General features: G+C 61.9%; 53 protein-coding genes. 30 read left to right on the top strand and 23 right to left on the bottom strand.

Annotation, left to right across the window (positions count from 1 at the left end; genetic code table 11):
• The first annotated feature begins 418 nt into the window (after positions 1 to 418).
• The 3 genes from LB565_RS09565 to LB565_RS09555 are packed head-to-tail and all read left to right on the top strand — an operon-like array spanning position 419 to position 7,718.
• Positions 419 to 4,189 (top strand): glycosyltransferase, encoded by a 3,771-nt coding sequence (locus LB565_RS09565; protein ID WP_224583224.1) that lies wholly within the window; start codon positions 419 to 421, stop codon positions 4,187 to 4,189.
• Positions 4,186 to 5,268 carry a glycosyltransferase gene (locus LB565_RS09560; protein ID WP_224583222.1) on the top strand — a complete coding sequence of 361 codons (1,083 nt, stop codon included), beginning with the start codon at positions 4,186 to 4,188 and terminating at the stop codon, positions 5,266 to 5,268. Before LB565_RS09565 ends, LB565_RS09560 begins: the two co-directional genes overlap by 4 nt.
• Entirely contained in the window at positions 5,265 to 7,718 is a 2,454-nt protein-coding gene (locus tag LB565_RS09555; protein WP_224583220.1) for a glycosyltransferase, read from the top strand. Before LB565_RS09560 ends, LB565_RS09555 begins: the two co-directional genes overlap by 4 nt.
• 150 nt (positions 7,719 to 7,868) lie before the next feature.
• Here the strand turns inward: LB565_RS09555 and LB565_RS09550 are convergent, their stop codons facing one another.
• Positions 7,869 to 9,056, bottom strand: coding sequence for an FkbM family methyltransferase (locus tag LB565_RS09550; RefSeq protein ID WP_224583218.1), 1,188 nt, complete (start codon positions 9,054 to 9,056; stop codon positions 7,869 to 7,871).
• Positions 9,057 to 9,157: 101 nt separating this feature from the next.
• Here LB565_RS09550 and LB565_RS09545 point away from each other — a divergent pair, with 101 nt between their 5' ends.
• Positions 9,158 to 10,087, top strand: coding sequence for a hypothetical protein (locus LB565_RS09545; protein WP_224583216.1), 930 nt, complete (start codon positions 9,158 to 9,160; stop codon positions 10,085 to 10,087).
• Positions 10,088 to 11,260: 1,173 nt separating this feature from the next.
• On the opposite strand, the gene LB565_RS09540 is transcribed toward LB565_RS09545, so the two are convergent.
• The 3 genes from LB565_RS09540 to LB565_RS09530 all read right to left on the bottom strand — a co-directional run bounded on the left by LB565_RS09540 (position 11,261) and on the right by LB565_RS09530 (position 13,267).
• Positions 11,261 to 12,235 (bottom strand): alpha/beta fold hydrolase, encoded by a 975-nt coding sequence (locus tag LB565_RS09540; protein WP_224583214.1) that lies wholly within the window; start codon positions 12,233 to 12,235, stop codon positions 11,261 to 11,263.
• A gap of 29 nt (positions 12,236 to 12,264) precedes the next feature.
• A complete protein-coding gene (locus tag LB565_RS09535; protein WP_224583212.1) occupies positions 12,265 to 12,510 on the bottom strand; it encodes a hypothetical protein in 246 nt (81 codons plus the stop codon).
• A 427-nt stretch (positions 12,511 to 12,937) separates the two neighbouring features.
• Positions 12,938 to 13,267 carry a hypothetical protein gene (locus tag LB565_RS09530; RefSeq protein ID WP_224583210.1) on the bottom strand — a complete coding sequence of 110 codons (330 nt, stop codon included), beginning with the start codon at positions 13,265 to 13,267 and terminating at the stop codon, positions 12,938 to 12,940.
• A 99-nt stretch (positions 13,268 to 13,366) separates the two neighbouring features.
• Between LB565_RS09530 and LB565_RS09525 the strand changes: the two genes are divergently transcribed.
• From LB565_RS09525 to LB565_RS09475, 11 genes are all read left to right on the top strand, one after another.
• Entirely contained in the window at positions 13,367 to 13,660 is a 294-nt protein-coding gene (locus LB565_RS09525; RefSeq protein WP_224583208.1) for a hypothetical protein, read from the top strand.
• 72 nt (positions 13,661 to 13,732) lie between these two features.
• Entirely contained in the window at positions 13,733 to 13,966 is a 234-nt protein-coding gene (locus LB565_RS09520; RefSeq protein ID WP_411970626.1) for an acylphosphatase, read from the top strand.
• A gap of 163 nt (positions 13,967 to 14,129) precedes the next feature.
• Positions 14,130 to 14,780, top strand: coding sequence for a Rieske 2Fe-2S domain-containing protein (locus LB565_RS09515; protein ID WP_224583206.1), 651 nt, complete (start codon positions 14,130 to 14,132; stop codon positions 14,778 to 14,780).
• Entirely contained in the window at positions 14,777 to 15,622 is an 846-nt protein-coding gene (locus LB565_RS09510) for an aromatic ring-hydroxylating oxygenase subunit alpha (RefSeq protein ID WP_224583205.1), read from the top strand. The genes LB565_RS09515 and LB565_RS09510 overlap by 4 nt, the downstream gene beginning before the upstream one ends.
• On the top strand, positions 15,619 to 16,278 hold the full coding sequence (locus LB565_RS09505) for a glutathione S-transferase family protein (protein ID WP_224583204.1): 660 nt from the start codon (positions 15,619 to 15,621) through the stop codon (positions 16,276 to 16,278). Before LB565_RS09510 ends, LB565_RS09505 begins: the two co-directional genes overlap by 4 nt.
• Before the next feature lies 1 nt (position 16,279).
• Entirely contained in the window at positions 16,280 to 17,659 is a 1,380-nt protein-coding gene (locus LB565_RS09500; RefSeq protein WP_224583203.1) for an amidohydrolase, read from the top strand.
• Between the two features lie 26 nt (positions 17,660 to 17,685).
• Positions 17,686 to 18,780: a BMP family ABC transporter substrate-binding protein gene (locus tag LB565_RS09495; protein WP_224583538.1), complete on the top strand. Its 1,095-nt coding sequence runs from the start codon at positions 17,686 to 17,688 to the stop codon at positions 18,778 to 18,780.
• Between the two features lie 2 nt (positions 18,781 to 18,782).
• On the top strand, positions 18,783 to 20,306 hold the full coding sequence (locus LB565_RS09490) for an ABC transporter ATP-binding protein (RefSeq protein WP_224583536.1): 1,524 nt from the start codon (positions 18,783 to 18,785) through the stop codon (positions 20,304 to 20,306).
• Positions 20,303 to 21,403, top strand: a complete 1,101-nt coding sequence (locus LB565_RS09485) for an ABC transporter permease (protein ID WP_224583194.1) — start codon at positions 20,303 to 20,305, stop codon at positions 21,401 to 21,403. Before LB565_RS09490 ends, LB565_RS09485 begins: the two co-directional genes overlap by 4 nt.
• Positions 21,400 to 22,311, top strand: a complete 912-nt coding sequence (locus LB565_RS09480) for an ABC transporter permease (protein ID WP_224583192.1) — start codon at positions 21,400 to 21,402, stop codon at positions 22,309 to 22,311. The genes LB565_RS09485 and LB565_RS09480 overlap by 4 nt, the downstream gene beginning before the upstream one ends.
• A gap of 316 nt (positions 22,312 to 22,627) precedes the next feature.
• Complete coding sequence (locus LB565_RS09475) at positions 22,628 to 23,533, top strand: LysR family transcriptional regulator (protein ID WP_224583190.1); 906 nt, start codon at positions 22,628 to 22,630, stop codon at positions 23,531 to 23,533.
• Here LB565_RS09475 and LB565_RS09470 read toward each other — a convergent pair.
• The 5 genes from LB565_RS09470 to LB565_RS09450 form a co-directional block, all read right to left on the bottom strand.
• Complete coding sequence (locus LB565_RS09470; protein ID WP_224583188.1) at positions 23,517 to 24,221, bottom strand: peroxiredoxin-like family protein; 705 nt, start codon at positions 24,219 to 24,221, stop codon at positions 23,517 to 23,519. The two genes, LB565_RS09475 and LB565_RS09470, sit on opposite strands and share 17 nt — an antisense overlap.
• A 141-nt stretch (positions 24,222 to 24,362) precedes the next feature.
• Entirely contained in the window at positions 24,363 to 25,709 is a 1,347-nt protein-coding gene (locus LB565_RS09465; protein ID WP_224583186.1) for a dihydrolipoyl dehydrogenase family protein, read from the bottom strand.
• Between the two features lie 18 nt (positions 25,710 to 25,727).
• A complete protein-coding gene (locus LB565_RS09460) occupies positions 25,728 to 27,122 on the bottom strand; it encodes an NAD(P)/FAD-dependent oxidoreductase (RefSeq protein ID WP_224583184.1) in 1,395 nt (464 codons plus the stop codon).
• Between the two features lie 33 nt (positions 27,123 to 27,155).
• The gene (locus tag LB565_RS09455; protein ID WP_224583183.1) at positions 27,156 to 28,307 is read right to left on the bottom strand and encodes a patatin-like phospholipase family protein; all 1,152 of its coding nucleotides are present in this window, start codon (positions 28,305 to 28,307) and stop codon (positions 27,156 to 27,158) included.
• A gap of 22 nt (positions 28,308 to 28,329) precedes the next feature.
• Positions 28,330 to 29,112, bottom strand: a complete 783-nt coding sequence (locus tag LB565_RS09450) for a 3-hydroxybutyrate dehydrogenase (RefSeq protein ID WP_224583181.1) — start codon at positions 29,110 to 29,112, stop codon at positions 28,330 to 28,332.
• A 247-nt stretch (positions 29,113 to 29,359) separates the two neighbouring features.
• Between LB565_RS09450 and LB565_RS09445 the strand changes: the two genes are divergently transcribed.
• Positions 29,360 to 30,271, top strand: a complete 912-nt coding sequence (locus tag LB565_RS09445) for a LysR family transcriptional regulator (protein WP_224583179.1) — start codon at positions 29,360 to 29,362, stop codon at positions 30,269 to 30,271.
• Positions 30,272 to 30,332: 61 nt separating this feature from the next.
• On the opposite strand, the gene LB565_RS09440 is transcribed toward LB565_RS09445, so the two are convergent.
• The 6 genes from LB565_RS09440 to LB565_RS09415 form a co-directional block, all read right to left on the bottom strand.
• The gene (locus LB565_RS09440; protein WP_224583177.1) at positions 30,333 to 30,797 is read right to left on the bottom strand and encodes a DUF302 domain-containing protein; all 465 of its coding nucleotides are present in this window, start codon (positions 30,795 to 30,797) and stop codon (positions 30,333 to 30,335) included.
• A gap of 42 nt (positions 30,798 to 30,839) precedes the next feature.
• A complete protein-coding gene (locus tag LB565_RS09435; RefSeq protein WP_224583175.1) occupies positions 30,840 to 32,042 on the bottom strand; it encodes an MFS transporter in 1,203 nt (400 codons plus the stop codon).
• Between the two features lie 89 nt (positions 32,043 to 32,131).
• On the bottom strand, positions 32,132 to 32,614 hold the full coding sequence (locus LB565_RS09430) for a cupin domain-containing protein (protein WP_224583174.1): 483 nt from the start codon (positions 32,612 to 32,614) through the stop codon (positions 32,132 to 32,134).
• Between the two features lie 192 nt (positions 32,615 to 32,806).
• The gene (locus LB565_RS09425) at positions 32,807 to 33,721 is read right to left on the bottom strand and encodes a LysR family transcriptional regulator (RefSeq protein WP_224583172.1); all 915 of its coding nucleotides are present in this window, start codon (positions 33,719 to 33,721) and stop codon (positions 32,807 to 32,809) included.
• 170 nt (positions 33,722 to 33,891) lie between these two features.
• Complete coding sequence (locus tag LB565_RS09420; RefSeq protein ID WP_224583170.1) at positions 33,892 to 34,167, bottom strand: hypothetical protein; 276 nt, start codon at positions 34,165 to 34,167, stop codon at positions 33,892 to 33,894.
• A gap of 192 nt (positions 34,168 to 34,359) precedes the next feature.
• A complete protein-coding gene (locus LB565_RS09415; RefSeq protein WP_224583168.1) occupies positions 34,360 to 34,635 on the bottom strand; it encodes a hypothetical protein in 276 nt (91 codons plus the stop codon).
• A gap of 196 nt (positions 34,636 to 34,831) precedes the next feature.
• Here LB565_RS09415 and LB565_RS09410 point away from each other — a divergent pair, with 196 nt between their 5' ends.
• The 7 genes from LB565_RS09410 to LB565_RS09385 all read left to right on the top strand — a co-directional run bounded on the left by LB565_RS09410 (position 34,832) and on the right by LB565_RS09385 (position 39,281).
• Positions 34,832 to 35,728, top strand: a complete 897-nt coding sequence (locus LB565_RS09410) for a patatin-like phospholipase family protein (RefSeq protein ID WP_224583166.1) — start codon at positions 34,832 to 34,834, stop codon at positions 35,726 to 35,728.
• Positions 35,729 to 35,941: 213 nt separating this feature from the next.
• Positions 35,942 to 36,211: a DUF2282 domain-containing protein gene (locus tag LB565_RS09405; protein WP_140700495.1), complete on the top strand. Its 270-nt coding sequence runs from the start codon at positions 35,942 to 35,944 to the stop codon at positions 36,209 to 36,211.
• Positions 36,212 to 36,254: 43 nt separating this feature from the next.
• Positions 36,255 to 37,289, top strand: a complete 1,035-nt coding sequence (locus tag LB565_RS09400) for a DUF692 domain-containing protein (protein ID WP_224583164.1) — start codon at positions 36,255 to 36,257, stop codon at positions 37,287 to 37,289.
• Entirely contained in the window at positions 37,276 to 38,076 is an 801-nt protein-coding gene (locus LB565_RS09395; protein WP_224583163.1) for a DNA-binding domain-containing protein, read from the top strand. The genes LB565_RS09400 and LB565_RS09395 overlap by 14 nt, the downstream gene beginning before the upstream one ends.
• On the top strand, positions 38,073 to 38,549 hold the full coding sequence (locus LB565_RS09390; RefSeq protein WP_411970625.1) for a DoxX family protein: 477 nt from the start codon (positions 38,073 to 38,075) through the stop codon (positions 38,547 to 38,549). Before LB565_RS09395 ends, LB565_RS09390 begins: the two co-directional genes overlap by 4 nt.
• 25 nt (positions 38,550 to 38,574) lie before the next feature.
• Positions 38,575 to 38,856: an NAD(P)H-dependent oxidoreductase gene (locus tag LB565_RS29825; protein ID WP_263488426.1), complete on the top strand. Its 282-nt coding sequence runs from the start codon at positions 38,575 to 38,577 to the stop codon at positions 38,854 to 38,856.
• Positions 38,826 to 39,281 carry an NAD(P)H-dependent oxidoreductase gene (locus LB565_RS09385; protein WP_318012142.1) on the top strand — a complete coding sequence of 152 codons (456 nt, stop codon included), beginning with the start codon at positions 38,826 to 38,828 and terminating at the stop codon, positions 39,279 to 39,281. The genes LB565_RS29825 and LB565_RS09385 overlap by 31 nt, the downstream gene beginning before the upstream one ends.
• Positions 39,282 to 39,646: 365 nt before the next feature.
• On the opposite strand, the gene LB565_RS09380 is transcribed toward LB565_RS09385, so the two are convergent.
• On the bottom strand, positions 39,647 to 42,235 hold the full coding sequence (locus tag LB565_RS09380; protein ID WP_224583161.1) for an EAL domain-containing protein: 2,589 nt from the start codon (positions 42,233 to 42,235) through the stop codon (positions 39,647 to 39,649).
• A gap of 361 nt (positions 42,236 to 42,596) precedes the next feature.
• Between LB565_RS09380 and LB565_RS09375 the strand changes: the two genes are divergently transcribed.
• Positions 42,597 to 42,803, top strand: coding sequence for a hypothetical protein (locus LB565_RS09375; RefSeq protein WP_224583160.1), 207 nt, complete (start codon positions 42,597 to 42,599; stop codon positions 42,801 to 42,803).
• Positions 42,804 to 43,057: 254 nt separating this feature from the next.
• A complete protein-coding gene (locus LB565_RS09370) occupies positions 43,058 to 43,243 on the top strand; it encodes a phage integrase N-terminal SAM-like domain-containing protein (protein ID WP_224583552.1) in 186 nt (61 codons plus the stop codon).
• A gap of 97 nt (positions 43,244 to 43,340) precedes the next feature.
• On the opposite strand, the gene LB565_RS09365 is transcribed toward LB565_RS09370, so the two are convergent.
• The 6 genes from LB565_RS09365 to LB565_RS09340 form a co-directional block, all read right to left on the bottom strand.
• Positions 43,341 to 44,234, bottom strand: coding sequence for a sugar phosphate isomerase/epimerase family protein (locus tag LB565_RS09365; protein ID WP_224583158.1), 894 nt, complete (start codon positions 44,232 to 44,234; stop codon positions 43,341 to 43,343).
• Between the two features lie 68 nt (positions 44,235 to 44,302).
• The gene (locus LB565_RS09360; protein ID WP_224583156.1) at positions 44,303 to 45,241 is read right to left on the bottom strand and encodes an ABC transporter substrate-binding protein; all 939 of its coding nucleotides are present in this window, start codon (positions 45,239 to 45,241) and stop codon (positions 44,303 to 44,305) included.
• 83 nt (positions 45,242 to 45,324) lie between these two features.
• On the bottom strand, positions 45,325 to 46,323 hold the full coding sequence (locus LB565_RS09355; protein ID WP_224583154.1) for an ABC transporter permease subunit: 999 nt from the start codon (positions 46,321 to 46,323) through the stop codon (positions 45,325 to 45,327).
• Positions 46,320 to 47,861 (bottom strand): sugar ABC transporter ATP-binding protein, encoded by a 1,542-nt coding sequence (locus LB565_RS09350; protein WP_224583152.1) that lies wholly within the window; start codon positions 47,859 to 47,861, stop codon positions 46,320 to 46,322. The genes LB565_RS09355 and LB565_RS09350 overlap by 4 nt, the downstream gene beginning before the upstream one ends.
• On the bottom strand, positions 47,858 to 49,237 hold the full coding sequence (locus LB565_RS09345) for an FGGY-family carbohydrate kinase (protein WP_224583150.1): 1,380 nt from the start codon (positions 49,235 to 49,237) through the stop codon (positions 47,858 to 47,860). The genes LB565_RS09350 and LB565_RS09345 overlap by 4 nt, the downstream gene beginning before the upstream one ends.
• On the bottom strand, positions 49,234 to 50,016 hold the full coding sequence (locus LB565_RS09340; RefSeq protein WP_224583148.1) for a DeoR/GlpR family DNA-binding transcription regulator: 783 nt from the start codon (positions 50,014 to 50,016) through the stop codon (positions 49,234 to 49,236). The genes LB565_RS09345 and LB565_RS09340 overlap by 4 nt, the downstream gene beginning before the upstream one ends.
• A 195-nt stretch (positions 50,017 to 50,211) precedes the next feature.
• Here LB565_RS09340 and LB565_RS09335 point away from each other — a divergent pair, with 195 nt between their 5' ends.
• The 4 genes from LB565_RS09335 to LB565_RS09320 all read left to right on the top strand — a co-directional run bounded on the left by LB565_RS09335 (position 50,212) and on the right by LB565_RS09320 (position 54,387).
• The gene (locus LB565_RS09335) at positions 50,212 to 51,252 is read left to right on the top strand and encodes a class II aldolase/adducin family protein (RefSeq protein WP_224583146.1); all 1,041 of its coding nucleotides are present in this window, start codon (positions 50,212 to 50,214) and stop codon (positions 51,250 to 51,252) included.
• Between the two features lie 4 nt (positions 51,253 to 51,256).
• On the top strand, positions 51,257 to 52,531 hold the full coding sequence (locus LB565_RS09330; RefSeq protein WP_224583144.1) for an FGGY-family carbohydrate kinase: 1,275 nt from the start codon (positions 51,257 to 51,259) through the stop codon (positions 52,529 to 52,531).
• Positions 52,528 to 53,379 (top strand): TIGR01459 family HAD-type hydrolase, encoded by an 852-nt coding sequence (locus LB565_RS09325; protein ID WP_224583142.1) that lies wholly within the window; start codon positions 52,528 to 52,530, stop codon positions 53,377 to 53,379. Before LB565_RS09330 ends, LB565_RS09325 begins: the two co-directional genes overlap by 4 nt.
• Positions 53,380 to 53,958: 579 nt before the next feature.
• Positions 53,959 to 54,387, top strand: coding sequence for an EF-hand domain-containing protein (locus LB565_RS09320; protein ID WP_224583140.1), 429 nt, complete (start codon positions 53,959 to 53,961; stop codon positions 54,385 to 54,387).
• A gap of 206 nt (positions 54,388 to 54,593) precedes the next feature.
• On the opposite strand, the gene LB565_RS30020 is transcribed toward LB565_RS09320, so the two are convergent.
• Complete coding sequence (locus LB565_RS30020) at positions 54,594 to 54,710, bottom strand: hypothetical protein (protein ID WP_411970630.1); 117 nt, start codon at positions 54,708 to 54,710, stop codon at positions 54,594 to 54,596.
• 838 nt (positions 54,711 to 55,548) lie between these two features.
• On the opposite strand from LB565_RS30020, the gene LB565_RS09310 reads away from it, so the two are divergent.
• On the top strand, positions 55,549 to 57,671 hold a 2,123-nt coding region (locus LB565_RS09310), incomplete at its 3' end, for a beta strand repeat-containing protein (protein WP_224583128.1).

The raw sequence follows: 57,671 nt of genomic DNA, 5'->3' as shown, positions 1-57,671 counted from the left end.
AACAGCCATGCGGTCAACCTAGCAATGCAGCCCCAAGCCCAAACGTTGTGGGAAATCCGACGTTTAGATCAAGCCCCTCCGTGCAACAAGAAAATGCAGCAAGGTCAAACGCGGCCCGCGGAACAGCTGGTGCCGGCCAGCTCAATTGGCTCGACCGGAAGTTGCAGCGGACCTGTCCAGAGCGCGATGCCGCCGCAGGATGTCTCAGAGGCAGCACGGAAGAAGCGAGAGTGGAGCGGATCGGGCAAAACCGATCCAGCGCCTTTACGAAATCATCCAAACGACCGAAGCAGCAGCTCGGGCGTTTCGCAAGGATATGGATGGTTGCGCATCCGAATAAACCACTGTCTCATATGACACCACGAGACAATCACCAAAGCCTCTGCTCACAATGTTCCGTGGAGTCCAGAGTCAGCGAATGAGTACCGCAAAACGTCTCTGCCTGAATATGATCGTCAAGAACGAGATGGCCAATCTTGAGCGCTGTCTCGGCGCGGTTGCCGATCACATTGACTGTTGGGTGATTGGCGACACGGGCTCGGCCGATGGGACGCAGGATTTCATCCGCTCTTTCTTTGCCGCCCGCAACATACCCGGCGAGTTGCATGAGTTCCCGTTCCACAATTTCGAGCAGGCGCGCAACGCGGCCCTCGAGCATGCCTACGCCTCGAGCCTCGGCTACGACTACTTGCTTTTCGACGACGCCGACATGGAGCTCGTCGTTGAGGATCACCGGTTTCGAGACCAGCTCGATGCGCCGGGCTATCGGCTCCTCCAAAAGTCGGAATCCGGCCTCGCCTACTGGAACACGCGTCTGGTGAAGCGCACATCGGGCGCGCGCTATCACGGTGTGACCCATGAATACATAGACGTGCCTGATGGCGTGCACGAACTGCGGGGTATCTGGTACAAGGACCATGCCACAGGTTCGAACCGCGTTGACAAGTTCGAGCGTGACATAAAGCTCCTCTTGGGAGCTCTGGACAAGGATCCGGAAAACCATCGCTACTGGTTCTACCTGGCGCAATCCTACCGTGACGCCGGGCGGACGGCGGAGGCGGCGGTGGCGTATGCCAAACGCGCCGCAATGGGCGGCTGGGACGAGGAGGCATGGAACGCCCGTCTCCAGGAGGCTCGGTGCCTGAAAAAGATGGGCGACGATGCCGGTTTCATCCAACAGGCCCTCGCCGCGTTCAACGAGCGCCCGCAACGCGCCGAGCCGCTCTATGACCTTGCCCACCACTATCGCGAGAAGGGCATGAACGACGCGAGCGCGCTGTTTTCGGAAGCCGGACTGGCAATCAAGCGACCCGAGCAGGACATCCTGTTCCTCGAGGACTTTGTCTACACCGCAGGACTGTGGGAGGAGTATTCGATTGCCGCGAACTACGCCCGCGATCCGGCGCGCAAGGACCGCGGTTTCGCGGCTTGCAACTGGCTTGCGCTTAATCGGGAAATAGGTGACGGGCCGAGAGACTTGGCGCGATCCAATCTTTATTTTTACATGCGCCCGGCGAATGAGATCATGCCGTCATTTAAGGCACGGCGGATCGGTTTTGCCGCGCCGATGGGTTACTCGGCAACCAACCCTTCGGTAGCGCGCCTCGGCGACGGAATTGCGCTGCTGCAGCCGACCGTCAACTACAGGCTGACCGATGGCGGCCAATACGCAACGCCCGCGGACGCGCCGATCTCCACGCGCAATTTCCTCCTGCGTCTCGACAGCGATCTCGTCACGAAGGGCGCGAGCGAAGTGCTGCCTCCGGCCGATCTGCCGTCGCCCTCCTACGATCGGGTGCTCGGTTTTGCGGACATGCGGTTGTTCGCCTGGCGCGACGAGCTTTGGGGAATTGCTTGCGTGCGGCAGCTCGCGCCGGATGGATGGTGCGAGCAGGTACTGGCGAGAATCGAAGACACTGGCCTCGGACCGCATATCCTCACCGATTGGCGCGTCATTCACCCGGCCGGCCAACGGCAGCACGAGAAGAACTGGATGCCGCTGGTCGAGCCCATTTCTGACGGCAGCGACCGGCTCCGTTTTGTCTCTCTGTGCGACCCCACGAAGATACTGGACGAGAACGGCCGGACGGTTTCGGAGCAGGAGCCGATGATCGCCGCGCCGCAGTTCAGCGGCAGCTCGCAGGCGATCGTGTTCGACAGCGGCTGGCTGGCGCTGATACACGAGGCACGTGCCAGGCCAAACGAGGGCCGGCCTTATCACCAGCACCGCTTCGTCTGGTTCGACGATGCCTACCGGCTGGCCAAAGTTTCGCGGCCCTTCTACTTCCACGACAAGGGCCCGGAGTTCGCTGCCGGGCTCGCCTGGCATCCAGACGCCAAGCAACTCCTGATCTCCTACGGCGCAGGCGACAGCGAGTCGTGGATTGCGACCGTGCAGGCTGACCAGGTCGCCGCATTCCTCGACGACGTTGCGGAGCTGGCTTCGGGGGTGAGCGTTGCCGGTGCTGGCGTCAAGCCGACGCCATCTCTCACCTCGCCCGGCGCGGGAGATTCCGACCGGATCAGATTGGGTAGCAGCGGCGGAGTCCCGAACGGCGCCGGCGCACCTGCCGAGCCGACGTCTTTCGCCTTCCGTTCGGGCGGGACAACAGAGGAATTCTTCCGCAAGTTCGCGCCATTCCTTGAAGCGGTCGACTCGCCGGCGGAACGGCAAAGGCAATCGCGGGATTTCGATCGGCGCATCCTACCGTTCATCAGCGACGGCACGGCGCTGCCGCAGATCCACTGCTTCTACGAGGTGCTTTCCGACAAGATCGAACACAACACTCTGATCGCCGCCACCACCTCGATGAGGGCGGCCGGCCATCCGGTGCGCGTGTGGAGTTATTCTCCGAAGAGATTGGAGTTCCTGCTGCCGCACGGCATTGAGGTCAGCGCCGCCGACGACGTCATGCCTCGCACCATGTTCGAGCGCATCGTCTCTAGTTCCGAGATCAGGTACTTCAGCGATATCTTTCGCTACGCCGTGCTCTATGAGCACGGCGGGCTATGGATGGATTCCGACGTCGTCATGCTGCGGCCGTTTCCCTTCAGCGGCGATCATTTCTTCAATCTGCAATGGCGTGGATCGCACAAGGGTCATTTTGTTTGCGGCAACGTTATCTACGCCAAGCCCTACAGCCGACACCTCAGAGCGCTTTATGAAATGTCCGTCGAGCGCTTCCACGCGGCAGCGGGCAAGGAATTCGGTGACATCGGACCAAAGCTGCTGTCCGACTACATCGCCTCGGATGCCGGCTCCGAGTTGCACGGCCAGGTCTTCAGCCCGATGTTCTTCAACTCGATCGACTGGACGGAGACGGACAGGTTTGAAAAGCCGATCGCGGAACTGGCAGACTATTTGAACGACGATCGCGTTTTCGGCATCCACCTTTGGACGGCGCGCAACGAAGCCCGGACCAGCGGCGATGGGGAGCCCTTGATCTCGCAGCTGATCACACCGGCTGATGGTTTCCCGGCACTCACAAATCTCGCCGACCGCTTCAACACCGACAAGAACCGGCACGTCGGCAACCGTCATGCATATGCGAGGATCTACGATCGCCTGCTGTCGAGTCGCCGGCTCTCCTTGCGGAGGCTTATGGAGATCGGGCTGTGTCGCGCGATGTCGGAGGGCCAGACCGAGACGCCTTCCGTTGCGCTGTGGCAGAGCTATTTTCCGTTCTGCGAGGTGATCGGCGTTGACCTGACGGATTTTTCGCGGCTCAACAACGAGAGGTTCAAATCCTTCGTTTGCGATCAGTCCAAGGCGGAGGATCTTCGCGGGGTGGCCGCGAAGCTCGCACCTGCCTCATTCGACGCGATAATCGACGACGGCAGTCACGTATCCTTCGACGAACAACTGACACTGAGCGAGTTCTTTCCGCTGCTTCGAGATGGCGGCTGGTATTTCATCGAGGACCTCGACTGGCAGCCGTCTGGCGAAGACATCACCAAGATCACGCCGACCAAGACATTGTTGCGGGAAATCAAGGAATGCGGGACTGCGCGGTCGGTCGATCCGCTCGGTGTCAGCGCGCTTGCCGGCCAATTTGCCGAAATTCTGTTCTTCGATAGCCACTACGAGCTCGACCGGGCGCAATTGCTCGGCGGGCTCGTAGCCATCCGCAAGCGCGCGAGTCTGGATTTTCGACATAACAACGTCGCACAGGTGGGGAAGGCGCCGTGAAAGTGGCAGTCTACACCATCGCGTTGAACGAAGCAGCCAACGCGGAACGCTGGGCCAATTCCGCCGCCGACGCGGACTATCGGATAGTCGCCGACACCGGTAGCACGGACGATACAGTGGAACGGCTGACCGCTGCTGGGGTCACGGTGCACAAGATCGCAATCCGCCCTTGGCGCTTCGACGATGCCCGCAATGCCGCCATGGCGCTGCTCCCCGATGACGTCGACGTGTGCTGCACAATGGACATGGATCGGTTTCTCGAACCCGGCTGGCGACAGAAACTCGAGGCTGCCTGGACCTCCGAAACCACAGCGCTCTATTGCCAGACCATATACCGATCCAGTGTCGACGACCCGACGCCGCTGCGAGGCTGGTCGACGAAGAATTTTCATCACCGATGGGGATACCGCTTCACGCGACCGGTCCACGAGGCACTCGTCTTCACCGGAGAGAGGGAGGTCACGGCGAACAGCAGCGACATTGTGATGTATGAGGTGCAGGATCTATCCAAGCCGACGCGCAGCAACTACCTGCCGCTGATGCAAGTGGCGCACAAGGAAGATCCCGAAGACGCGCAGATCTGCTTCTGGCTTGGACGGGACTTGATGTGGGCCGGCCAACAAGAGCGGGCGGTCGAACTGCTTGAGCGCTACCTAGCCCTGCCGACAAGCAGATGGGGCGAGGAGCGGTCGGAGGCGATGCGCTATATCGCCCGCATGCAACCGGAGCGAAGGTTGGCTTGGCTGGACAAGGCGCGAATGGAAGCGCCGCACCGGCGTGAGATCTGGCTTGACCTTGCCGAGGAGCTTCATGGCAAGGGCGACTGGCTCAATCTGTTCTGGGCCTGCAGCAACGGCATCGAGAGGACGCGCCGCACGGGAAGCTATCTGGATGACGCGAGTTGCTGGGGTTTTCGGCTCTACGATCTAGGGGCCATTGCATCGTGGCGCCTGAATGTCATGGACCGGGCAGAGGAGTGGGGACGAATGGCGCTGGAGCTCGATCCAGCCAATCAGCGGCTCAAGGACAATCTCGGCTTCTACGTCCGGCGGCGGGAAGAGATGCGTCTGCAAGAATGAACGAACCCTCGAAACCCTCACGCGCACGACTGTTCACTGCGTTCGGAACTGTGATCTACGTTGACCCCTCCACGAGCGAGTTAAGACATGGAGCGGTGGAATACAGTCCGGCAAATACCTTTGTCGAGCAAGGCACGGAGTCGGCAGGCATCTATCGTCAGGTGCGGCTGATCTATGACACCAACAATTCGCATGAGCCGATCCATTGCTTCCCGGACGCCTGTCTGTCCGCATCGCGGCTGCAAGGCCGAGATCATTCGGATAGCCCCGCAACGTTCGATCTGATCCCGCTCGAACGAGGCTTGGTAACACTGAGATCCGGAGGCCTATTTATGTCGGCCATACCCGACGGCCACATGAGGCTCCGGGCCACTCTCTGCAGCACTTGGGAACTGTTTATTGCCTCCGAGAACTGGTGCTCGGAGAACGCGGGTTCGGATCTCGCCAACATTTGGCGCCGCAGCCATTCCTTCGACAAGAAGCGGATCGAGGATTACATTATCCACCCGATAATCCGCATGAATTCGGCCCGGCAGCCACAAGCCAAGAAGATCCTGATATACGGCTATACCAAATGGTCGCATGGCCGGGTTTACTACGATCTATGCAGACATCTGCATGACCGAGGCTACATAGTCGATCTGCTCGATTGGCAGGTGGATCACGCTGAATATGCTCAGCGGGTCATCTCATACTACGATTTCGTAGTGTCGGCGTTGGATGGTGTTTCCAGACTAGTGGATGAATACGAAGTCCCGTTCGAAAAGATTATTGCCATTTCACATCACGAATTCGATATACGCATGCTGATCGAGCAGAAAGGTATCCATGTATTCGAAAGATTTGCCAATTATGGTGTGGTCGGCCAGTCGGTATATTGCGCATCAATCATGCGCGGGGTGCCTAGACTCCCTATGGTGGCATCGCTTGGCATAAACTATGACGAATTCTATGCCGAGCCTCCCAGGCGCCTCACTACAGTCGGCTACGCCTCGTCGATGTCGGTCAAGACATTCGGCATCGAATGGAAGCGCGGGCATCTCGCCGAAGCGGCAGCGGGGGAGGCAGGTTTAGCGTTCAAGGTAGCGGGCTCGACAGCTAATCAGATTTCATTTCACGATATGCCAGAATTCTACCGAAGCGTCGATGCGGTGTTGTCAACCTCGATCAATGAGTCTGGCCCCTTGTCTGTGCTCGAAGGTGCGGCCGCCGGAAGGCTCGTAATTGGAACTCCGGTCGGGCATTTTCCGCTGAGGGCTTATCAAGGCGGGGGCATAATCGCACCAATCGAGCCAGAGAAATTCAAGGCTTTCACCAGTTCTACCCTGCGCTACTACAAGGAAAATGCAGGCGAGTTTGTGACCAAATGCGCCGCGATTCAGGAAGCAGCCCGTAAATTTGATTGGGCATACACCATAGAGGACTGGATAGGCTTAATCGAGGCTGCAGCGCCTACGAATTCCACGGCGCAGCCAATAAAAATACATGCAGGGATCCGCTCAACCAATCCACGCAAAGGCATCATATGCGACATCAAATGGCTTGAATCTTATCTGGCGAACGAGCATCACTATGAGATAAAGCTACTGTCGGAAATATACGGGTTCGACATCATTGATTCAAAGGCGATAGATTTTTCAGATGAAACGACTTTAAACGACCTAAACTCTTATTCAATATTAATAGTGGCATATCAGGGTCGCGTCTCGATTCCTCTAAACAAGATATCCGCATATAAATTATTCAGAGTAGACGACCTTGTCAGTTACGACAAGGAGTACGATGATTTAATAGGCCACCTTATCTCTCATGCAGATATGATAATTAGCCCCTATGCGTACGAATTCTCGAATCATTTCAAGCACGATTCCGTAGTATGGATTCCGTACTCGTCGGCGCTCGAAGGCTGCAAAGACCACGAACGTGTGACTTATAATGAAGACCCAATCAAGAAGGTCCTCCTGACCGGGAGTGTCGCCTGGGATAGACCGTTGCGGCAATATGTTGCGGGATTGGACGACGCAAGGATCGCCACACTGGAGCACCCCGGTTACCACAAGCGCTATGACGACTATAGCCAAGATACAGTCAGAACAGCCTACTATGAGAAGCTTTCAGAGTTTCTTTGCTGTTTTTGCGATGGTCATACTTATAGGTACGTTCATCTAAAAAATTTCGAGATAGCATCTGTTGGATCATTGCTATTGACTGACAGACTGATCGAAAAGGAGATGAATGAATTAGGTTTCATCGACTACGAAACCTGCGTTTTCACCGCCAAAGACGACTTTCTGGAAAAAGTGGAATGGATAGTCGATGAGCGGAACCGACCTGCAGTGGACAAAATCCGGAAGGCCGGAATGCAACTAGTGAGGGATCGGCATATGACCCGGCATCGCGCTCAACAAATCAACGATTTGGTAGCCTCGTGCCTGGCGGAGCGCGGCTGAGGCGACTTCCATCCTTTGAGCCGTTTGTAGCGGATGCGTCGCCGAAGGTAGGCGGCCCGGCAAGCACCACGCCGGCATGGACTTGGTCTCGCGAGCGCATAGACGAAATTACCGTGCAGTGGTCAAATTCCATGATCTTCGACCTGCTGATCAGGGGCCCGAACTGATTTGCAGAACTTCATGAATTATGGCCAACTTCCGCTCGGCTAATTTCGAAAGAGATCCAAGTTTATCTCTTCGCTTTGAGAACAGAGCATCAAACTCGATCGCGTCGCCGTCAAAATTAGGGACTTGCTTGATCTGTCGTAGAGAGAAGCCCCAATCCCACAACAGAGCAACGAGGTCACCAACCAATTTTTGGCCGCGATATATCGGAACTATATGAGTTTCCAGTTCGATCGCAAGACACTCCCCCAGGAGGTCGCCAAAGCCGGTCAATACCTCGTATTCGAGCCCTTGGACATCTATTTTGATTACATCGGGGGGTGGAAGCCCAATCGTGCGGGCTAATTCGTCATAGCGGGTGCATTCGACCTCTTGCGTGCCAATAGTGCGGAATATCCATCCTATGGAATAATGCTGTAAGATATCGAAGTTGGGCTCCCGCAGCGAGGAGCAGCCCGAAGCCGCTGCGATGTAAAGTGTTTGCTTGCCGGAAGCGTTGGTAAGGGCTTTCTCTACGACCCTTGCGCCTGGGATTCTGCAAAGGGTCCTCCTAACCGCAGCCGCCTCGGAGGCTATCGGCTCAAACAGGATCGGCGTAATTCGATCGGCCCTCAACATCCACTTCGTCTGCAAGCCGCCCTGCCCTCCCACATCGACAAGCGTAATTCGATCCTCCGACGGTATTCGCGAGAGTTGTTCTGTCGCTTCAAATGTTGCGACACTAATACTCTGCAAAGCGAATTGATCGCGCCCTGTTCCCGCATAAACAGGGTGGCCGCGGTCGGAGCAACCGATTGAGATCGTGGGATGGCAGTTGACGAACGTGACCTGGATGTCGAGCAAACCAGACTCGGGGGAGTTAACCGATATTTCATGGCTAATCCCGCGGTCAACGACTACTCCTCGGGCGTCAATTTCCGCAACGTTCAGATCGCCGAAATGGTGAATGTAGAAGTTTGCGGACGCGGTCGGTAAAAATTTGAGGAGGCATCTAATCGTTATCATTCGGAACACGAATTCCGAGCCATAGAGCCTCAAGAGATGATAACTCGAAGCAATTGAGTCAGAGACTATAAGCGCTCCTTCCTCGATCCGAGTGAACATCTCATGGGCCACCTGCCAGCTCGCCAGGCTTTCCCCAGTAAATATTTTCGAATAGATTGCCTCGCCCACATTCCCCTCATGACTCGGCCTGGCGCCTATTTCTTTCGTTCTTTGACGCGCACATTGCAGAACGATAGCTCAATCTTATGCGAGCAGCTAGGAGGCGCGAGATGGAAAGGCGCAGGCTCATTTTGGCGACAGTTGGATTTTTAACCGCAAGGCCAACTTTTTCATCGCTGCTGCGTTGGGTCGGTTCGGACAACAGTGTGGGTATCATGCCGAAGCGCGCCTCTTCCGTATCTCCTCCTATCTCCCTCCTCACCGCCCCGATCGAACTCGCTGGCGATTGGGGGCGTATGCTTCCGCGCGCCGCCGAACAGGTCGTTGATCGCATGCGTCATGCCTGCCTTGATGGTGTCCGCCTTCTTTCCGACCGCCAGCCGGCGCGGCTTCGCGTCGACGAGCACACTTCAGGACAGCCTGCCATCTGGCTTCATCCGGACGGCAGCAGCATGGCATGGATCATCGTCGACATCGGCGAACGCGACTGGTCGAAGCTGGCCTATCAGTTCGGGCATGAGCTCGGCCATGTCTTTGCGAACAGTTGGCAGGCCGACGCCAAGCCGGCGCCCCCATGCCAATGGTTGGAGGAAGCGATCGTGGAGGCTTTCTCGTTGCGTGGCCTAGGGCATCTGGCGAAAGGCTGGAAACAAAACCCACCCTTCCCCGGCGACAATGCCTTCGGCGATGCCATTGCTGAATACCGCCAGAACATCATCAAAGGCTATGAGGCGTTCGCCGACACGCAGGGCCTCACCCGCGACCCCGCAGCATGGTTTGCCGACCACCGCAGCGAGATCGAAATTCCGGGTCTTAATCCATTTGCGCAAGCGATGTCCTTGACCGTTCTAAAAGAATACGAGCAGGTTTCAGAATCCATCGAGGCCGTCGGTGCCCTCAATCGCTGGCCTGGTCGGAGCGGCATTCCGGTCGCCAACTATCTCGAGCGATGGAAAGACAGCTGTGCCGAGTTGCACGCCTCACCTCACTTGCCGCTCCGCTTAGGCGAGCTTTTGGGAATGCCGCCAGGCACAAAGTGAGGAGCATGCCGGGGTACTGAGAACCAATCCCCGGTTTGGTGAGCCCTGGGGCATGGCGACTGCTGGAAGCGCGCCAAACCGCACTTCCTGATTTGCCCCAACCGTGATGCTTGCCGCCGCGGTCTGTGGCTGCGGCAGCACGACATGCCGCGATGATGCCAGGCTTGTTTACCGCCGGCTCTGCCCTCTGGTCGCTGGCAAGCCAGGCGGCGCGTTGGGATGCAGATGCGCATCGAAGATAGCGAGCTTAAGCCCATATGTGAGGCGAGTTTGCGTGTTGCAGGCGTCGCAGATGAAGACTTTGGCGCTCTTGATCCATGATCCTTTCCGGACCACCGCAGTTTCACACCCGGGGCAATGGAAAGTTAGATCAGTCTCGAACAGTTCGCGTGCAAGTGTCATCGTTTCGCCTCCGCCGCTGGAGGTGAAGCAAAATTTATGCCGAGCTTGGTGTTCGAGGCTGATACATGTCATCCGTTCACATGGCGGAAGCGTCAGTGACTGCTGATAAAGTTGGTTAGCCGGCGGTATGCCCAACAAGCCTGCGTCGGTCAGGCCCGGCTCGTGGTCTACCCCGCTACCGGCCGGGCCGCCCGCGCCAAGCATCGCATCCGCCACTGCTTCTCAAGCGTCACAGCTGGGGCTGGCGCCCGACGCGGTCGGTGTGGAGAGCTTGGGCGAGTGGCTAGACAGGCAGGGCTTTCCCAGCGGAGAAACGGCCCCAATTCGGACATTGGGGCTGATCTGGCGATCAATGGGGACGAGCGCCATGGAGATCTTTAGAAGCGTTATCTCGACCTGTTGGCTGGCTGTCTTTTAAGGGCCTGTGCGCCCGGCTGGTCAACGTGCGGATCTTGGTATGTCAGGCCGATGAGCAGCCCGAAGTACCCCATTTGCAAAAGCAGTGCTGCTGTTACGGTCCAAACGCCGGCAAGCCACACTGATCCGGTGGCAGTGAAAACCCACGCTACCACGGCGCTGAGTGTCGCGAGCATCCCCAACAAAAACTGCGGAAAATACATCTCCTGCACATTCCCCAACGGAAGAGCACGTCGTATTTCATTATTTTATAAAATACGCAAGTTATCGTCGCTACCCACTTGGCGGCCGCCCCTTTGGGCTCGCAGCGACACCGATCGATACCCGATGGTGCGCGTCCTCGGAGCTGTCGCATCATAGAGCGGTCCCAAAGACCGGGCCGGCGACGCTCGCGAGAGCAGCTACCCTGTCGATCATGGCTAGAACCGCCTGCGGCCTGCTTTGATGCACCATATGTCCGGCATCCAGGACGATATCCAGCAGCGAGTGGCTTATCTCGGCTTGTAGCCGCCGCGCCTCGGCCTTGGCGTCGAACAGCTGATCGCCGGCGCCGGCAATTATCCCGACAGGAACGGCGATGTCGGCGTACCGGCGATTTGGGAACAGTGCCGAGGCCAGCATCAGGAAGGATTCCGCAGAGATCGACCGCAGCTGCGATGGCCGGCTTGCCAATCCCCTTGTCGTTGCCGCAAAAGGTGTCGCGATCGTTGCCGGGTGGAAAATCTTCTTCATTGCCCAGCGCCAGTTCAGCCTGACCAGCGAAGGCAGCACGGCGTGACGCAACACTGTCCCGATCAGGGGCACCGCCGGGAGCGCGGAGATGGCAAGCGCCAGCCTTGGCGGCGGATAATGATAGCCAGCGACAACGACCACACCGGCGACGGATCGGGGATGCCGACGCGCCATCTCGAGCGCTACGGCAGCCCCCCAGGAATGGCCGACAACGATGTAGCGCTCGACGCCGAGTTTTTCGGCCGCAGCCTGGATGAGATCGGCCTGGGCGCCGGCGGTCCAAGGTCCGCCCGCCGGGCGTGGGCTCAGGCCGAAGCCGGGCCTGTCGAAGGCAAGCACGCGATATTTGGCAGCGGCTTCGCCGAAGATGCCGCTTGTCGTGAAGTCCTCCGCCGAAGCGCCGTTGCCGTGCAGGAGCAGCAATGGTTGCCCATGTCCCGCCTCCAGGAAATGCAGCTTCGTTCCGCGGAGGTGGATGAAGCGCCCGAGCGGGCGTCCGGCCAATACCCGTCTCGCAAGGAGATCGTTGTAGAGCGCCAGCCCAGCCGTTGCCGCCGCAAGCAACAGAAGCAGGTTAAGCCTGGACCTTGCCGTCATGAGAGCAGTCGCGTCGCTGCTCGCCGCGATCAGGCCGACCCTTTCTGAGGCAGCTTTGTCTCTTCCTCGACCTGATCCCGCAGGGCCTGCTCGGGTTCCTTGTTCTCAGCTCCGGACGACCGCTTTTGTCGGGCGAGCTCACGATCCACAATCTCGCGCGAGCCTTCCGCGGGATCTTCTTGCGGCGAATCCCTGTCCTTCCCTGCATGCTGGCCGGTCCGGTCGCTGCTTGGGGCCGATCGGGCGGGATCGTCGCTTTGATGGGGCTTCGTCATCGGATACCTCTGCTGACCAAGTGTCTGCGGCTTGTGGGAAGCAGCTCCAAACCTCTGCGGCCCGCCTTTGTTCCGTGAGCGGCTGGGACGCGCCTCGCGCAGCCGCCGCTGGCTCCGCAAGCAGACGGAACCGATAGCTGCTTCTGAAACAAATGTTGTTGAGGCCGGACCGCTGCGCTTCTAGGAATGCGGCACGCGCCCGGTTGCCTCCTGTATCCGCCTCGCGGCGGAGGAATAATGTCTAGCAATTCCCCCTCGGCTTTTTGGAATTCGAAGCGCTCACGCAGGCCGCTTCGAAGCTGTCGAAGGATCATGGCGGAACACTGGAAAGTTTGGTCGCCTTGCTGTTCGAAACGTTGCGCGGGGGAGAAACCTGCCCAAAGGCGGTTCTGGACGCGGTCGTCGCGAGGCTGGAGAAGGAGAGCCGCTAGCTGGCCGGCTTCGCGCGGCCCTCGGCGTCGTCCGAAGTCTCGGGCTCGACGGCCTCCAGGGCATCGACAACCGGCGCCAGTGAATTCTCCTCATCGGGACCGGATTCCACCTCTCCGTTTCCCTCGGCGGTTTTATCGAGAGCGCGTTGGATGGCGTCTTCGATGTTGCCGACCTCCTGCTCCCGCACTTCGCGACCGTAGCCGGCGGCGTCGGCGTCCTGCTCGAACTGCTGCGCCAACATCGGAACGCTGACCTCGGTATCGGCAGGCAAATTGCCGACATTCTCCTCCAGCCAGCTGAGCAGGAATTCTTTCGTCGCGTTCATCGAGCGCCTCCTCGCAGCGAGATAACCGGACCGTGGCGCCGAGGTTCCCGCAAAGCCGAAACCGCGAGGAACGAATGGATCGATGGATGATCGCTCGGCATGAGCGACATCACGGCTGGCGGCGCGCCGCGCGACCCGCATCGGCTGGGCCGCAGCCTCGGCCTGCTCTCGGCGGCCGGGCATGGCGAGGGAGGCCCGGCCTCGAAGTTCGTCACGGCGGCCTATGGCTTCTGGATCTTCCTCTTGTTCACCATCATGCTCTCGGCTTCTTTGCCGCTTACGCTGTCCGCTCCAAGGCGACATAGCGGTCATTCCATCTTCGAATTCAGGTCTGGCGTAACGACGCTCTCAAAAGCAGATGCTTCAGCGATTGAGCACGATGTAGATAGATAGATAGATAGATATATCAGCTTCATGCCGAGGTTTTCTATGAGCGGGCAAAATCGATGTTCCTGGCGGGAGCGCATGACGATCCTCGGCGATGTCCAGGTGGCATCCTTTCTTCCGTGGATCGAGCGTCATGCCGCCAAGCTCGGGCTCGCGCAGGAAATATGCTTTGCCGGTCCCGACCGCATTGAACTCGACATTGCCGGTCCGGCCGAACTCATCGACATGATGGAGATGGGGTGCTCTCTTGGACCAATCGATGTCTGGGTCGAAACCATCCGCCGGGCGCCGATCGAGAGCGAATCGGGCTAGGTTTCTGGGCCTGCGGCCCTCTGCTTGCCGAGGTGTCATGCACCTTTTTTAGGCATTATTGCCAGTGAGGAAATGTTGTGCAAACCTAACCCGGCGTATCGGCATATCCTTGACCGCGAAGCTTCGCTCGGGAAGATGCTGGTGCCGTTTTGAAAGTTGATGCATGCCGCCTTATCCCCCCGGCTCATGGATGCCTGTTGCCCTCTCCGCGGACTTGCCGGCGGGAACCGTAATGCCGGCGCAATCCCCGGCCGGACCGGTTGCCCTTTGGCGAACCCGCTCCGGCCGTGCGGCGGCCTTCGCCGACAGATGCCCCCATCGCGGCATGCGCCTTTCCCACGGCTTCGTACGAGGTGAGACCCTGGCCTGCATCTATCACGGCTGGAGCTACGCCAAGGCGGGAAACTGCCAGCGCATTCCGGCCCATCCGGCATTGACGCCGCCGGACACGATTCGTGTCGCGACGCAGCACGTCGAGGATGGCGGCGGCATCATATGGATTTCGGTTGGCGAACCCGCCGCCGGCCCGCCGCGGTTCGAAGGCCTTGCGCCGCTCCGCTCCATGGTGGTGGAAGCGGGCATCGTGGCGCTGGAGGCGGCCGCGGGTACGAAGGCCGCCGGAGGTCTGCTCGACTACACCCACGATGACCGGGCCGTCTGGCTGCTGCTTGCTCCCGATGGGCAGGCGCGCACGCTGATGCATGTTTTGGTGGACGAGAACAGCAATCCGGACGAGCGTATCGCCGCGTCGAGGGCCGCCGAGGCGCTGCGGCGGGCGGCCGAGGATATTGCACGCGCCGGGATCGCCCGATGACCCGCAACACGATGATCGACGGATGGTACCCTGTCGGCCTTGCTAGCCAGCTCGATGCGCATGGGCGCGTGACGGCCCTGATGGGCGAGCCGATCGCGGTGAGGCGCGGCGAAGACGGAAACGCGAAGGTCACGGGCGGCAACGGACGTGACCTGCCGGCCTGCATCCGCTATGGCCATGTCTGGTCATCGCTCGGTGATCCACAAAAGCCGCTGTTTGCGATCCCCGAGGCCGATCAGCCGGGCCGCCGGCTCGTCGATGTCGGGGTGGTGCGCGTGCGCTGCTCGCCATTGCGTGCGGTGGAGAACTTCCTGGATATCGCGCATTTTCCTTTCGTGCACACCGACATATTGGGGGCCGAGCCGCATACGGAGGTGCAGAACTACAAGGTCGAGATCCGAGAGGACGAAGACGAGGTTTGGGCCACTCAGGTGAAGTTCTACCAACCGCAGGCCGCCAAGTCGGCGGAAGGTGGCATCACCACGGAATACATGTACCGCGTTCCCGCGCCGACCTGCTCGGTGCTCTACAAGACCTGCCCGCCTCGCCCGGCGGAATGGGACGTCATCACACTTTTCGTGCAGCCACTTGCCGAAGACCTGTGCGACGTCTGGCCATGGATGGCGCTGTTCGATGACGAAACACCGATGACCGACCTGATCCATTTCCAGCAGACGATCTTCGTTCAGGACCGGTCGATCCTCGAAAACCAGATTCCGAGGCTGCTGCCGCTCGATCCCGGCATGGAGATTCCCACACGCGCCGACCTTACCTCGGTTGCCTACCGGCGCTGGCTGAAACGCCACGGCTACACCTACGGCGCGCAACTGGTGGCGCAATGAAGCTCTACGACTACGCGCTGTCGCCGAGCTGCTACAAGGTGCGCCTCATGGCTGCGCTGATCGGGATGACGCTCGACATTCGCCCTGTCGACTTCCATCCCGGTTGCGAGCATCGCGGTCCTGAGCTCATGGCGCTCAATCCGGCGGGGTCGATCCCGATCCTGGAGGATGGCGACCTCGTGCTGACCGAATCCTCGGCCATGCTGGTCTATCTCGCCGCGAAGGCGGCAGCCCAATGGCTGGGCAATGATACGGCCGGGCGGGCGGCGCGCGTCCAGCAATGGCTGTCCTTTTCGCACCGGCTGACCGCGAGCCTTGGAGCGGCGCGCTTGCACGAGATGCTGCTGCGTCCGGGCAATATCGCCGCCCTTCGGGAGCAGGGAATAGCGGCCCTGCGGGAGCTGGAAGCCGGCCTCGTCGAACAGCATATCCGCGGCCAGCGCTTCCTCGCGTCGGATCGACCGACGATCGCAGACGTTGCCTGCTTTCCCTATGTTGCGCTGGCGCCGGACGGCGGCGTTTCGCTCGACCCCTATCCCGCGATCCGGCTCTGGTCACGGGCGGTCCGCAGTCTCGAGGGCTTCATCGAGATGCCTGGCATCCACCGGCTGCACGAACTGACACCCGCGCCCGTCCTCGAAGTCGGCGAGGCCTGACGTGGCGGGCTATTTGCTGAAGGGCTGCGCTGCGGTCATCGTGGACGAGGGCAACGGTCCGGACATCCGACGCAATGTCGATGTCTTGACCGACGGCCCGGCAATACGGGCCATCGGCGCAGGCCTCGACAAGGCAGAGCTGCCCGTTGGAACAATCACGCAGGACGCCGCTGGCTGGTTCGTCTATCCGGGCCTCGTCAACACCCATCATCACTTCTTTCAATGCTTCGTGCGCAACCGCGCCGATCTGGACTGGACGAAGCTGTCGGTCATCGAATGGCTCGACCGCATCTATCCCATTTTCTCGCGGCTGACCGAGGAATGCTTCTACCACGCATCGGTCACGGCAATGGCCGAGCTGATAAAGCACGGCTGCACGACGGCATTCGACCATCAGTATTGCTTTCCGCGGCAGGCGGGCAAGCGGCTGATCGACCGGCAGTTCCAAGCAGCCGAACTGCTCGGCATGCGCTTCCATGCCGGACGTGGCGGCAACACGCTGCCCAGATCGGAAGGCTCGACCATCCCCGACGCCATGCTGGAAACGACCGATGAATTCATCGCCGACTGCGCCCGGCTGATCGACGCCTACCATGATGCCGGTCCCTTCGGCATGCGGCAGGTCGTCGTCGCGCCTTGCCAGCCAGTCAACTGCTATCGCGACACCTTCGTGGAATCGGTGGCGCTGGCGCGCGACCGCGGGGTGCGCATGCATACCCATGTCGGCGAGGGCGAAAGCCCGCTAATCGAGGCCCGTCACGGCATGCGCACGGTGGACTATTGCGCGGACATCGGCTTCTGCGGGCCGGATACCTTTTATGCCCATTGCTGGGAACTGACCCACGACGAGCTGCGCAAGATGGCCGCGAGCGGCACCGGCGTCGCCCACTGCCCGGAACCGGTCTATCTCGTCGGCGCCGAAATCACCGACATTCCGGCGATGTCGGCCTTCGGACTCAGTGTGGGTCTGGGCTGCGACGGCGCCGCCTCAAACGACAATTCCAACCTGATGCACTGCATCCATTCTGCCTACATGCTGCAGTGCCTGTCGGCGTCGACGCGCGACCATCCGGTGCCGCCGCCGGCCGATTTTCTCGGCTATGCGACGACCGGAGGCGCGGCATTGCTCGGACGCGGCGACATCGGCAGGCTGGCGCCCCGCATGGCCGCCGACCTCTTCGCCCTCGACACGCGGCGCATGGACTATGTCGGCACGCGGCACGATCCGCTGAGCCTGCTGGCCAAGGTGGGCATCGGCGCGCCGACCGACATGACCATGATCAACGGCCGCATCGTCTGGGCCAAAGGCGAATTCCCGGGGCTCGACGAGGCCAGGCTGTTCGCGCAAGCCGAGGCGGCGCTTGCGACAGTGGAATTTTAGAAACCAAAACAAGGGGAACCGACATGCTGACAAATCTTACCCGCAGAACATTGATGAAAGGCGCGGCCGCCTCTGGGCTCGTCGCGGCGGTGGGCGGCCGCGCGCTTGCCGCCGACGAACCTCTGGGCATCGTGCTCGTGGTCCCCTCGCCGGTCGGCGATGTCGGCTGGGGCCGTGCGCTCGCCGACGGGCTTGAGCCTGTGAAGGCAGCCTACGGCGACAAGGTGAAGGTGACCATCATCGAGAACATACAGGAAGGACCCGATGCCGACCGGATCATGAACAAGGCGGTCGCCGACGGGAACAAGTTCCTGGTCGCCGGCTCCTTCGGCTATCAGAACGGCGCCCTGCAGATCGCGCGTCGCAATCCGGACGTAACCGTGCTGCACGCTTCCGGTTTCCAGGTGGCGCCGAACTTCTCGCCCTTCGCGGCCCAATATTCCCAGGGCACCTATCTTATGGGCATGGCGGCAGCCGCGCTTTCGAAGACTGGCAAGCTCGGCTCGGTCTCTGCCTTCGCCATTCCCGAGCTGATCACCTCCATCAACGCTTTCACGCTGGGAGCGCAGGCGGTGAAGCCCGATGTCGAGGTTTCGGTCGTATGGGTGAACTCCTGGTTCGATCCGGCCAAGGAGCAGGAGGCCGCCAAGGCGCTTCTAGCGCAGAAATGCGACGTGATCTTCTCCAACGCGCAGGACACGCCCTCCGTCGTCTCGGCCTGCGAAGAGGCCGGCGTCCCCGCCTTCAACCTCAACTCGTCGATGAAGAAATACGCGCCCAAAACCTATCTCGGCTGCGTGGCGACCGACTGGTCGCCCTTTTTCAAGGCCTCGGTCGACGCCCACATCGCCGGCACCTTCAAGGGCGCAAACGCTTTCCTGGGTGTCGGCGACAAGGTGGTCGAGGTCGTTGACTGGAACCCGGGTATCCCGGCCGACATGATGGCCAGGATCAAGGATGTTGAAGCCAAGATCGCCGACGGCAGCTTCTCGCCCTTTACCGGTCCGATCGTCAAGGCCGACGGCAGCGAGGGCGTACCCGCCGGCAAGACGATGACGGGAGCCGAGATCGTTGCCATGGACTGGCACGTCAAGGGTGTCACCACGCCGCTGCCCAAGTGACCGTGACCGTCCCGCTCCTGTCGCTGCGCGGCATCTCCAAGAGCTACGGCCAGATCCATGCCAATCGAGACATCGATCTGGATGTGGCTCCACGCTCGATCCATGCGATCCTCGGGGAAAACGGCGCGGGCAAGTCGACGCTGATGAAGCTGATCTACGGCGTCGAGCAGCCGGACGCCGGAATGGCGACCTGGAAAGGAGACCCCCTGGCCCTCGCTTCCCCCGCGGATGCGAGGCGCAAGGGGATCGGCATGGTCTTCCAGCATTTCTCCCTGTTCGAGACGCTGACGGTGGTGGAGAACATCCGGCTGGTCGTGCCCAAGGGCAAATCGGACCATGCCGAGCGCATTCGCATGCTCGGCCGCGACTTCGGACTTGAGGTCGATCCGCTTGCCCATGTGCACGCACTCTCGGTGGGAGAACGGCAGCGGGTGGAGATCATTCGCTGCCTGATGACCGAACCCCAGCTCCTGATCCTCGATGAACCGACCTCCGTCCTGCCGCCGCAATCGGTGGACAAGCTGTTCGAGACTTTGCGGCGGCTGCGCGACGGCGGCGTTTCGATCCTGTTCATCTCGCACAAGCTGGAGGAGATCCGGGCGGTCTGCGACCGAGCGACAATCCTGCGCGGCGGGCGCGTCACCGGCCATGTAGACCCGCGCAACCATGACGCGCACGACCTCGCCCGTATGATGATCGGCCGCGACATGCCGCAGCCCATGCGGGCGTTGGCGCATTCCGGCGGCGAAAAGCGCCTCGAAATTGTGGGCCTGGACCATCAGCCTGACGATCCCTTCGCCGTGCCGCTTTGCGATGTCAACCTGACGGTGCGTGCCGGCGAGATCCTCGGCATAGCAGGCATATCGGGCAACGGGCAGAGCGAACTCGCGGCGCTGATCTCGGGCGAAACGGTGCTGCCGCGCGCAAAGTCCGATTGCATCTACATGATGGGAAAGGATGTCGGCGCGCTCGATGCGGCCGCCCGCCGCCAGCTGGGCTTCGCTTTCGTTCCGGAAGAACGGCTCGGCCGCGGCGCGGTGCCGGAAATGTCGCTCGTCCTCAACAGCCTTCTGACCGCCCATCGGTTCGGCCTGCTGAAACGCGGCCTCGTCGACACAGCCCGGGCGAAGGCTTTCACCGAGAACTGCATCCGGCAATACGACGTGCGCACGCCCGGTTCTGAAGCGGAGGCCGGCGCGCTTTCAGGCGGCAATCTGCAAAAGTTCATCGTCGGCCGCGAGATCATGCTGTCCCCGAAATTGCTGTTCGTGGCACAACCGACCTGGGGCGTGGACATCGGCGCGGCCTCCGCCATCCGCCAGCGCCTTGTCGCCCTGCGCAATGAGGGCATGGGCATCCTCCTCATCTCGGAGGAGCTGGAGGAACTGTTCGAACTCTGCGATTCAATCCAGGTGATCCATCAGGGCCGGCTGAGCCCGCCGCTGGTGACGCGCGACACCAGACCCGAGGAGATTGGCCGCTACATGATCGGCGCGCATTCAACGGCCAGGAAGGTCCCGGCATGAGCGCTCTCTCCGGTCCGTTCCTTCCCCTTCTGGTTCGCCGGGAGCATGCCTCGCTTACCGTGAAGCTGGTCGCCCCGCCCGTCGCGCTCGCCCTGGCGACGCTGCTTAATCTCGGCCTCTACATCCTGATGGGCCGCGATCCGGTAGCCGTTTTCCACGCGATGCTTCTGGAGCCTTTCCTGTCCTGGTCGTCGTTCTCGGAAGTTCTGCTGAAGACGGGGCCGCTCCTGCTGATCGCGCAGGGGCTTGCGATCGGCTTTCGCGCAAAGGTCTTCAACATCGGCGCCGAGGGCCAGTTCATCCTCGGCGCGATCTTCGCATCGGCCATTCCCATCTGGTTCCCGCAGGCAACGGGCCAGTGGATCTGGCCCTCCATGCTCGTCATCGGGGCGCTGGGCGGCGCGCTGTGGGCGTCGCTCACGGCCTTCTGGCGCGTGAAGCTCAACGCAAACGAGATCCTCGTATCGCTCATGCTGGCGCTCGTTGCCGCGCAATTGCTCAACTACCTGCTTCTTGGCCCCTGGAAAGACCCAAACGGCTTCAACTTCCCGCAATCGGTGATGTTCCAGTACGACGCGATGGTGCCGATCCTGATCCCCGGCACCCGCGTCAACGTCTCGCTGCTTGTCGCCTGCGCCTTCTCCCTCGCGGCCTGGGTGTTCATGCAGAGGAGTTTCGCGGGCTACAAGCTGCAGGTCGGCGGCCTCGCGCCGCGTGCCGCCGGATACGCCGGCTTCAACGAAGGACGCGCGATCTGGCTTTCGCTTCTCATCGGCGGCATCGCGGCAGGCCTCGCCGGAGCGGCCGAGGTGGCCGGGCCGCTCGGACAGTTGCAACGCTCTATCTCGACCGGCTACGGCTATGCCGCCATCATCGTCGCCTATCTCGGTGGCCTCCACCCGGTCGGCATCGTCTTTTCCGCGTTGCTCATGGCGGCCCTCTATATCGGTGGCGACAACGCCATGGTCTCGGCAAATCTGCCGGTCGCTGCGGTCAGGGTCTTCCAGGGCAGCCTGCTGCTTTCCTATCTTGTCGCCATCGCCTTCGTCCGCTATCGGCTCGAATGGCGCCATGCCGCCCACGGAAGCACGCCATGAACGCCGTGGAATTCGTCCTCGCCGGGATGTTGGCGGCGGCTACGCCGTTCCTTCTGGCGGCGCTCGGCGAACTGGTGGCCGAGCGCGCCGGGGTCCTCAATCTCGGTGTGGAGGGCCTGATGGCCCTCGGCGCAGTCATCGCCTTCATCATCGTCTATCAAGGCGGCGGGCATCTCCTGGGTTTCCTCGCCGCTGGTCTCGCCAGCGCCGCTCTTTCCCTTGTCTTTGCCGTCGTGGCGCTGGGATTCCGGGCGAACCAGGTTGCGACGGGCCTCGCCACAGGCATCCTCGGCCAGGGCCTGTCGGCGCTGTTCGGCAAGAGCTTTGAGAGCCTCACGGTCAAAGGGCTTCCGAAGGTCTCATTGCCCTGGCTTTCAGATATCCCGGTCATCGGTGGCTTGTTCACCCAAGACATTGTCGTGTGGCTTTCGCTTGCTGCGACCGTCGCCATTTGGGCGATGTTCGCCTACACCAAGACCGGCCTCGTCATCCGCGCGGTCGGCGAGAATCCCAAGGCGGCCCGTGCGCTCGGCTATCCGGTAATCGCCGTGCGCTTCGCCGCGGTCGCTTTCGGCGGCGCGTTGGCGGGTTTCGCCGGTGCCTACGCGGCCGTGGTCTACACTCCGCTCTGGGCCGATGGCATGATCGCCGGGCGCGGCTGGATAGCAATCGCGCTCGTCGTCTTCGGCACTTGGCTCACCAGCCGTATCTTCCTTGGTGCTTGCCTCTTCGGCGCCGTGTCCCTCGCAAGCCTCGCGGCCCAGACAACCGGGCTCGACGTTTCCTCGCAACTTCTATCAAGCCTGCCCTATCTCGTGACAATCGTCGTGCTGGGCATCATTTCTTCGAACCGGCGTCTGCTCAAGCTCAACGGCGTGGCTTCGCTGGGAGAGCCTTTCGAACAATAGTGTCGCTCGCCGCCCGGGCACGCAATAACCCGACATCTGAGCTCAGGTCGCGCCATATCTGAGGCATGAGGGCTGCACGCAATCCTCAAGTCCATGCCTTAAAATGCTGAGCTGATCCCATCCCGGGCGACGTGCTTTTTAGTGACAGCATGGCGAATGTCGTGAGTGGGGCCAAATGCGGACCGGCGGTTTTCAGGGCCGGAATGGCGAAAGCGGACACTTATGCTGCATGTGCTTTGCCGAGCCCCCACCATTGCGGTAGTCTGCAAACATGCTTAATCGCTAATCGACCATTTCGCTGAGGGGGCGGAAGTTCATGGAGATGCAGCAGGTCCGCTATTTCTTGGCCCTGTCTAACACGTTGAATTTCACCAGAGCGGCCGAGGAATGCAACGTCACTCAGCCGGCTCTTACGCGTGCAATCAAGACGCTTGAAGAGGAACTAGGTGGAGAGCTCCTCAGGCGCGAGCGTCAGCACTCGCACCTCACGGAACTCGGGCGCCGCATGCTGCCGTTGCTGCAACAGTGCTATGATGCAGCCATTTCCGCCAAGTCACTAGCCAAGGCGGTGCAAAGCAGTGACGTTGCGCCGCTCAACGTCACCATTTCCAACAGCGTCAACATTGCGCTGCTGGTTTCACCATTCACCGAGCTCTTTCGGGCCTATCCGGGCGTGCATCTCAAGATCCACCGGGGCTCACCAGCGGCCGTGATAGAGGCGCTGAAAGGCGGCGAAGTGGAGTTGGCGATCGCCGGTCCGCTCGGACAGGCCTGGGACCGGCTGGACGTATGGCCGCTGTTTCAGGAAGGAATCGAGCTCGCCGTAAATTCAGATCACCCGCTCGCCCGGCGAAACGAGGCCGATGTCGCGCTGGCTCAACTCGCCGCCGAACCTGTGCTCAGCCGGATCGATTGGGAGACGAGCGAGGAACTCGCGCGTTGTCTTTCCGCCAAGGGGTATACGCCCAGGACTGCGCACGAAGTCGAGACGGACCAGGATCTCCTGGCACTGCTTGAGGCCAATGCCGGAGTGGGCTTTGTCACGCTTACGGCGCCGCGATCCCCGACCACACGCCGGCTCAAACTTCGCGATCTGGACGTCTCGCGGGTCGTTTCGGTCTATGCGGTTGCGGGCCGGCAGCGCTCGCCTGTCGCGACGACGCTGCTTAATCTGCTGCGGGCGGCCGACTGGTCGTCCTTCGGTGTCAGCGAGCCCGCCTGAGCGCCACGATCAGGTCGTCGATGTCCATGCGACGGCGGTAGTCCGGATCGACGAAGCGATCGGTAATGATCCCGTCGGTTCCGACGACGAATGTGGCCGGGATCGGCAGGAACCAGCTGCTGTTGCCCTGATAGTTGGGGATGTCGAGCCCCAGTCCCATAAGCCGCTCCATTTCCGCGCCGACCCAGATCGCGAGGTTGAGCGACAACGCATACCCGTTGTCCATGTCGATCAGGAATGGGAACTGTGCGCCGACCAAAGCCTTCATCGCTTTGGCGAATTTGCGCCGTTCCGGCATGATCGCAATCACCTGTCCGCCCAATTCCGCGATCTCGCGCTGCGCCTCGACAATTCCGATGGCGTTCAAGCGGCAATAAGGGCACCAGTGACCGCGCTGAAAGGTGATGACGGCTGGGCCCTTTGCCAGGATTTCCGCGAGGCTGACGAGTCTGCCATCGTCATCAGGCAGCAGGAAACCAGGCATGGCTTCGCCCGGAGCTGGCGCTATTGTGCCGGCCCCTTGCTTCTCGAGGCGGTCCACGAGTCGCTCTACGGCATCGGCGAATTCCGGGTTTAGACGGCGAACCGCCGCGGCAATTACCGCAAGCCGTTCATTGAGAGGCGCATCAAGCTCGATGGCTGCCTGGACGGATTGCTCGAATGTCATTGCCTGGTCGTCAGCGGCCATGTCTGCACTTTCACACGTCCGGCATAGCCTACCACCGTAGCCCCTCGGCAATTGCCATGTTTTTCCTGCATGGTTTTGATGCCCTGCGTGCATCGACACATGCCAGGCCTGTGTCCTACTTCGCTGGCCCCAGCCGACGCGTTACATCATGTTCCTGATATCCGCTGTGAAGGTCGGGAAAGCGCAGACCATCTTAGACAGCTCTCGTGCCGTGATGCCGTGCTTCATCGCGAGCGCAAATATGTGGATCAGCTCTTCGGCGGCATGGCCGACCAGGTGAGCCCCAAGGATCCGGTCTGTCGTTTCCTCGACGATGATCTTCGACCATGCTACCGGCTCGGCGTAAGTCCTGGCCGAAAGCCAGCCTTGCATGTCGTTCGAGTGGACGTTGATGATGAAGCCGCGTTCCCTCGCCTTGGCCTCGGTCAATCCGACGGTTGCCACAGCCGGAATGCTGTAGAGCGAGGCGGGTATGTGGCTGTAGTCGGGCCGGTGTTTCGGACCGTCGACAATATTGCGGCCGACGATGCCGCCCTCGTAGGTCGCGATCGGCGAAAGCTGCGGAGAATTCCACACTGCATCGCCGCAGACATAGACGTCCGGGTTGGAACGGGACCTCAGATGATCGTCGATCTCGATGCGGCCTTCGCGATGCACGATGACGCCGGCGCCGAGATCGAGGCCCTCGACACTGGCCACGCGCCCGGCGCAATTGACAGCCCGATCCGCATTCACCCGGTATTCGGCGCCATCCTTCGCGAACCTCACCCGCAGTCGCCCGTCGACCTCCTCGATCTGCTTGACCCAGACCTTGGTATGGATGCTGATACCCAGGCGCTCGCTCTCGTCACGCAGCTGAGCAACGGCATCCACGTCGAAGCTTCCCAGAAGCTGCGGCAGCGCTTCGAGGATGGTGACTTCGACGCCGGCGCGTGCATAGACGTGGCCCAGTTCGAAAGCGATAACGCCGCCGCCAATGAACACGACAGCGCGAGGCAACACAGGATCGCTCAGAACATCGTCGGATGTGGTCAGAAATTCCGAACCTGGGATCGACAGCGGGCGCGGCTTCGAGCCGGTGGCGATGACGATGTTCCTGGCCTCGAATTCTCGACTGCCGACGCGGATGGCGTTGCTGGCGACAAACGTGGCCTGACCGTAGATGACATCGACGCCTCGCTTGGCCATCAAACCGGACAATCGGGACGGGATGTCTCTGATGATGTCCTTTTCCCGCTCGATCAAAGCTCGCCAATCGAGCCGCGGCGGTTCGATCCTTATTGCATGATCGCCGGCCCTTGTGATCTCGTCGAGCGCGTGGGCTGCCGCGACCAGCACCTTCTTCGGCGTGCAGCCGCGATTGGGACAGGTTCCACCGAGATCGCGAGCCTCGATCATGGCGACGGAAAGTCCGGCGGCGCGTGTCGCAACCGTGACGCCCATTCCGGCATTGCCGCCGCCCAGGATCACGACATCATACTTTTCCATCGCATCGCCTCCGCCGCTCTAATGAAGCTTGATGCGCGGCCTGGCGCGCCTGACGATCATCTCGCCGATCGAAGCCAGCGTTGTCCGCGCCAGGCCGTGCACCGCCCTGAGATGCATCTTGTGCAACGAGCGATAGACGAGCCTCGCAACGAGACCTTCAATCTTCAGTCCGCCGATCAGGCTGCCGAACGCACCGTAGTCGGCGAGTGAGACGAGGAAACCATAGTCGCGGTAGCGATACGCAGGCAGGCCCCGCCCCGCGAGACGTGCCGCAATCACCCTGGCCATGTGACCTGCCTGCTGATGGGCTGTCTGGGCGCGCGGCGGCAAGGCGTTTTCTTCGCCCGGCAGCATACAGTTCGCGCAGTCGCCAATCGCGAACACATTCTCGTCTGCGACGGTCCGCAACGTTTCATCGACGATCAGGCGGTTGATGCGATCGGTTTCGAGACCATCGAGGCTTTTCAGGAAATCCGGCGCCTTGATACCGGCCGCCCAGACGACCAATTCGGCAGGCACAAAGAGCTTTTCGCCGAGCCGTATACCGTCTTCGGTCACCTCGGTGACCTTGATGCCGCAGCGTATCTGCACGCCCAACTTGATCAGCAAGCGTGCCGTGGCGCGCGCCATCTGCTCAGGCAGCGCAGGCAGGATCCTCGGTCCGGCTTCGACTATGGTGATGCGGATCAGCCTTTCGAAATCGATGTTGTCGAGATTATGCGACGCAATCTCGCGCATCGACTTGTGAAGTTCCGCTGCCAGTTCGACGCCGGTGGCGCCGGCGCCGACGATGACGCAATGAAGCTGACCAGGTGAAAGCTGCTCATACTGCGCATTGGCGCGCAGGCAGGCGTCTATCATGCGCTTGTTGAAGCGGGCGGCCTGTTCCGCGGTGTCGAGCGAAATGGCATGGCGCGCAGCGCCCGGCGTGCCGAAGTCATTGGTCACGCTGCCGACGGCCATGACCAGCGTGTCGTAGCCCAGAACGCGCGGCGGGATGATCTGGCGACCGTCATCGTCGAAGCTGGGCGCGACGAAAACCTGGCGTTTGGCACGATCGATGCCGACGACCTCGCCAATGCAGTATCGGTAGCCGTGGCGGCTGGCATGGGCGATGTATTCGACCGCATCGTGCGATGCGCTCAAGGCGCCGGATGCCACCTCATGCAACAGCGGCTTCCAGATATGAATGCGGTTTCGGTCGACAAGCGTGACGGAAAGCCGCCGGTTGCCGAACTTGCGGCCGAGGCGCGTCGCCAGTTCCAGGCCGCCCGCGCCGCCGCCTACGATGATCACGCGGTGCAATGACTTGTCCGCATGCGAGGGAGTCTCCGGGATCGTGCGGAACAGCGCAGCATTGTTGGCGAGCACAGCTTCCGGGATCAACCGCATGCCGGGGGTGACGATCTGCATCGGTGGTCTCCGTATCTTCCTCGGCGCGGCACGTCACTCTTGGGATTCGTGGATCACGATGCCTTGCAGCATGTCGACCTCGCATTCCCAGGGCTTGTCGGCGAGGACGCGCTGCCCATGCTCGTATCCTGCCTGCCAGCGCGTGCGTATGCCCGAGCGGGTGAAGTCGATATCCTTGGTGTGGTCCTCGCCGTCCAGACGCGGCGAAAGCAGGCGCACGAGGTGCATGACCGACGGGCAGCCATAGGAGGCGAGTTCCTTGAACATCGGATCCTCGCGACGCTCCTCCGGCACGAGCCTTCCCAGTTCGCGCACGACATGCCGCAACCGATGCAGTTGCTCCTGCCGTGCCACGTGGCTCCGGCCGCGACTGGCGTATTGAAGGTCTTTCTGCCGCCCCATGACCTGCCAGATCGATTTCGGCTCGTTGGCGCGGGGCTGCCACATGTTGACGGCAAAGATCAGCGCGTCGCGCCGAGGGCGCTCGTCCAGCACGACCTCGATGGGCGTGTTCGAATAGATGCCGCCGTCCCAATAGGGCTCGCCGTCGATGCAGACTGCCGGAAACGCCGGCGGCAAGGCGCCCGACGCCATAATATGCGCCGCCGACAGGATCATCTCGCGCGTGTCGAAATATTTGAGCTCGCTGGTGTTGACGTTGACCGCGCCGACCGTCAGCCGCGTATGGCGCCCGTTGAGGTAGTCGAAGTCGATCAGATTGTTCAGCGTCCTTTTGAGCGGATCCGTGGTGTAGTAGGATGCGTTCTCGACACCGACCTCGCGGTTGACTCCGAACATGGCGCTTGGATTCGGTTCGAAGAATCCGGGGATGCCTCGCATCACCGTGCCCATATTGGCAAAGACATTGCTTGGAACCATCATCCGGAAAAACTCGTCGAATGGGCTGCTCCGGCTGACGCCGTCCCAGAATTCCCGGAGCCTCGCCAGACGGTCGCTGGGCTCGTTTCCGGCAATCAGCGCGGCGTTGATGGCGCCGATGGACGTGCCGATGACCCAATGCGGTTCGATGCCGCCTTCGACCAGCGCCTGGTAGACGCCGGCCTGGTAGGCGCCGAGCGCACCGCCGCCTTGAAGGACAAGAACGGTCTGACGCTTGACGTCGCTCTGGTGTCCCGTCGCCGCCTCTGCTCCCGCAACGGACAGGTTTTGCGTGATCTTGTTCATCGCCTTCGCTCCTCGTGCGCGTCTAGTGGGCGGTCCAGCCGCCTTCGATCGGGATCACGGCACCGGTGATCGAGGCCGCGTCGTCCGAAGCCAGGAACAGGCAGAGCGCGGCAACCTGCTCGACGGTGACGAACTGCTTGGTAGGCTGCGCTGCCAACAGAACATCCTTGATCACCTGCTGCTCGGTGATACCGCGCGCCTTGGCGGTATCCGGTATCTGCTTCTCGACAAGCGGCGTGAGCACGTAGCCGGGGCATACGGCGTTGACTGTGATGCCCTGTTCGGCAACTTCCAGCGCGACGGTCTTGGTCAGGCCGGCGACACCGTGCTTGGCCGCGACATAGGCGGACTTGTAGGGAGAGGCGACGAGCGCGTGCGCCGAGGCCACGTTGATGATGCGACCCCATTTGCGCGCCTTCATCGCCTGCAACGCGCGCCGGATCGTATAGAACGAGGACATGAGATCGATCGCCATGACCGCTTCCCATTTCTCGATCGGGAAGTCGTCGATCGGCGCGACATGCTGAATGCCGGCGTTGTTGACCAATATGTCGACGGCGCCGAACTCGGCGATGGCCTTGTCCATCATCGCCGTGATCGCGTCGCCCTTGCTCATGTCGGCATTGTCGTATCGAACGGCGACCTGATGATCGGCCGCAAGCTTGGCCCGCAGGCGTTCGATCTCGGCGGCGTCGCCAAAGCCGTTCAGAACGATGTTGCAGCCCTTGGCCGCGAAGGCTTCGGCAATGCCTTGCCCGATGCCGCTGGTCGAACCGGTGATGAGCGCTGTCTTGCCTTTGAGCATCGTCTTGTCCTTCCGATTGCGCTACGAGCGACGGGGTGCGGGCCGGCTCTGGATCTGATGATTAGTATGGTGAACCGCCGCAAGCTGCGGAAATGCCGTTGAGACATGGATTCGATAGCTGACGGTCAGATGATCGTTGAAGCCGTGGATGTCGATCGACCGGTCCGGTTGTTTGACGTAAGGGCAGCTAGTAAGATTGCATGGCAACTCGGGCCGTGCCCATGCACGTCCAGTGAGGGAGCGTGCAGTGGAGATCAGCCAGGTCCGATACTTCTTGGCCGTCGCCAAGGAGCTGAATTTCACGAGGGCGGCCGAGCGGTGCAATGTGACGCAGCCAGCGCTGTCGCGCGCCATCAAACTCCTGGAAGATGAATTCGGCGGGCCGCTTTTCCATCGTGAGCGCCGTTTCACTCACCTCACCGAGCTCGGCCGCATGGTGGAGACCTATCTCGAGGGAGTCTTCGAGAACTCTCGCCAGGCAAAGCAGATTGCCGAGCAATATGTCACCCTGAAGAAGATGCCGCTCAAGGTCGGCATCATGAGCACCATCGCTCCGGACGAGATCATCGAGCTCATCGCGGCCGTGCGGGCGCACCACCCGGGCGTCGAGCTGCATCTGTGTGATGCGGACGCGGTGAGCCTCAGGAGAAGGCTGCTCGAGGGTGAACTCGAAGCAGCTATCTATGCATTGCCTTCAGACGCCCCCGACGAAGAAATGCACGCTCTGCCGCTCTTCCAGGAGCAGATGGTGATGGCTGTTCACCTGACCCATCGCCTTGCCAATCAGCGCGCGGTGCGGGTGAAGGATATGAGCAACGAAAGCTACATCCACCGCAACAATTGCGAGTTCGCGGGCTACGCGGATGCCATCCTTGCCGAGCAAGGCGTCACGGTCAGTCCGGTTTACTGGAGCGATCGTGACGACTGGACATTGGCGATGATCGCTGCCGGGCTTGGCTTCGGCTTCATGCCCGAGCATACCGTCAAGCATCCTGGCGTGGTGCCTCTGCCGATCACGGAGCCGGAATTCTGGCGCGAGGTCAATCTCGTCACGGTACGCGGCCGCAGGCATTCGCCCGCGGTCGGCGCTTTGGTGTGGGAGGCCACGCAGAAGAAATGGTTCGGCGAGCGGGTGAAGGCGCTGTCCGCCGCCGAGTAGGTTTGCCGGGACAGGCAGCATGCGTTGCATGCCCATTGGATATCCGGCCACCTCCCGTCCGTCAGTTCTTCTTGACGGTTGAGGTCACAGACTGGATGACTTCGGTTGCCATCTTGAACTGCGCGGGACGATCCGTGATTCCATGCCGCTTGGCGATCCAGTCGAAATCGCTGTAGGCGGCGTAAACCGAGCCGTCGGCGGTCTGGTAGACCAGCACTCGCACGGGCCAGTCGAGCCCGGCTTCGGGATTGGACGTGATGAAAGTCGTGCCGAGCGCCGGATTGCCGAACATGACGAGCCGCGACGGCCTGACGTCGTTGCCCGCATTCTTGCCAAGCTGTGCCTGGTCGATGACGCCGAAGAACTTGATGCCTTTCTTGAGCACGTCCTTCTTGATGCGGGCGACCGTTTCAGCGACGGAATAGTCGCTCTTGACGGTGACGACGCCGTCCGAAGCCGCAGCCGGGAGGGCAATGGCCATCAGCATGGCGGCGCCTGCAAACAGAGCTTTGAGATGGTTGGTCATGTCGGTCTCCTTCGTTGGATAGCTAAGTTTCGATTTCAGGTCTCACGCCTTCGGCGTTTGCAGCGCGCGCGCGATCGCGATCGCGCTGGCGAGAACCGCGGCCAGCACGATCACGCATGCGGTCCAGCCGACACGGTCGTAGATCTGTCCGATGAGGAAGCTGCCGGCGAGCCCGCCCGCATAGTAGGACGCGAGATAAATGCCGCTCGCAGCGGCGCGATCGCGCGACGCGGTGCGGCTGACATGTCCCGTGGCGATCGCCTGAGCCAAGAAGGTGCCGACAGCAACCAGAGCCATCCCGGCGAGGACGACCGGAAGGCTGGGTGAGAGCAGCAGAAGCAAACCGATGATCGCCAGCCCAAGCGTTGCGCCCACCCCCATTCTCGGGCCAAGGCCTGAGGCCACGCGCCCGGCGAGCGGAGTGGTCAGCATTGATGGCAAAAAGACGAAATAGACCGCGCCCAAGGCCATCGGCGTCAACGACAGGGGCACCGCGACGAGCTGAAAATTCACATAGGTGAACGTGCCGATAAAGACGAACAGGATCAGAAAACCGATCGCAAAACAGGCCCGCAGCTCTACATTCCGCAACGGGGCTTTCCAGGCGGCGCGGGAAGGCTGGCCGTCCAGGTCGGCGCGCATCATTGCCGAGGTCTTTTGCAACGTGAACCAGACAAGGGCGGCGCCGAGCAGATTAAGCGCGGCGAAGGTCAGAAAGTTGGTGGAGATGCCGAACGTGTCGGCGACAGCCGCCGACATCAACCGGCCGAAAAAGTTGCTGGCAACATTTCCCGTCACATAGGCCGCAAGCGCGCTCGTCGTCTGCCGCGCCGAAAAATGCTCGGCCAGATAGGCCATGGTGAGCGTGAACGCAGTCGACATGCAAAGGCCTTGCACCACGTGCAGCAGTGCGAAGACCACAATATTGTCTGTCTGCGACAGCAGCGTCGTCGGGATCGCCAGGATGGCCAGGCTGATCCAGATGCCGTTGCGCCGATCGATGCCGCGCCCAAAGAGAGCGACGGCAATACCGGCCACTGCCATGCCGAAGGTGCTGGCGTTGACGGCGAAGCCCATGGTGGCGCGGCTGACGCCGAATTTCACCACCAGCGAAGGCAGGATGGCTTGGGTGGCGAACAGATCGACGAGCGTCAGGAATGCGATCAGCGCGATCAGGCCGAAGCGCCAGCTATCCGCGGCCGCCATGCGAAGCCGCGTCGGTTCGGAATGTTCACTGGTCGTCATGACGGGCTCCGTTGCCACGTCCTCAGGCAATCGCCCGAGGACGCGTTTTTGGTTTCTGATGCCGGGATATCTTCACCGCGACGAGCGGCTTACATCATGTGATCGTCGTGCATCGCCGGCGGCAGGACGTCCGCCGAATAGAGGACGGCCGGAACCTTGCCGTTGTTCTTCCACCAGTGGGCAAGTTGACCGAACTCGGCGGTCACGTCGCCGGCCGGATGCTCGATGCCGACCTTGCAGGTGCTGGCGTATTCAGTGATCGAGCCTTCGACGACGATAATGTTGGCAGGGCGGACATTGTGCTCATGCCACGGCACGACGCCGCCGGGCTGAACGACGAGCTTGCGAAGGCGCAGCATGTTGCCTTTCCAGGCCTCGCCCTTGCTGCTCAGATCGATTGCGGAAAGCACCGTGTCGGTCACGCCGACCGGCTTGCTGGGATGTTCCTGGATATCGGTGGTGGCGGCCTGGCCGGCAGGGCAGTCGCCAGCGAAAGCCGGGGCCGCGGAAAGTGCAGCGGTCGCGGACAGCATGCCCAGCGCGAACGAAAGGTGGAGTTTCTTGGTAGCCATCTCGTATTTCTCCTTTGTCGGTGCCCAATCGCGGGAAGCGGGGCATAACAAGGAGAGTGACCGGAGCCCCCTCGAAAGAGAAATGCTGACTGGCTCTTAAATCGATACCTGAAAACTATCGTGGATCATCATACCGGCACAGCAATCCGCGCCACGACATAGATCATGGCGTCGGTTCTTTTCTTCGACTTGCTATGCAGCCGTTTTCCTAACCGATAGATCGATGCCGCTTTCCGGCCAGCTATGCGCCTTGACGCTGTTGACGAAGGTTGATGTGGCCGGCGAGAACCGGCGCCCGGCCACAACGACAAGCCATACCTCTCGCCAAACCTCCGGATCTATGACGGGCCTGATCTGCAATCCCGGGATGACGGCGCTGAATTCCGGGATGAAGCAGATGCCCAGCCCGCCGGAGACCATGTTTTGAATCCAGTCTTCGCGTTCGCTGGCGTAGGAGATCCTGAGCTTCACGCCACGTTCATTGCAAAGGCCCGCAAGATAGTCGCGATACTCGCAGTTCAGGCGCCTGAGATAGTTCTCGCCGTCGAGCTCCGAGATGGCGACATTGTCATTTCGGGCCAGCCGGTGCCCATTGGGAAACGCAAGCACGAACCGCTCGCGATAGAGGGGCGTAACATCGAACCTTTCCGGAAAACTGTCGCTCGACGCCATGATGGCGACATCGATCTCACCCGCTTCCAGCAGCTGCGACAGGGATGCTGGCACCCCCTCGACGAGCTGTAGCTGAATGCCCTGCTGGCGCCGGTTGAAATCCGTCAGCAAGCCGGTAAATCGCCGCGGACCGATTGTGCACATCACGCCAACCTTGAGATTTGCATTCTCCAGGCAAAGAAACCTCGACGCCTCCTGGCGAACGCCGGTCACCTCATCGAGAATCTGCTGAAATCTGGGGCGCAGCAAAGCGCCCAGGTCGGTGAGGTGCGTCAGATTCCGCTCGCGGCGGAACAACAGACCGCCGACCTCATCCTCGAGCTGCTGGATGGCGCGCGAGAGCGCCGGCTGGGTGACGTTGCACTTCTCGCCCGCGCGCGTGAAATTCCGGGTCTCGCAGACGGCCAGGAAGTAGCGGATGTGATGGATATCCATGCGTATCGTCCCTCAGCTCCACAAATGCATTTGCCGGCTCGAAGATTGCCGCAATGAACCGGATCACGCCAATGCGCGGTGGCTATAAAGTCGATAGCGTTTCGTCATGCGACGATGGCGGGCCAAGGCCCGCCATCCAACTGTCCGGTTGTCGCTGACGCCGGGGGATGTCAGCTGTGATGGCCCAGAGCAAAGAGCTGGGCGCAGAACTGCGCGTGCGGCTTGCTCATGGCGGCGTCGTTGCATTCCTTCATCATCGCATCCTGGGTGGCCTTCGGCATGGTCTTCCATGCCGTTTCGAAGTCCGCACTCGACTTCATCGTCTTCATGCCGGAATCGGTGAAGAAGGGCTGCATGTTGGAAGGCTCGTCGAGGGCCCCGGCGAAGGCCACGCCACCGAGAACGCAAAGGGCAAAGGCGCCGAGGCAGATAGCTTTGAGGTTCATTTTCAAGTCCTTCTCTGGTTAGGTAGTCGTCCTATCGACAACCGTTTGATTGCATTTGACAGCAATTCAGAATTATTGGCTTCCTCCTTGCTGGGATGGACTTTGCCGCAATCACTTGCCAACTCGCCAATGCCATCTGCGTATGAAGACTATGCCGGTTCTGCATCCCGCAGATGCTTTCCGGCGCACCCGTTAGTTGGCTTCACCCAAAGCAAGCACGTTGGCGCAGAATTGTGCGTGGGGCTTGCGCATCGCCGGGTCGTTGCACGCCTTCGTCATCTTGACCCGGTCATGCTTTGACAGAGCAAACCAGGCCGTCCTGAACCCGGCCATCGGTTTCATCGTCTTCATCGTGGCGTCTGCATAGAAGGTCGGCAATGCAGCGAGGTCGCTGAACGGGTCGGCGGACGCCAGGCCCGCGCCAAGACAAACGGCAAGCACAGCCACACAGGCAAGTTGTTTTCTCATCATTCATCTCCCTTCCAGGCGCGGCTCCGGCAACGGCGCCAGTCTGATCGGGATGACGATTGCCGCGCGCGAGGGCCGGCAGCCAATGCAATCTGCCTATGGACTTCATGCCTCCTTGGCATTTCGGCTGAACAAGAAGATGCGGCAGTCTCTCTCCAATCGCCCTTGCTGGCGACCTTGGGACGGAGACCAGACCATGCTTGCCCAGTCCGCAGTGAGCACAGTCCAATCGACCACGTCAGGGACGGATCTTATCACGTCAGGGACGGATCTTGGTGTCGAGGGCCGGACGATCGACATCGTGCTGGCAAACGACGCGCATGCGGCTTTCGTGTGGGGGGTGCTCGATCGACTGCTGGACGAGCCGAACTGCAGCGTGAGCGGCGTTACCGCGTCGGGCTTTGCAGCGATGCAGGCGGCGGTCTTTGCATATGGGCTGAGCGTCGGCGGAAGGCGCGGCGCGCGGACGGCACTCGCCAACTTCTGGCGGCGCGTCAGCCATGCTTCGATGTTCGCCATCGACAGAACGAGCCTGCTTCGATCGATGCTGGAACAGTCGATCGAGCTCAAGACTATCCGTGACGACGACTGCCCGGTGAAGCTGCGCGTCGCGGCCGTAAACGCCCGCACAGATGCGGTGAAGATATTCTCGGGCGAACAGTTGTCGATAAACGCGATCGTGGCGGCAGCCGCTGTTCCGTTCCTTTCGCCGGCCATTGAGATCGACGGCGATCTCTATTGGGGCGACGGCGACGTCTCGCAACTGCCGCCCGCGGAACCGATCAGAGCCTGCCATCGTGTGATGGTCACCGGCAAGCCCTCGATATTCGTGGCGCGGTGTCCGGATCGCAGCCTCGGCGCCAACCAATGCGTGACCGGATGCGCCCCGGTTCACAGCATCTTCGACAGCCGCTGTCGAGCTGGAGCTCCGCTGCTTCTGAGGCCCTGGATCGACTGGGGCGAGCTGACTGACATTCGCGACAGGGGACGGCAATGTGCCGAAGACTGGCTTGCCGCTGATCTTTGCAGCACGACGAGCACCGGGCCTTCGACTGCAGAACCCAATACATCTAGGCGCTTCCCTCCCGCCTAGCCGCGCCTGCTTCGCATACTCCCGAATGCAGGTGCCAGGCCCTCCGGTTCCCGGCCGGAGGGCCTTTTCGCGCCGCCCTCCAGAACATAGTGGCCGCGTATCAATTCCATGCCGAGACAGCATTTCAGCTCGGCATGGCGATCGTGGAAACTGATCTGCAGACGGGCCGCAGGGCCGGTCTTTCCGTCGAAACGCCAACCAGGAGACAAGCCTGTGATCAACACCAAGACCCTTATCGGCTCGGCCCTCGCGGCCGCCACCTCGCTCGCCGCCACGGCAGCATACAGCGGCCCCGCCGCCAAGCCCGGCTTCGCCTTCGAGAAGTGCTACGGCGTCGTCAAGGCCGGCCAGAATGACTGCCAGACCGCGACCCATTCATGCGCCGGCACGTCGACCGCCGACAACCAGCCCGACTCCTGGCTCTACGTGCCGGCCGGCAGCTGCGCGAAGATTTCCGGGGGCAGCGACAAGCCCAAGGCCTAGCCGACTTTCCACCTCGAGCGATCAGATCAGAAGGAGGAGACCGATGTCCAATATGTTTTCGCCACTTGCAATCCCCGCATCGGGGGGCATCGGTCTTCGCTCGCCCCACATCGCGGAGATGCTGACGCGGCGCCCGTCCGCAGGCTGGCTCGAGGTCCACGCAGAGAACTACATGGGCGACGGCGCGGGCGTCCAGGCGCTGGAAAGACTGCGCCAGACCTACCCGCTGTCAGTGCATGGCGTCGGTTTATCGCTGGGCAGCGCGCAAGGCCTAGATCGCGACCATCTGGAAAGGCTGCGCAAGGTCTGCGAGCGCTTTGAGCCTGATCTGGTCTCCGAGCACCTCGCCTGGAGCATCGCCGACGGGGCCTATCTCAACGATCTCCTGCCGTTGCGCTATGACGAAGAGGCGCTGGCGATCGTTTCCCGCAACGTCGAGACGGTTCAGAACGCGCTGAAGCGACGTGTGCTGATCGAGAACCTGTCGGCCTATCTGGCTTTCGCGGACTCCTCGATGAACGAGGCCGAGTTCCTGGCGGCGCTCGTGGCGCGGACCGGCTGCGGCCTGTTGCTCGACGTCAACAATGTCCAGGTCTCCGCGCACAACCTGCAATATGACGCCAAGGCTTTCATCGACGCGTTGCCCGCGGAGGCTGTAGGCGAAATCCACCTTGCCAGCCACGCGACCAACCAGGTCGGAACCGATACCGTGCTGATCGACGACCATGGCTCGCGCGTGCCGCCAGTGGTCTGGGCGCTCTACCAGCATGCCATAGACCGGCTCGGGCCGCGCCCGACATTGATCGAGTGGGACACCGACGTTCCCGTTCTCGATGTGCTGCTTGGCGAAGCGATGTGGGCCGACATGCTGACCGCATCGATCATGTTCAACCGCAAGCAAGCCGCGCGACGCGAGCAAACGACAGAAGCCCGAGCGACGCCGATCCGCCTCTCGATCGAAGGCGAAACGACGACCAGCATGCCCGTCCTTGCGGCATTCGCGGCTGCCAGGGCCGCGAGACCATCCATCTCGCTGGCGCTGCCTCCGCTCGAGGAGACATACCATGCTGCCGCTTGAGCACCTGCAGACCGCGATGGCGCGCTCGGTGCTGGCCATGGATCCAACGATCGCCGCGAGATTGCTGACCGCGGGCAAGGCCGATCCGCTGGCCCGCCTGCGCATCTACCAGAACAACACCCGCGGCTCGCTGACAGCGGTGCTTATGGCGGTCTTTCCGGTCACGGTTCGCCTGGTCGACGAACGTTTCTTCCGCTACGCAGCGAGCGAGTTCATTCGACGCCATCCGCCAACGGAATCGCGGCTGGCGCGCTATGGCGCCGGCTTCCCGCGCTTCCTCAAATCGACCGACACGCTGTCCGATATGCCGATCGTTGCCGAAACGGCACGGCTCGAATGGGCCATCGCCGAGGCGCTCGATGCACCTTCGTCGCAGCCCCGCAGCCTCGCCGAATACGACAGTACCGAGCTCGGTCCGTCGCCAGATATCTTGTTGCAGCCTTCGCTGCGATTGATCATTTCGCACTGGTCGATCCTTTCGATATGGACTGCGCATCAGCACGACGGACCCGTCGACCGGAACAGCGCCTGGACAAGGCGCCCCGAACGCGTGGCGTTGTGGCGGTCAGGGGATAACGTGCGACTTGCTCTGCTCGACCGCGCGAGCCTCGCCTTCTGGCATTCGCTGAAGCACGGTCTCGGCTTTGAGCGTGCCACCGGCCGAGCGTTGGCCCTCGACCCTGCCTTCGATTTGGTCTCGGCCCTTATGCGTCTGTTCGGCGACGGTCTCGTCACCAACGTGCGCGTCGCCGCGAATTCCCTCTCAAACATATGGAGACAGTCATGACCGCAGTATCAGATCATTCCTCGTCCATGCCCGCCGGCCTTGTCGGCCTCTACAGACGCGTCATCAAGCTGCCCGAACACGTTCCATTTTCGCTGGTTCAACTCGCCGCGCGCGTGGCGGTGGCGCATGTCTTCTGGCAATCGGCCCAGAGCAAGCTCGCGTCCTGGCGAGTGACGCTGCAGTTGTTTGCCAATGAATACAACCTGCCGCTCATCGATCCATCGATCGCGGCGCCGTTGGCGACAGCGGCCGAAATCACCGGCTCGGTTTTGATCTTCTTGGGACTATTCTCGCGCCTTGCGGCCCTGATGCTGCTCGGCGTCGTCTCCGTCATCCAGATCTTCGTCTATCCAGAGAACTGGGCCGAACACCTGTTGTGGGCCTCGTTGCTGCTCCTCGTGCTGACGCGCGGCGCCGGCATTTTCTCGCTCGACTATGTCGCTGAGCGAAACCTTTCGGCATCCGCCAGGTGAACATCCCGACATATGGCAAAGCACGATGCGCATCTTCATCGTTCATGCTCACCCTGAGCCCAACAGCTTCAACGGCGCCCTGACCCGCGCGGCTGAGCAAGCGCTGTCTGCGACCGGGCATGAAGTCGTCGTTTCGAACCTTTATAAAATGGGCTTCGACCCGGTGTCGGATCGCCGCAACTTCACGACCGTACGCGACCCGAACTACTATCGCCAGCAGGCCGAGGAGGCGAATGCTGCCGCCCGTGATGGGTTTGCCCCGGACATCCAGCGGAGATGGAAAAGCTCTTCTGGTGCGATGCCTTGATCCTGCAGTTCCCGCTCTGGTGGTTCGGGCTGCCGGCGATCCTCAAGGGCTGGGTTGACCGCGTGTTCGCGTCAGGTGGCCGCGTCTATGGCGGCGGCAAATGGTATGATCGCGGCGTCTTTGCCGGAAAACGCGCGATGTGCTCCGTCACCATCGGCGGGCCGCCGCCGATCTATTCGGATCGGGGACTGAACGGCCCAATCGGTTCGATCCTGTTTCCGATCAACCACGGGATACTCTATTTTGTCGGCTTCGCGGTGATCGAGCCTTTCCTTGTGCACGCACCAGCGCGCATCAGCGATGCCGAGCGCCAGATATGGCTGGATCGTTATCGCGACCGCGTCCTCAGCCTCGCACATGCCCCTACAATTGCGTATCCGAAGCTCACGGATTTCGACGATAGCCATGTTTTGAAATCGGCGTGAATGACGCCTGACCAATCAGCTGGACAGCCCGCCCAGATGGCGTTGCCGTCGACCGGTCCCTGGCCGGACACATCCGCGCCTTGTGGCGTCGCGCCCTCGCCCCAGGCCCTGTTGCCGATGCGCTGCCAGCTCGTTGAAGCTCTGCAGCACGCCGGCATAGGTGCAACGCCAAATGCGAGAATCCGGGCAATACCAGAAGCACCTAAGTCGAATTTCCGACCGGGCATCACCGAATTTCCTGCGTGGCCGTTGACTTCATGGCGTCGATGTTCGCCGGCGCGTTCATTAGGACCCGCCGATGTGAGCAGTGAGCTGGCTAGCAAGTACCGCGAGCAGGTTTGTTCTCGGCGGCGGGACATTTTCAGTCAAGCCCGGGCAGACGCACTCCTGCGAAGCCCGCCAGCGGAGACCCGTTCCTTCTTCCGTTCGTCTGTCGTTTCGGGCGCAGGCTCGCTGATGTCGCCGGCCACGACGGCACGCGTGCGCTCCAGCATCGCGGGGATCTCCCGAGCCGGTAGTGGCCGACTGAACAGGAAACCTTGCGCTTCCGTGCAGCCTTCTCTTCGCACCCGTTCAAGTTGCTCGGCCGTCTCTATCCCTTCGGCGGTGGTCTGCATCCCAAGGCTGTTGCCGAGGCTCGTAACGGCCCGGATGATGGCGACGGAGCTGTCGATATCCTCGGCGTCTTTCACGAAGGACTGGTCGATCTTGATTTTGTCGAACGGAAACGATCGCAGATAGCTCAAACTCGAATATCCGGTCCCGAAGTCGTCCATCGCGATCTGCACACCCAGCAAGTGGATCTGTTGCAGCATCGCGAGAGTGGCCTGGGTGTTGGCCAGTAGCACGGTCTCGGTGATTTCAAGCTCGAGACGGCTCGCGGGCAATCCCGAGGCATCCAACGCTGCGACAATCGTCGAGAGCAAGCGGGCATTGCGAAACTGCGTCGGTGACAGGTTGACGGCAACCCTGATGCCTTCGGGCCAGCCTGCCGCGTCGAGACAGGCTTGCTTGATCACCCATTCCCCAATCGGAACAATCAAGCCGATCTCCTCAGCCAAGGGGATGAACTCGGACGGCGAAACGATGCCCCGCGTCGGGTGATGCCAGCGCAACAGCGCCTCGAAACAGCTGACCTCGCCGCTTTCGAGATTGAGGAGCGGCTGGTAGTAGATCTCGAACTGCTGCCGTCCCAACGCGTCGCGCAGATCGAGCTCGAGAAACCGCCGCGCCTGCATGCGGGCATCCATGTCCGGCTCGAAGAATCTGTATGTTCTGCGGCCCTCCGCCTTTGCCCGATAGAGCGCCATGTCGCCGTTCTTGAGCAGCTGGTCGGCGTTTGTGCCGTCGTCAGGCGCAATCGAGATGCCGACGCTGGCGCTGACCGTGACGCCATGGCCGTCGGCTATATAAGGCGCGCTCAGCGCGTCAATGACGCGTTGCGCAAGGGTGGTGGCCTCGACCGGCTGATCGACCCCATTTTGAATGATCACGAACTCGTCGCCACCTAGTCTGGCAACAGTATCGTCCTCGCGCACGATCTGCTTCAGCCTTGCGGCGACCTCCTTGAGCAAGGCGTCGCCGACTGGATGCCCTAGCGTGTCGTTGACAGTCTTGAAATGATCGAGATCGAGGCAAAGGAAAGCGACCTTGCCATCTCTGCGCGCCATCTCGGCCAAGGCGTCCTCGGCGCGTTCGCGAAACAATATCCGGTTTGGAAGATCGGTAAGCCCATCATGGCGAGCCATGTGCGATATGCGAGCCTCGCTGCGCCGCAAGTCGGTCACGTCGTGATGCGTGGCAAGCCATCCGCCGCCCGGCAGCGGCTGATGAATTAGGTCGATGGTGCGCCCGTCCCTGAGCTCCACCAGGCTCACGACGCGCTCGGCGCGGTCGATGGTCGCCGAGAGCTCTTCCAGATATCTGTCCGGGTCCTGGCCTACATAGAGTCCCGCCGCAATCCGGAAACGCATCAAATCCGCCCACCGGGAACCAGGGTGAGTCAGGGCCTCCGGCAGGCGATAGAAGTCGGCATAGGCCTGATTGCAGAAAACCAGCCGTCGGCCGGCATCGAACATACACAGACCCACAGGCATGTTCGCGGCAGCGGCAGCCAGATTCTGCCGCTCCAACTCGGCATCACGAGCCAGGGCGATGCTGCGCTCCAGGCTGGCACGATAGCCGGCAAAGGCCGAGAACAATATTCCGACCTCGTCGCGCCGATCCTTTCTCAGAGCAACCAGCGTCGAGCGGTGTTCCCCTCGCGTCAACCGGTGCATCGCTTCGCTCACGGCCAGGATCGGCTTGCTGACATTGTGGCGAATCCAGGCGACAAGCACGCCAAGGCACACAACAGCAAAGGCGATCGCGGCCCAAACCAGCCGCTGCGCGATGGTGTAGGTGCGGTCCGCCATGGCTGCGGCAGCCGTGCTGCGCTGATTGGTGAGTGCCAAGAGACCGTCCAGCCGCTGAGCCGCCGCCGCAACCGTGGGGAGCGAAACCGCCTCGAACTCGTTAGCTGCCTTCGTTCGCTCCGCGGTGTCGAGAAGCGGAATGATCGACGACAGGGAGTCTTGATACGCCGTCCACAGGTTGACGAATTGATCGAACAGCTCCTGCTCGGCAGGTGATCCGGCACTCCTGCGGTAGGCGCGCCGATCTTGGAGCATTTCTTCGCTCTCTCTCGCCATCTCCTTGTCGATGTCAGCCATTTGCTGAGAGTTTTCGGTACGCATGCGCAGCGTCGCGTAGAGCCGGTGCTCCGCAAGGTTGCGCTTCATCTCGTCGACGATCTGGACCTGGGGCAACCAAATTCCGGTGATCTCGCTCGTGACCTTATTGAGCGACCGCAGCTGTTCGACCCCAAATACCCCGACCGTAACGGTGCAAAGCAGTGCCAACCCAAAGCCCAGCGTGAGCTTGCTGCCGACACTTATGTCCTTGAACCGTTTCATATGAACGCTGGCCTGATAAGATCAGTCCCGCCCGCAGGCGCCAATAGCGGGACTGATTGGAAGCGCCTCGCCAATCTCGCGCTGAAATGTATTAAGGCTGACTTAAGATGGCGTTTAATGTGATCTGTGCTTCTCGTTGTCTGCCCTCAACGATATGACAACCGGAACACTTATGCTGTGCGCTTGTGAACAAAGAGATATTCCCCGCTCAACAGGGACGCGCGATGGCGGGTTAATACTCTTCTGGACGCTGAGGCAATCCGCTACATATTTAATGATCGGGCAGCTGTCGGAGGAGACCGCCTAGGCACGCGACTGCTGCCAAAGGGATGACCCGCTGATTTCGGGATGGAGGAAGGCCGTGGAAGATCACGCCGGCTCGGTGCCCAATGTAGCTGACTTCGTCATTCACAAGGTTCTGGACACGTTTGAATACTCCGACCGCGGCGCGGTGGTCACGATTGTCGATCCGCAGGGCGCACGCATCCGTCTCCACGTCACCATTGTCACCGGGGAGTTGCTTTGCGAACATATTGCCGAAGCGCTGGAGCAGCGATACGGGAAGTAGAACGTCTACTGCAACAGTGCCACCGTCCTGTCGACTGCGCTGGGGAAGCCATATCGCGGCCGCTTAAGCTCTTTATGGCGGCTCCGTCCGCAGTCCTATCGATGAATGCCCGGAGGTGGGCCGAAGAACGAACCCGCTGTGCGGGATGGGCACGTTGGGGTGAGGTAGAGATCACGAGCCGGACGTCACGCTCGCATTTAGGGTGGTTCGGCAGCGGCAGAGCATCACGGGCTTCCTCAACAAGGAGCCCGACCATGACCTATCCTGTTCTCGATGCACCGATCAGTCCACTTCGCCAGCAGCTGATCGACGACATGAACATGCGGCGTTTCTCACGGGAGACGCAGCGCAATTATCTCCGCGACATCGGATGCCTGGCGACGTTCCTCGGGCGTTCACCAGACACAGCGACCACCGGCGACCTGCGCCGGTTCCGGTAGTCGGCATCTGGACGCGTGACAAGGAGCATGGCGCCTATCTGCGCCAAGTCGAGCGTGGCAACATCGTCATCGGCGGAGCGGCCGAAAGGATGATACGTCACGGCCTCTGCGATGCCGAAACAAGCTCGGCCTTGAACCGCGCCGTCTCCATCCCGACCGCGATGAAGCGGCGCGCATGGCGGGCAAGCTCCATATTGTCGGTCCACAAATTGCGCCAGATCGCTGTCTTCCGCGACAGGTTCTCGTCGACGATCTCGGACGAGAAGGATTCGAAGCTAAGATCGTTGCTATAGCCGATCGCCGTCAGCGCATCGAAGATCGCCGGGAAATCGATGCTGCCGGTGCCGAGAAAGCCGCGATGGCTCTCGCCGATATGCACATAACCGATTTTCTTCGCGGCATGACGGATGGCCAGGCCGACATCTGCCTCCTCGATGTTCATGTGGAAAGTGTCGAGATGCAGGAAGATGTTGTCGGAGCCGGTGTCCTCGATGAAGGCGAGCCCCTGCGCGGCGGTGTTGAGCAGGTTGCTTTCGAAGCGGTTGACGATTTCGAGATTGAGCGTGACACCGGCCGCCTTGGCAGTTTCCGCGACCCTGGCAAGTGTAGCGGCGCTGCGGTTCCACTGGTCACGCGTCGGCGCCTCGGTCTGCAATCCGTGGCTGGTCGAGAGAATGCCGCCGACTTTTTGGCCGCCGAGATCGCGCGTGAGCGCGATGGTGCGGTTGAGAATCTCGACACCGCGCGCGACAACCGCCTTGTCGGCGCTGGAGATGTCGCCGTCGGCCGGCAGGCCGATGCTGATCGCGACGCCTAGGCCGAGATCGGCGATGCTTTTGGCCAGCTTGCCGATATCGACATCGGCCGGATCGAGATAGGAGAACTCGATCAGGTCGAAACCGGCTTCTTTCGTGTTGGCCAGCGTGCGTTCGAGATCCGCTTGCGCCGAGCTCGCAGACCAAACGAAAGAGTGGATTCCAATGCGCGACATGATCATCTCCGTCCGATGAATAGGGCGCGGCCGGGTCGACCCCGGCCGCGCCAGCCTTGGGAGCAGCGTTAGCGGGCCGCGGTCCAGCCCTTGTAGTCCTTCAGGTTTTCGGCGGTGATCAGCTTCGGATCGAGCAGCACGGTCGGCTCGGCCGGCTTCTTGCCGGCAAGCACCTCCGCCGCCATCGTCAGCGACTGGCCGGCCATGACATAGGGATCCTGCGAGGCCGAGGCCTTGATCATCGAGGTGCCGGAGGCGAACTCCTTCTCGATGTCGGGCGCACCGTCAACTGCGGTGATGATGAATTCCGAGCGATTGAGCTGCTTGGCGGCAAGCTGCGCGCCGATCCCCGTCGGGTCGTTGATGGCGAACACCGCGTCGATCTTGTCGAAGCGGGTGAGCAGCGACTGGAACACTTTCAGGCCGCCGTCGCGCGAGCCCTCGGCGTTCTGGTCATCGGACAGGATCTTGATGTCCGGATGCTGCGACAGCACGTTCTTGCAGCCCTTGACGCGCTCCAGGATCGAGGAAGAGGCTGGGCCGTTGAGAATGACGTAGTTGCCTTTGCCGCCGGTGTGGTCGACCAGGTACTGGCAGGCCTCCTCCCCGGCCTTGACGTTGTTGGTCATCACGGTGACGTCGGCGCCCGGCGCCGAAACGTCAAAGGCGGCGACCACAATGCCGGCCGCCTGCGCCTTCTTGACAGCGGGCGCGATCGCCTTGGCATCGACGGCGTTGAGCATGATGACGTCGACGCCTGCGGCGATGAAGGAATCGATCTGCGAGACCTGCTTGTTGAGGTCGTAGTCCGCCGATACCGACGTCACCTCGACCTTGGGATTGATCTTTTTGGCCGCGTCCTCGATGCCCTTGATGGTGGCGACGAAGAAGGGGTTGCCGAGCAGGCCGACCGAGATGCCGACCTTGTTGAGGTCCTTGGCCGAAGCCGGCGCGATGGCGAGGGCCGCGAGGGCTGCGCCGCAGAGCAGTTTGGCGATGGTCTTCATTTATTTGCTTCCTCCGATTGCCCCGCGCCTCTCACGGTGCGTTACACACAATCCGGCTCGTCTGGGCCGGCGACCAAGGTCAATCACGTTCTTGCTCCGGCCTGCAGCCGGTAACGGTCGAGGGCGACCGCCACGATGATGACCAATCCCTTGATGATGTACTGCCAGATGTCCGAGACACCGGCCAAAATGAGCCCGTTGGAGAGTACGGCGATGATCAGCCCGCCGATCAGAGTGCCCCAGATCGAACCGACGCCGCCGACGAAACTGGTGCCGCCGAGAATGACGGCGGCGATCGCATCGAGCTCGTAGGATTGGCCGAGTTGCAGGCCGTTGGCGGCGTAGAGCCGCGCCGCCGACATCACGCCGCCCAGGCCGGCGAGCAGGCCCGATACGCCGTAGACGAAGAGCAGCACCAGCGGCACCTTGATCCCGGTGAGGCGCGCCGCCTCGGCATTGCCGCCCACGGCGTAGATCCAGGTGCCGAGCACGGTGCGTTTGAGCACCAGCCAGGACAGCACAACCACCGTCAGCGCAATGATGACCAGCCAGGGAATCCCTAACAGCGAGCCATTGCCGATAAAGTCGAAGGGCAAATCGGGATTGAAGACTGTCGTGTCCTCGCCGAGCAGGCGGGCGACGCCGCGCACGGCGGTGAGCGAGCCTAGCGTGACGATGAAGGGCGGCAGCCTGATGTAAGCGGTAAGCAGCCCGTTGATGATGCCGAAGCCGAGGCCGAGCAGTATGGCGGCCGGAATGCCGAGCATGCCCCAGTCCGGCACCAGCGAAACCAGCACCGCGACCATCGCCGAGGCGGCGAGGATCGAGCCGACGGAGAGGTCGATCCCGCCGGTGAGAATGACGAAGGTCATGCCGGCGGCGAGCACGATGTTGATCGACGACTGCTGAGTGACGATGAGCAAGTTCGTGCCGGTGAGGAAGCGTGGATTGATGAACTGGAAGCCGACGGCAAGCAGGAGCAGAACCGGCAGCATGCCGAGCGCGGCGAAGGCCGTGCGCAGCCGCCTGCTCCTGACCGCTGCCTGATCCGCCGCCTTCGTCGCTGCTGAGCTGTCGGTCATCGCTGGGCCGCTCCCGTCGCAAGTTCCATGATTTCTTCCTGACGCAGCGGCCTGCCTTCCGACGCCGTCACCTCCCCGGCGATGGCGCCGTCGCGCATGACGAGCACTCGGTCGGCCACCCCGATCACTTCGGGCAGTTCGCTGGAGATCATCAGGATGGCGATGCCCCTGCCGGCGAGGCTGTCGATCAGCCGGTAGATTTCCGACTTGGCGCCTACGTCGACGCCACGCGTCGGCTCGTCGAGGATGACGACCTTGGGTTCGGTCTCCAGCAAACGGCCAAGCAGCACCTTCTGCTGGTTGCCGCCCGACAGCGACCCGGCATTGGCCTGCGCCGAACGGGTGCGGATCGAGAGGTCGGCAATGGCCTTGGCGGCACGCCGGTCGGCGGCGGCGAAGTCGCGAAAACCGCCGGCCCGCGCGTCCCTGGCCAGCACGCCCATATTGATATTGTCCGAGATCGACATGTCGAGGAACAGCCCGAGTTCCTTGCGGTCTTCGGTGAGGTACGCGATGCCAGCCTCCAGCGCTTGGCGCGGCGAAGCAATGGCAACCGGCTTGCCCTCGAGCTTCAGTTCGCCAGCACTGCGGCGGTCGGCCCCGAAGATCAGCCTCGCGAGCTCGGTGCGGCCGGAACCGACCAGCCCCGCAAGCGCCAGCACCTCGCCGTGGTAAAGATCGAACGAGCAGTCCTTCAGCAATCCGCCGTCCGACATGCCGCGCACCGACAGCGCCACTCGGCGCTGGCTGTCCGGCGGCCTGTGATCCTTCTTGTAGAAGGCCGAGAGATCGCGGCCGACCATCATCGAGACCAGGCGCGATGCGTTTAGATCGGCGCGTTCCAGCGTGCCGACATAGCCGCTGTCGCGCAGCACGCTGACGCGGTCCGCGAGCTGGTAGACCTCCTCCATACGATGGCTGATGTAGATGATGGCGATGCCTTGCGCCTTCAGCGTCGCGATCACCTCGAAAAGGCGGTCGGTCTCACGCGAGGTCAGCGAGGTGGTCGGCTCGTCCATGACGATGATGCTGGCGCTGGTCGACAGCGCGCGGGCGATCTCGACCAGTTGGCGCTCGCCGAGGGACAGGCTGGAGACCAGGGCGCGCGCCGAGAAGGAGACGCCGAGCCGCTCGAGGATTTCGGTGGCGCGTCGGTTGCACTGGTCGCGATCGACGATGCCGAATCTGCGCGGCTCGTTGCCGAGGAAAATGTTCTGCGCCACCGTCAGGTTGGGCGCCAGCGACAGCTCCTGGTAGATCACGGCGATGCCGTGGGCCCGGGCCTTGATCGGATCGCCGGTGGCGACCGGCGCTCCGCCGATCAGGATCTCGCCGCCGGGATCCGGCCGATAGGCACCGGACAGCACTTTCATCAGCGTCGACTTGCCGGCGCCGTTCTCGCCCATGAGCGCATGCAACTCGCCGGCATTGACGGTGAGCGATACGTCCCGCAGCGCCCGGACAGGACCGAAGGTTTTGGAGATATGGCGCATCTCCAGCACCGGCTTTTGCGGCACGACATGGGCGGCGGCGCTCATTGCGCACCTCCCGCCGCCGCGCCGGCGATGTGGCGCCCGGCAATGAGGCTGCGCCAGTCGTTGCGGTAGCGATCCAGGTCCCTGAAGTCCGCGGCGCGTACCGGCTCCGGCGTATCGGCGGCGAATTCGCGGCCGATACTTTCGAAGGCGAGCGCCGCGGCGCCCGTGGCGCTGCCTTCAAGCGTGGCGCCCTGCATGAAGGATTGCCCCGGCCGCAGCGCGGCCAGGAGGGCGGCAAGCAGCCCATCGGCATTCAGTCCGCCATCAACGATGACCGTATCTCGCGAACGGATCAGGTCGAGCGACAGATCGATCATCAGCGCCACATAAAGCAGCGCCACGGCCGCGCGCTGCTCGGCATCGGAAACAGGCCCGACGATTTCGCCTGTCCGGCCCGGCATCGGTCCGCCGGGGGCAAAGCTCGGCAGGGCCATGGTGCCGGCGTCGATCGTCCGCTGTATCGAGGCCGGCGCGATCGCGCCGTGCCAATTGCCGCTGATCACAGAGAATTCGCGCCCGCCCATGAAGCGGATCGTGGGCACCGGGCCGCCATCGACGTCGACATTGACCAGCATGTCCCGTTCACGGTCGAGCGCCTCGAGCGGGCAGTCCGGATTGAGTATGATCACCCAGGTGCCTGTCGATACCACGGTGAGCGGCCCAAGCTCCTGCCGCCGATAGGCATGCAGCGCGGCGTTGCTGTCATGGACGCCATTATGGATGGCGACCGGCCTGCCGGCCCGGCCAAAGCGCCGCTCGCCGGTGACCGCGCCGGCGCGGGCCAAGGCGGGCATGCGGCCGCGCCAGCCTTCGGCATCGACCAGCGAGGAGAAGTCGCGCCTGCGCGGCGCCCACAGATGCGAGTGGCAGCCGAGATAGGAGACTTCCGAAACGGCGCGGCCGCCAAAGCGCCAGCTCCAATATTGCGGGTAGCCGAGGAGCGCCTTCGCCGCCGAGAAGGCGTCGGGCTGCACTTCCGTCAGCCACAGCATGTGGCGGCCGTAATTGAAGCCGAGCGGCAGGCGCGGCGAGAAGGTCTCGGCGAAATCGGGAATGCGGCGATCGATCCGCGCGGCGATATCGGCCGGCGGCTCCTGTTCATAGTCGAGGATCGGATGCGTCAACGCCGTATCGCCGACCAGCGCGAAGGTGCAGCCATGGCCCGACACCATCATGCCCTCGATACCGTGGGCATCGGCGGCCTCGTTGACCGCTTCCAGCGCCCAGTCATGCAGCGCGGCCTCGTCGAGCACGCTGAGGCCGCCTCTGCGTATCCAGCCGGGCTTGGTGCGCCGTTCGCTGACGATGCGCCCGTCCTGGCCGAAGACGAACAGCTTCGAATTGGTCTTGCCGAAATCGAGCACCGCCACCTTCACTGGACGGCTCCCGACGACGGGGCGATGCGCACGGCGACGCCGGCATCCTCCAGCATGCGCGCATCGGCGTCGGAAAGGCCGTCATCAGTCACCAGCGTGCCGATGCGCGACAGCGGCAGCGCGACATTGCGGGCGTGGATCGACAGCTTGCGGCTGTCGGCCAGCACCACGATCTGGTCCGCGCACAGGCTGAGATCGATGATCGAGCGCACCAACAACGGATGCGATTCCAAAACGCCCTCGTGGCCCAGCCCCTGCGCGCCGAGAAAGAATTTCGAGGCATAGAACGGCACGGCGTGAGTGAGTGAATGGATTATGCCGGGCTCGCGGTGCAGATCGCCGCCGGCAATCGTCAGGCTGCAATGGCCGTGATCGCCGAGATAGGAAGCTAGCGGCATGGAATTGGTAAAAAGGCGGATGTTGCGGTCGGCAAGTTTGACGCCGAGATGAAAACACGTCGATCCGCCATGGACGATGACCGCATCGCCATCGCGCACCATGGTGGCGGCGACAGCGGCGATCTGCCGTTTGGCATCGACTGCCAGATCGCGGTTCTCGTCATAGGGCCTGGCATAGGCGATGCCGGCCTGCGATGCGCCATCGAGCGCCGAAATGCCGCCATAGACTTTCCTGGCCTCACCGGCCTCGTCGATCTTGTCGATGTCGCGCCTGACCGTCGCCGCCGAAACGCCAAGCCGCTCCTGCAGCTCGCGCACCGAAGCGAACGGGCGGTCCCGCAAGAGCTCGACGATCTGACGCTGGCGGCCGGAGTCGCTCAACTCTTTCCTCCCGATAATGCCATTTTTTGCACGGCATTTGGTGCAACTTACTCAACATCCGGCGAATTGCAAGCCGATTTGATCATACTAGATCACTATTGACGTAAGTCGCTCGCATCTGCGATATCAGCGCCAACTGCTCTCCCGCGATGGGGAATTGTTCCAGACCCGCCGAGCCGTTAGAGGAAGATCGCCATGGCGACCACAATCGATGCGCAGGAAATGGCTGCCCTGCGAGCGCTTTCGGCCGCCATCGGCGCCGATCCGCATCTGACCCAGGCAGCCGGTGGCAACACATCGCTGAAAGCCGGCGACACGCTATGGATCAAGGCCTCCGGCACATGGCTGAAGGACGCTCTGACCGACGACATCATGGTGCCGGTGGCGATGGGCCCGCTCATCGAGGCAGTCGAACGACGCGATCCGACCGCGGACAAGCCGCAGGCATTTGCGATCGGCGCCCTCAATCCCCGCGGCTTGAGGCCGTCGATCGAGACCACTGTGCATGCGCTGATGCCTCAGCGGGTGGTGCTGCATGTCCACTGTGTCAACACGATCTCGCTCGCCGTCCAGACCGATTGCGAGGCCGAAGCCACGCGGCCTCTCGATGGCGTCGCGTGGGCTTATGTTCCCTACCGCCGGCCGGGCCTGCCGCTTGCGCAGGGTATTGCCGAGCGCCTCAGGCCCGGGACCGACGTGCTGATCCTCGGCAATCACGGACTGGTCGTCGCGGCGGAAACTGTGGCCGAGGCGGAGCGTCTGCTGCATCGGGTGAGATCGCTTCTGGCGCGCCCGGCGCGGGAGACGGCGAGCCCTGATACGGCAGCGCTGAGAGCGCTTGCCCGCGACAGCGGCTACCGGTTGCCGGCAGATGCCGAGGCGCATGCGGTGGCGCTCGATGCGGACAGTTGCCGCATAGCAGAGGCCGGCAGCCTCTATCCGGACCACGTCATCTTTCTTGGCCCGGGCTCCGCGGTGGCAAGACCCGGGGAGCGGGCCGCCGACGTCGTTGCCCGGCTGGGTACGAGCCCTGTCGCGATCCTCTTTCGGGGCGTCGGCGTGCTGATGCGCGGCGACGCAAGCTCCGGCGCGGAGGCCATGCAGCGCTGCCTCGCGGATGTGACCGCGCGGATCGACGTCACAGCGCGGCTGAATTATCTCACCGCCGCCGAGAATGACGAGTTGGTCAACTGGGATGCCGAGCAGTATCGCCAGAAACTCAACGCTGCGGTTTAGGCGAATGGTGCCGCTTGCATTAGGCATCGACATCGGCACGTCCGGGTCGCGTGCCGTTGCGATGCGTCCGGACTTCTCCATCGCCGCGAGCGCCGCCGTGCCGCTCGAGCGCTTCGGGGCGAACGACCGCGATCCCGCCGTGTGGTGGGCCGCGGTCGGAGCGACGCTGGAGGAGCTCTTCTCGCGCATCGATCGCAGAGCGGTGCGAGCGATCGCCGTCGACGGCACGTCGGGAACCTTGCTGCCGGTCGGCGGCGCCAGACGGCCTCTGGCCGAACCGCTGATGTACAGCGACAAGGTTTCGGATGCCGCCATACTCGCCGCAATCGCCGACGCGGCACCGGAGGCAAGCGCCGCGCATGGAGCTACGTCCGGTCTCGCCAAGGCGCTCTGGTTCCAGCGCCTGCCGGACATCCATGCCGTGCTGCACCAAGCCGACTGGATCGCCGGACAATTGTCGGGTCGCTTTGACGTCAGCGACGAGAACAACAGCTTGAAGACCGGCTACGATGCCGAAGCGCGTCGCTGGCCGGAATGGATCGCGGCGACCGGCATGCGCACGGAGCTTCTGCCGACGGTCGTCAGGCCAGGCGCTGTGACCGGCAGGCTTACGGCCGCCGCCGCCGATCTGTTCCGGCTGCCGCGCGACGTTGCGGTGGTTGCCGGCACCACGGATGGCTGCGCCTCTTTCCTGGCGACAGGCGCGGCGACCGCCGGCGACGGCGTCACCGCGCTTGGATCGTCGCTGACAATCAAGATCCTGTCCGACCGGCCGATTTCCGCGCCGCGCTACGGCATCTACAGCCATCGGCTCGGCGATGTCTGGCTGGCAGGTGGCGCGTCGAACACCGGCGGCAAGGTGCTCACGCAGCATTTTTCGCTCGCGCGGATCGTCGAGCTCAGCGCCGAGATCGATCCCGCGACGGTGACCGGCCTCGACTATTATCCGCTCGGTTCGGCCGGCGAGCGTTTTCCTGTCGCTGATCCAACGCTCCAGCCGCGCCTGCTGCCCCGGCCCGAATCCGACGCCGACTATCTCAAGGCGATGCTGGAAGGCATCGCGGCCATCGAGGCGCTCGGCTATCAGAGGCTCGCCGAACTCGGCGCGCCGAAGCTCACCTCGATCCGAAGCGTCGGCGGCGGCACCGCCAATGCCGCCTGGACCGCAATCCGGCAGCGCAAGCTTGGCGTCGAATTCCTGCCGGCCCTCTGCGACGAGGCCGCGGCCGGAACGGCAAGGCTGGCGCTGGCGGGCGCAAAGGAAGCGGGGCTGCTGTGAGCGCGAGACAGGCCGTACATCTCGACGGGGTCGCAGCGCTCGCAGAGCGCTACGGCGTGTTCCTGCTCGATCAGTTCGGCGTGCTGCATGATGGACAGCAGGCCTATCCCGGTGCGGTCGAAGCCTTGTCGGCGCTGAAGCGCGCCGGCAAGACGGTGGCGTTGATCTCGAATTCCGGCAAGCGGGCGGAGCCCAACGAAAGGCGGCTGCTGAAGCTTGGTTTCGAAGCGGGAAGCTGGGACCATTTCGTCTCATCCGGCGAGGTAGCCTGGCGCATTTTCAAGGACATGATGGGTTCGGGCGCGCTGCGAGCGGGAACAAAATGCCTGCTGATCAGCCGCGACGGCGACCGTTCGGCGATCGATGGCTTGCCCCTTGTTCTGACCGAGCGCGGCGAGGACGCCGAGTTGGTGCTGATCGCGGCCAGCGAAGGTGAACGCTACGACCTCGATTACTACCGCGAGCTTCTCCGCCCGGCCGCGGCACGGAAGATACCGTGCTTCTGCACCAATCCGGACCGGGTCATGCTGACCGCGATCGGACCGTGCTTCGGCGCCGGCGAGATCGCCGATGTCTATGAACGCCTCGGCGGCAGCGTCACCCGTATCGGCAAGCCCGATCCGGCTATCTATGAGGCTGCGCTGGCGCTTGCGGGAAATCCGGCGCGCGGCAACGCGATTTGCATCGGCGACAGCGTCGAGCACGATATAGCTGGAGGCCGAGCCGCCGGCGTGGCGACCGCGCTGGTCAAGTCGGGTATATTGGCCGACAGCGGCGACCTGACCGGGCTTTTCCAAGAGCTTGGCGCGTGGCCCGACTACACACTGGACGCGTTTCGCTGGCGTTGACTCGTCCGAAACAAGTTGAACCGCTTCTTCACAGCCACATCATCTTTGAGCAACATGGAATGAGAAGGCGCCGATGCCGATCCTCCCCTGCCGAAGGATATCGATGAATTCCTCAATTTTGCGGTTCGAATGCCCAACGGTGAAGAAGGGGTACGCGAGCGGTTGGGCACTGTTTAGAATGCATCCTACATGACGTGACGGCCGCTTCATTGTTCCAAGCACCCCAGGGTCAGACCAGATCTCGGGACGAGAGCTGAACTGGCCGGATGGGGAGCATCTCCGGTCGCCGTGATCCGTCATAGCTGCGCCACAGGAAGCTAGAGGTTGCTCGAAAGTCGGTTCGCGTAACTTCCTCGTGACCTGGAACGCGGGCCGGAACAATCGAAGACACCTCCAGTTTGGGCTAGCCCAATCAGCTTGAGGCAAACCACGTCCAATCGAATGGAGCACCCCATGAGACTCCCTCGCTGCACGACGACTGCGGCCGCCGTTCTTATATTCGCGACTTTCCCTGCTCTCGCCCAGACAAACGGAACCCCTGCGCCTACCCCGGCGACCGAACAGCCCGGAGCCGGGCAGTTGCCGGATGTAAACGGACAAGCGGGCGGCCCGACGCGTGAAATGATCCGCCAGATGGTTGACCAAGCCATCCAGGAGAGAATGCAACAGGATCGAAGCTCCGAGCTGGCCAACAATCGTCAAGAGGATGACAACGCTCGGGACGATGCAGATCGTCACGGCGACCGTTGGCAAAAAAACCGTGATGGCGGTCCGGCCGGTGAGCACAGGATGGCTGCACACCATGGCCCGCGTATGATGCGCGGCGCAGGAATGCGACTGATGTTCGCATTTTTGGATACGAATGGCGACGGATCATTGTCTGAGAACGAGGTTCAGGACGCTGTCGGGCGGATCTTCTCTGCAATCGACCAGAATGGGGACGGCAAGATCGACATGGATGAGATCCAGTCCTTCCTGCACGGCTCTGGCGGCGAAGACATGCAGTAGTAGATCTCCTGGTTTCGGATGCGCTCTGTGCTGCTGAATGCAGGCAGCTCCGATTTGATACCGATCGGATCGGCGGTGTTGGAAAAGCTTTTCGTCTTGGCAACGAACTCCGCTTAGGCCGATTGGTCGTCAGTGGTCTGCGCGCGCCCTTGCGCGCGTTGCGGTATTCCGTCACCACGAGGTCTGTGAGTTCCTGGACGGAAGTCTCAGAGGTTGGCTTGTCGAAGACAATGGCTCCACCCTCTATGAGATTGATCCTTCATCAGCGTGGATTTGCCGGCGCCGTTGTCGCCGAGCCACCCCAGCACCTGGCCGCGCACCAGCCGCAGATTGACGCTTTAACCAAAACAAAATTGGTTCCAATTTGGATGGTTTACAAATTCCTAATTTTCGACTTTAGTAACGTGGCAAGTAAAGGGGGCGCGCGACCGGACAGAGGCAGTCGCGCGAGTGGTTGGGAGTTTGGGGGTCGTAAGACTAATTGTCGGGATGTGGCTATGCGCGCCGGACTTGGTGCGCAAGAGGAATATTTGTCGTGTAATTCCGGACGCCAGCATTCGTCTTTCGCTTTCCGAACTTTCTTGCTGAGTCGTCGCCGAATCTTCGGCGAACGGGCAGGGGTAAGTGCGCGTAGGTCAGAGAGAGTCGCAACCGCGGGGCTTGTGCAGAAATGCCGCAGGCTTTGCTCGTTCAAGTGGTCGCGCGCTCACGCATCTGACTCCACAATGCATGCGCAACCTAGCCGAACCGGTGCTCATCGCTTCCGTCGTTCCTGATCTCCGGACTTTGTCGAAAAATTCGCTGCCCACGGTGCGCGTGATGGTGCTCTACGCGCACCCTGCCGCGGCACTCGAGGGGCTCGAGAATCTCTTCGCCGTTCGCCTACCCGCGCATGGCCCACGCGAGCGCGCCGTCGCCTGGTCGGCTGCCTGGTGCGCCGATGAGGCGAGTTGGCTGCAATCGGCCAAGGCAGCATGCTCCCGCTCTGGAGCTTCGAGGCAGCAACCGGCGCCCAGGGCCTCGATTTCATCAATTCCCTCTCAGGACGCGACCGCAAGGGTGCTCGCGAGTCCGGCGGAAGATGATTCGGCGGAAGATGGGATTCAATTTGAGGTCGACAGGCGCCAAGGCTCCTGTCGCCGCTGGAAAAGGAAGTAGGTCATGGGAACGACGACAAACAGTGGTGCGACGGTCGACAACCTTAATGTGCTCGACACTCTCGCAAGCGATAACACCGGTGGAACCCAGATCATCGAACTGCAAGATATCGCATCTGCCCTGTTCCCCAGTACAAATGCGACGCAGCTTCAGACGATCGACAACGCGTTCTGGTCTGACAATCTAACGCTTACGTTTCAAGCTGCCGGCACGGGCCATTACTACACGTTGTTGGCAACTTCGCTAAACAACTTTGAGCTGGTGCAGAGCGACAACTATGGAAACGCGCTTGCTGGCGCTTCTGCTGTCACCTTCAGCGCAAACAGCGCATCCACTTTTCTGAGTGCCTTTTCCAGCAACGCAAGCTTGGCTGGTTCCGGGCTGTCAGGCACATCTCTGCTCACTGCTCTCGATATCAACAGCACTATTGGCAAAAATGTCTTTCAAGCAACACTGAACGGCCAGATCGCCAACATCTTCAGCTACGGCAGTGCAAATGATTCCCTCAACGGTACCGGATCGCAGTGGGATGTGATCAATAGTTTCAACGAAGGGGTCGACAAGCTCGATTTCAGGAAGCTCCTCAACGACAGCTCGATTGTCGGCTCGCAGGGGGGACAGACCGCCTCCAGTGCGGGGCTGGGGGAATTCTTCTGGAAGGGCCAACAATCCGCCAACACGACCAACCTCGGGGCCGCTGGCGCTTTTGCCGTCTGGTATACCACAGATGGCAGCGGCGGTTCGTTCGTTTTTGCCGACACCAACGGCGACGGTATCGCCGATCTGAAAGTAAACGTCACCAACGTTTCAACGCTCACGCCAAACGATTTTCTCGGAGTCGATCCCCCAGCCGCATTTACGGTCAAAATCAACCCGATTGAGCCGAGCCAGTCAAATCCCTGGCTGATCAACTCCGCCGATGCAGCCGCCGGGGTCACCGTAACCGGCACAGTTACGCACTTTACATCAAGCGCACAGCTCATCGTCAGTCTGAATGGCCATAACTACACGGCCACAGTTGCCGCGAACGGCACTTGGTCCGCCGTTATTCCGGCAAGCGATCTGGCGCACGCTTCTTTGGCGGACGGCACGTATACTCTTGCCGCCACAGTAAAGGTTGGTAGCTCGACAGCGGCGTCGGATTCCCATTCGGTAACCGTCGATGAGACTCCTCCGAGCGAGACCATCAGCTCGACAATCGGGACCGATACCGGGCTGACCACGACGATCGGCAGCGGCGGCCTGACCAAGGACAACACGCTGGCGCTGTCCGGCACGGTGAGCGACACCAATGGTGTGGCCTCGGTGCATGTGTTTGACGGCAGCACGGACCTGGGCGCGGCCACGATCACCGGCAACACCTGGACGTTCACGACGGCCGTGCTGTCGAACGGAGGGCACAGCTTCACGGCCAAGGCGGTGGACAACGCCGGCAACAGCACGACGACGGCGGCAATCACCGCGACCGTCGATACCGCGGCGCCGAGCGAGACGATCAGCTCGACGATCGGGACCAATACGGGGCTGACCACGACGATCGGCAGCGGCGGCCTGACCAAGGACAACACGCTGGCGCTCTCCGGCACGGTGAGCGACACCAATGGTGTGGCCTCGGTGCACGTGTTTGACGGCAGCACGGACCTGGGTGCGGTCACGATCACCGGCAACACCTGGACGTTCACGACGGCCGTGCTGTCGGACGGAGGGCACAGCTTCACCGCCAAGGCGGTGGACAACGCCGGCAACAGCACGACCACGGCGGCAATCACCGCGACCGTCGATACCGCGGCGCCGAGCGAGACCATCAGCTCGACGATTGGGACCGATACCGGCCTGACCACGACGATCGGCAGCGGCGGCCTGACCAAGGACAACACGCTGGCGCTGTCCGGCACGGTGAGCGACACCAATGGTGTGGCCTCGGTGCACGTGTTTGACGGCAATACGGACCTGGGTGCGGCTACGGTGAACGGCAATACCTGGACGTTCACGACCGCCGCGTTGCTGGACGGAGGGCACAGCTTCACGGCCAAGGCGATGGACAACGCCGGCAACAGCTCGACCAGCAACGCGATCACGGTCACCGTCGACAACACGGCGCCGACCGCCGGCACGCTGGCCTTTGC

This window comes from Mesorhizobium sp. CA14, assembly GCF_020165195.1.
Taxonomy (GTDB): Bacteria; Pseudomonadota; Alphaproteobacteria; order Rhizobiales; family Rhizobiaceae; genus Mesorhizobium.
Note: the sequence above shows the minus strand (reverse complement) of the source record. Positions and strands in the feature narration are given on the sequence as shown.

Coding starts and splice junctions, on each gene's coding strand:
- LB565_RS09565 (WP_224583224.1), top strand. CDS start 419: ATGAGTACCGCAAAACGTCTCTGCCTGAATATGATCGTCAAGAACGAG.
- LB565_RS09555 (WP_224583220.1), top strand. CDS start 5,265: ATGAACGAACCCTCGAAACCCTCACGCGCACGACTGTTCACTGCGTTC.
- LB565_RS09545 (WP_224583216.1), top strand. CDS start 9,158: ATGGAAAGGCGCAGGCTCATTTTGGCGACAGTTGGATTTTTAACCGCA.
- LB565_RS09540 (WP_224583214.1), bottom strand. CDS start 12,235: ATGACGGCAAGGTCCAGGCTTAACCTGCTTCTGTTGCTTGCGGCGGCA.
- LB565_RS09535 (WP_224583212.1), bottom strand. CDS start 12,510: ATGACGAAGCCCCATCAAAGCGACGATCCCGCCCGATCGGCCCCAAGC.
- LB565_RS09530 (WP_224583210.1), bottom strand. CDS start 13,267: ATGAACGCGACGAAAGAATTCCTGCTCAGCTGGCTGGAGGAGAATGTC.
- LB565_RS09525 (WP_224583208.1), top strand. CDS start 13,367: ATGAGCGACATCACGGCTGGCGGCGCGCCGCGCGACCCGCATCGGCTG.
- LB565_RS09520 (WP_411970626.1), top strand. CDS start 13,733: ATGACGATCCTCGGCGATGTCCAGGTGGCATCCTTTCTTCCGTGGATC.
- LB565_RS09515 (WP_224583206.1), top strand. CDS start 14,130: ATGCCGCCTTATCCCCCCGGCTCATGGATGCCTGTTGCCCTCTCCGCG.
- LB565_RS09510 (WP_224583205.1), top strand. CDS start 14,777: ATGACCCGCAACACGATGATCGACGGATGGTACCCTGTCGGCCTTGCT.
- LB565_RS09505 (WP_224583204.1), top strand. CDS start 15,619: ATGAAGCTCTACGACTACGCGCTGTCGCCGAGCTGCTACAAGGTGCGC.
- LB565_RS09485 (WP_224583194.1), top strand. CDS start 20,303: ATGAGCGCTCTCTCCGGTCCGTTCCTTCCCCTTCTGGTTCGCCGGGAG.
- LB565_RS09480 (WP_224583192.1), top strand. CDS start 21,400: ATGAACGCCGTGGAATTCGTCCTCGCCGGGATGTTGGCGGCGGCTACG.
- LB565_RS09475 (WP_224583190.1), top strand. CDS start 22,628: ATGGAGATGCAGCAGGTCCGCTATTTCTTGGCCCTGTCTAACACGTTG.
- LB565_RS09470 (WP_224583188.1), bottom strand. CDS start 24,221: ATGGCCGCTGACGACCAGGCAATGACATTCGAGCAATCCGTCCAGGCA.
- LB565_RS09465 (WP_224583186.1), bottom strand. CDS start 25,709: ATGGAAAAGTATGATGTCGTGATCCTGGGCGGCGGCAATGCCGGAATG.
- LB565_RS09460 (WP_224583184.1), bottom strand. CDS start 27,122: ATGCAGATCGTCACCCCCGGCATGCGGTTGATCCCGGAAGCTGTGCTC.
- LB565_RS09455 (WP_224583183.1), bottom strand. CDS start 28,307: ATGAACAAGATCACGCAAAACCTGTCCGTTGCGGGAGCAGAGGCGGCG.
- LB565_RS09450 (WP_224583181.1), bottom strand. CDS start 29,112: ATGCTCAAAGGCAAGACAGCGCTCATCACCGGTTCGACCAGCGGCATC.
- LB565_RS09440 (WP_224583177.1), bottom strand. CDS start 30,797: ATGACCAACCATCTCAAAGCTCTGTTTGCAGGCGCCGCCATGCTGATG.
- LB565_RS09435 (WP_224583175.1), bottom strand. CDS start 32,042: ATGACGACCAGTGAACATTCCGAACCGACGCGGCTTCGCATGGCGGCC.
- LB565_RS09430 (WP_224583174.1), bottom strand. CDS start 32,614: ATGGCTACCAAGAAACTCCACCTTTCGTTCGCGCTGGGCATGCTGTCC.
- LB565_RS09425 (WP_224583172.1), bottom strand. CDS start 33,721: ATGGATATCCATCACATCCGCTACTTCCTGGCCGTCTGCGAGACCCGG.
- LB565_RS09420 (WP_224583170.1), bottom strand. CDS start 34,167: ATGAACCTCAAAGCTATCTGCCTCGGCGCCTTTGCCCTTTGCGTTCTC.
- LB565_RS09415 (WP_224583168.1), bottom strand. CDS start 34,635: ATGAGAAAACAACTTGCCTGTGTGGCTGTGCTTGCCGTTTGTCTTGGC.
- LB565_RS09410 (WP_224583166.1), top strand. CDS start 34,832: ATGCTTGCCCAGTCCGCAGTGAGCACAGTCCAATCGACCACGTCAGGG.
- LB565_RS09400 (WP_224583164.1), top strand. CDS start 36,255: ATGTCCAATATGTTTTCGCCACTTGCAATCCCCGCATCGGGGGGCATC.
- LB565_RS09395 (WP_224583163.1), top strand. CDS start 37,276: ATGCTGCCGCTTGAGCACCTGCAGACCGCGATGGCGCGCTCGGTGCTG.
- LB565_RS09390 (WP_411970625.1), top strand. CDS start 38,073: ATGACCGCAGTATCAGATCATTCCTCGTCCATGCCCGCCGGCCTTGTC.
- LB565_RS29825 (WP_263488426.1), top strand. CDS start 38,575: ATGCGCATCTTCATCGTTCATGCTCACCCTGAGCCCAACAGCTTCAAC.
- LB565_RS09385 (WP_318012142.1), top strand. CDS start 38,826: ATGGAAAAGCTCTTCTGGTGCGATGCCTTGATCCTGCAGTTCCCGCTC.
- LB565_RS09380 (WP_224583161.1), bottom strand. CDS start 42,235: ATGAAACGGTTCAAGGACATAAGTGTCGGCAGCAAGCTCACGCTGGGC.
- LB565_RS09370 (WP_224583552.1), top strand. CDS start 43,058: ATGACCTATCCTGTTCTCGATGCACCGATCAGTCCACTTCGCCAGCAG.
- LB565_RS09365 (WP_224583158.1), bottom strand. CDS start 44,234: ATGTCGCGCATTGGAATCCACTCTTTCGTTTGGTCTGCGAGCTCGGCG.
- LB565_RS09360 (WP_224583156.1), bottom strand. CDS start 45,241: ATGAAGACCATCGCCAAACTGCTCTGCGGCGCAGCCCTCGCGGCCCTC.
- LB565_RS09355 (WP_224583154.1), bottom strand. CDS start 46,323: ATGACCGACAGCTCAGCAGCGACGAAGGCGGCGGATCAGGCAGCGGTC.
- LB565_RS09350 (WP_224583152.1), bottom strand. CDS start 47,861: ATGAGCGCCGCCGCCCATGTCGTGCCGCAAAAGCCGGTGCTGGAGATG.
- LB565_RS09335 (WP_224583146.1), top strand. CDS start 50,212: ATGGCGACCACAATCGATGCGCAGGAAATGGCTGCCCTGCGAGCGCTT.
- LB565_RS09330 (WP_224583144.1), top strand. CDS start 51,257: ATGGTGCCGCTTGCATTAGGCATCGACATCGGCACGTCCGGGTCGCGT.